Here is a 55,845-nt window from a genome sequence, read left to right as displayed (position 1 = left end):
TTCGTGCTGGGGTGGCAGGGGCTCGCCGCCGCCGACGCGCTCAAGATCCCCTCGGTCGCGGTGTATCAGACCGACGTCGTCGCCTACGCCCAGAAGTACGGCCTGCCCCACGCGACCGCCCTCGTCGCCGGTCACGTCGCCCGCCTGCACCGCCGGGCGACCCTCACTTTGGCTCCGTCGTCGTCGTCGACGCGGCAGCTCGAGCAACTGGGCGTCGACCGCATCCGCCGGTGGGGGCGGGGAGTGGATGCCGTGCGCTTCGCCCCCGAGCACCGCGACGGGTCCTGGCGCGCGGAGGTGGCCCCGGCTGGTCAGCGCATCGTGGGCTACGTCGGTCGCCTGGCGCCCGAGAAGCAGGTCGACGACCTGCGCGCGCTCGCCGAGGTCGCCGACACCCGGCTGGTCATCGTGGGAGACGGGCCCTCGCGCCCCGCCCTGGAGAAGGCGATTCCGGATGCCGTGTTCACGGGCCACCTGTCGGGGTCGGAGCTCGCGCGGGTCATGGCCGGCTTCGACGTGTTCGTGCACCCGGGCGAGAGCGAGACCTTCGGCCAGACGATCCAGGAGGCCCTGGCCAGCGGGGTGCCGGTGGTCGCCACGGGCGTCGGCGGACCCCTCGACCTGGTGCGCTCGAGCGTCGACGGGTGGTTGTACAAGCCCGGCGACCTCGACGACATGTGCGCCCGCGTCGCCGACCTCGTCGGTGACGAGTCCAAGCGCCGCGCGTTCTCTCGCGCCGCGCGCGACGCCGTGCAGGGCCGGACGTGGGAGGCGCTCACCCGCGATCTCGTCGGGCACTACGCGGATGCCGTGGCCCTGCGCCGCGTCGACGACGTGATGCTGCGACGCGGGGTCGCGCGGCCCGCCGCGCCCGCGGCATCCGGAATCCGAGGGCGGTGGACCCGCTTCGTCGCCCTCGGCGACAGCCTGACCGAGGGCCTGTGCGACGCCTCGCGCATGCCGAGCGGGCAGTACCGGGGGTGGGCCGACCGTCTCGCGGAACTCTTGGCCCACACGAGCGACGCCGGACCGTTCCGCTACGCCAACCTAGCCGTGCGCAGTCGTCGCGTGCGGCACCTGATCGACGAGCAGATTCCCGCGGCCCTCACGCTCGAGCCCGACCTCGTGTCGATCCTCATCGGGGCGAACGATCTGGTGGGCCCCGCCCCGGTGCTGTCCGCGCTGGTCGCCGAGGTCGAGTCGGCCGTGCGCGCGGTGCGGCGCACGGGAGCCGACGTGCTGCTGGTTACGACCTTCTTGCCGCGTCGGCCCGCGGCCCGCATCTTCGCCCGTCGCTTCGCCGCCTACAACGTGCACCTGCGGCGCATCGCCTCGGAGCAGGGGGCGATCCTGCTCGACCTCGAAGCGGTGGGCGAGATCGGCGAGACGTCGATGTGGGCCGACGACCTCGTGCACCTCAGCTCGGCCGGTCACCGTCTCGTCGCCTATCGCGCGGCCGAAGCGCTTGGAGTGCCCGACGCGCGTGCACTGCTGGGGCTCGACGAGGCCCTGCACGCCGACGATGGCGACCGGCCGGGCGGAACCTGGCTCACGCGCGACGCACTGCCCTGGGTGTGGCGGCGCGTGCGGGGGCGCACGGCCGGCGACGGCGTGCTGGCCAAGCACACCGAGTACGTCGAGCTGCCCACTCGCGGCGATCGCGAGCGTGCCGACGCGGTGTGATCCGCTGCGGGCCGGCTCGGTCGCTTAGCCGTGCGGATGCGTCAGTACCAGCCGGTCTGCTCCGAGTGCGCCCACGCCCCGCACGGTGAGCCGTAGCGGCCGCTGATGTAGGTCAGCCCCCACGAGATCTGGGTCGCCGCGTTGGTGCGCCAGTCCAGACCAGCGGATGCCATCTTCTCGCCCGGCAGCGCCTGGGGGATGCCGTAAGCGCCGCTCCAGGGGTTGAGGGCGTCGGCGCGCCAGCCCGACTCGCGGTTCCACAGCGATACGAGGCACGAGAACTGGTCGTCGCCCCAGCCGTAGCTGCGGATCGCGCCGCGCGCGTAGTCGCGAGCCTGGGACGGGCTCATGGTCGGACCCGCCGGGGCCGTGGACCCGCCGCCTCCCGCGTTCGATCCGCCGCCGGGGTTAGAGCCGCCACCGGAGCTGGACCCGCCGCCGGAGCCGGAGCCGCCACCGGAGCCGGAGCCGCCGCCGGAGCTGGATCCGCCGCCGGAGCTGGACCCGCCGCTGCTCGATCCGCCGCCCGAGCCACTGCCGCCGCTGGAGCCCCCGCCGCCGGAGGAGGAGCCGCCCGAGCCGCTGCCGCCCGCTCCGCCGCCCGGGGTCGATCCCGACCCGCCGGAGCCCGACCCGCCCGCGTTCACCCCGCCGCCGCTCGAGCCGGAGCCCGCGCCGGGCCCGCCCGTCGCGCCGCCGGGTGCGGCGGCGTCGCGCTGCGCCTTCTCGCGTTCGCGCGCGGCGCGTTCGGCGTCGGCGGTCGTCTTGCGCAGAGCGGCGAGCTGCGCGTAGAGGTCGTTGAGCCGGGCCTGCGCCGACGCGACGGTGGCCGCCTCGGCATCCGCATCGCTCTGCGCCGTCGCCGCGGTCGACTGCGCGTCGGCCGCCAGGCGTGCCGCTTCGTCGCGGGCCTGCTCGGCCTGCTCTCGCAAGGAGGCGGCGACGTCGGAGGCGCCGCGGGCCTCGCCGGCGGTGCGCGCTGCCAGCGTGGTGACGCGGTCGAGGATGCCGAGGCGCTGCAGCAGCGAGTCGGGATCTGCGTTCGTCAGCAGCTGCGCCACCAGCGGGCCACCGCCCACGGTGCGCATGAGGCGGGAGGCGCTCGCTCCGGCGCGCGTGCTCGCGGCGGAGAGCGCGGCGTCGGCCGCCTCGCTCTGGGCGGTGAGACCCTCGGCGCGCTGCGCGGTCGTCTCGGCCTGCAGGCGCGTGCGTTCCGCGAGGGCGGACGCATCGAGGGCGCGGCGCGAGGCCTCGGCCGCCGAGGTCTCCGCGGCGTCGAGCTCGGCCAAAACACGGTCTACGGCGGCCTGGTCGACCGCCGCGACGGGGGCGAGGGTCGAGGCGGAGAGGGATGTCGCGCTCGCCGGCGACGGGGCGATCACCGCGCCCAGGAGCACGCACGCGAGAAGCGTGTGACTACTGCGACGAATGAGGCCCATGAGGTCACGGTAGAGCACTTCGCCGTGCGTGCCCACCCCGCATGGGCGGTCGCTGGTAGGGTGAGGACCGAATGCCGTCTTGGCATCCGCTCAAATAAATACGAGCTCACGGAGCAGGCCGGCAGACGCTGGTCGCCTGTGGTGGACTCCCCGTCGTCAGCGCCGGGTGGTCGAGCACTGGTGGCCAGTCGCCGGGATTCCCTCGCCGATCGCATCGGCGTGCCCTTTCTGCCTGTTCCTGCTCCTTCGCATGTCAGCTCGTCGCCCACACGGGGCGGCGAGCCTAAACAAAGAAGGAGGGACCTCTTGGAAGGTCCAGAAATCACCGCCGCTGAAGCCGTTCTCGACAACGGCCGTTTCGGCACCCGCACCGTCCGGTTCGAGACCGGACGCCTCGCTCAGCAGGCTCAGGGCGCTGTCGCCGCCTACCTCGACGAGGAGACCATGCTCCTGTCGGCCACCAGCGCCGGCAAGCACCCGCGTGAAGGCTTCGACTTCTTCCCGCTGACCGTCGACGTCGAAGAGCGTTCGTACGCCGCCGGCAAGATCCCCGGCTCGTTCTTCCGCCGCGAGGGTCGCCCCTCCACCGAGGCCATCCTCGTGTGCCGCCTCATCGACCGCCCGCTGCGCCCGTCGTTCGTCGACGGCCTGCGCAACGAGGTGCAGATCGTCGTCACCGTGCTCTCGATCGCCCCCGGCGAGTTCTACGACGCGCTGGCCATCAACGCCGCGTCGCTGTCGACCCAGATCTCGGGTCTGCCGTTCTCGGGCCCCATCGCGGGTGTGCGCCTGGCGCTCATCCCCGGCCAGGGCGAGACCGCTGACCAGTGGGTCGCCTTCCCGACCGTCACCCAGCTCGAAGACGCCGTCTTCGACCTCATCGTCGCGGGCCGCGTGCTCGACGACGGCGACGTCGCCATCATGATGGTGGAGGCCGAGGCCACCGAGGGCAGCTGGAACATGATCAAGGGCGGCGCGACCAAGCCCAACGAGCAGGTCGTCGCCGAGGGCCTCGAGGCCGCCAAGCCCTTCCTGCGTCAGCTCGTCGACGCGCAGAACGAGGTCGCGCGCACCGCGGCCAAGGAGATCCAGTCGTTCCCCGTCTTCCCGGCCTACAGCCAGCAGACGTACGACTTCGTCGCCGGCCGTGCCTACGACCGTCTGGTGCCCGTGTACCAGATCGCCGACAAGCAGGAGCGCCAGAACGCCGATGACGAGGTCAAGACCTCGGTCAAGGAGCAGCTCCTCGCCGCCGTCGAGTCGGGCGAGCTGCCCGCCGTCGCGACGCTCGAGTTCAACGCCGCGTACAAGTCGGTCACCAAGACGATCGTCCGCGGTCGCATCCTCGCCGAGGGCGTCCGCATGGACGGCCGTGGCGTCGCCGACATCCGCCCGCTCGACGCCGAGGTGCAGGTCATCCCGCGCGTCCACGGCTCGGCGATCTTCCAGCGCGGTGAGACCCAGATCCTGGGCGTCACCACGCTGAACATGCTCAAGATGGAGCAGCAGATCGACTCGCTGTCGCCCATCACCAGCAAGCGCTACCTGCACCACTACAACTTCCCGCCGTACTCGACCGGTGAGACCGGTCGCGTGGGTTCGCCGAAGCGTCGCGAGATCGGTCACGGCTTCCTGGCCGAGCGCGCCCTCGTTCCGGTGCTGCCCAGCCGCGAGGAGTTCCCCTACGCGATCCGCCAGGTGTCCGAGGCTCTCGGCTCCAACGGCTCGACGTCGATGGGCTCGGTCTGCGCCTCGACCCTGTCGCTGCTGAACGCGGGTGTGCCCCTTCGCGCCCCCGTCGCCGGCATCGCGATGGGCCTCGTCACCGACGAGGTCGACGGCCAGACGCGCTACGCCGCCCTGACCGACATCCTCGGCGCCGAAGACGCCCTCGGCGACATGGATTTCAAGGTCGCAGGCACCAGCGAGTTCATCACCGCGATCCAGCTCGACACCAAGCTCGACGGCATCCCGTCGTCGGTGCTGGCCGCAGCCCTCACCCAGGCGAAGGAGGCTCGCCTCACGATCCTCAACGTCCTGAACGCCGCGATCGACGCTCCCGACGAGATGGCGCCCACCGCGCCCCGCGTCATCAGCGTGCAGATCCCGGTCGACAAGATCGGTGAGCTCATCGGACCCAAGGGCAAGACGATCAACTCCATCCAGGACGAGACCGGCGCCCAGATCTCGATCGAGGACGACGGCACCGTGTACATCGGTGCGACCGACGGCCCCTCGGCCGAGGCGGCCCGCGCCCAGGTGAACGCGATCGCGAACCCGACCAACCCCGAGGTGGGCGAGCAGTTCCTCGGAACCGTCGTCAAGATCGCGACCTTCGGTGCGTTCGTCTCGCTGCTCCCCGGCAAGGACGGCCTGCTGCACGTCAGCGAGGTCCGCAAGCTCGCCGGTGGCAAGCGCGTCGAGAACGTCGAAGACGTGCTCTCGGTCGGTCGCAAGATCCTCGTGCGCATCACGAAGATCGATGACCGCGGCAAGCTGTCGCTCGAGCCCGTGCTCGACGAGGACGCCGCCGCGACCGAGCCTGCCGACACGCAGAGCTCGGCCGCCGCGAGCGAGGGCCCCGAGGCTCCCGCCGAAGGCTGATCCTTCTCGTCGATCGGATGCCCGTCCCGCCTCGTGCGGGGCGGGCATCCGTCGTGTGACGCGAGTGACGCGTGGGGGAGGCGTGACGACGCTCGTCAAGCGTTACGCAATATTTACCGCCGAGCCGGGCGAAACGACGGGCCGGTCACGGGGACCGCCTACCCTCGGAAGTACGTCGGGGGGCGTGGTGATACGGGTCATCCGTACCGTCGACCCGGCGCCGCGGAGAGGGGATCTCGCCATGAGCGGCTCAGGCGTCGATGAGACGGCCACGCCGCGCCTGCGACGCGATCGAGCCCCGCATCCGTCGACCCCCATCACCCTGCAGGGCCCCGGCCTCGGCTCGCACGTCCGCGTGCCCCTGGGCGAGAGCGGCTTCGAGGTCTTCCCGATGTTCCTCGGGGGCGGCGAGTTCGGCTGGAACGTCGACGCGCGCGCGAGCCACGAGATCCTCGACACCTACGCCGAGCTCGGCGGCAACGCCCTGCACACCGCCGACAGCTACGCCGCGGGACGCAGCGAGTTCATCATCGGCGAATGGCTGCGCAGCCGTCGGGCGCGCGACGAGGTCGTGCTGACCGTGCGCGTGGGCAGCCACCCCGACAACCCCGGCCTCGACTCGGTCAACCTGGTGCGCGCGGTCGAAGCTTCGCTGACGCGTCTGGGCACCGACCGCATCGACGTGCTGTCGCTCGACGCCGTGCGCGGCGACGCCGCGATGCTCGAAGACACCCTCGCCACGAGCGAGTGGCTCGTCGAATCCGGCAAGGTGCGGGCGATCGGCGCCCACGGCTACTCGGCCGCTCAGCTCGTCGAGGCCCGCATCCTCTCGTCGGCCGGCTACCCCCGCATCACCGTGCTCGACGTGCCGTACAACGTGCTGCGGCGCGCGGAGTTCGACGGCGACGTGCGGCTGATCGCCCAGGCCCAGAACATGGCGGTGACGCCGTCCCACCCCCTCGCGCACGGGTTCCTCGCCGGCGAGACGCGCACCCGCGGTCAGTCGACGCAATCGGTGCGCGGAACGCAGGTCGCCGCGCACCTGAACCGTCGGGGCTCGCGCGTGCTGCGCGCCCTCGACGCGGTGGGCAGCGAGCTCGGGATTCCGGATGCCGCCGTGGCGGTCGCCTGGCTGCTCGCGCAGAAAGTCGTCACCGCTCCGATCGTCAACGCGTTCGCACCGCGGCACGTGGTCGAGTGCATGCGCGCCGTCGGGGTGCGCCTGAGCCGCGCTCAGCTGTCGGATATCGCCCGCGCCGCCGAGTGACCGCCCCCTCGTCGGGGTGTGACGTAGGCTGGACGGACCGGCCGGGGGACGGCAGATCGACGACGAAGTGAGCTGACGTGACGCACTACATCTACCTGGTGCGCCATGGCGAGCACCAAGACGCAGAGCACGGACTCACCGACGGCCCCCTCTCTCCGCGGGGCCAGCGACAGGCCGCTCTGCTGGCCGACCGCCTGTCGGGTCTTCCCCTCGACGCCGTCTGGCACTCGCCCCTCGAACGCGCCGCGCAGACCGCGCGGGCCGTCGCCGAACGCCTGCCGTCGGTGGCGCCGGAGTCGTCGGCCCTGCTGTTCGACTGCATCCCGACGGGCATGACGCCCGAGACGCCCGCGGCCTACGAGCCTTTCTTCGGTTCGGTGACGGATGCCGAGATCGAGGCCGGACGCGCGCAGATGGCCGACGCCACGGCGGAGTTCCTCGCGCGCAAGGCCGGCGAGGTGCACGAGCTGGTCATCACGCACAACTTCGTCATCTCGTGGTTCGTCCGCGAGGTGCTGCAGGCCCCCGACTGGCGGTGGATGACGATCAACCAGGCCTACTGCGGCCTCACCGTCATCGCGCAGAAGAAGGGCCGCCCCTGGACGCTGCTGTCGCACAACGACCTGGCCCACCTGCCGGTCGAGCTGCGCACAGGGCTTCCCGACCCACTGCCGGTCTGAGCGGCGCGTCCGCCGATCGGGCGGAGTCCGCGTGCCCCACCGCGCCTAGGCTGGAGGCATGACGACACGCGTGGCCATCGTGGGCGGGACCGGCAAGCTCGGCGGGGTGATCCGCGAGGTGGTCGATGCCGAAGAAGAGTACGAGGTCGTCGCGGTCCTCACCTCGAAGTCGGCGATGAGCGAGCTCGACGGGGCCGACCTCGTCGTGGACGCCTCGACGCCCGCCGTGTCGATCGACATCGTGCGCGCGGCCGTCGAGCGCAAGATCAACGTGCTGGTGGGCACCTCGGGGTGGTCGAACGAGCGCATCGCCCTCGTGCGCCCGCTCGTGGAGGCCAGCGGTACGGGGGTCGTCTTCATCCCCAACTTCTCCCTCGGCTCGGTGATCGGCACCGCTCTCGCGGCCGCCGCGGCGCCGTTCTTCCCCTCGATCGAGATCATCGAGGCGCACCGCGAGACCAAGGTGGATTCGCCCAGCGGGACCGCCGTGCGCACCGCGGAGCTCATCTCCGCCGCCCGCGCCGAGGTCGGCCCGGTGGAGTCTCCTCACGTCGACCAGCGCGCCCGCGGGCAGCGCGTGGCCTCGGTGCCCATCCACTCGCTGCGGCGGCCGGGCGTCGTCGCCCGGCAGGAGACCGTGCTCTCGGGAGCGGGGGAGTCGCTCACGATCGTCCACGACACCATCGACCCGAAGGCGGCGTACGCCCCCGGCATCCGCATCGCCCTGGCGGCGGCACGTGAGGCGCGCGGCGTCGTCGTCGGCTTGGACAGCTTCATCGACATCGGCGTGCGCACCCGCCCCGCGAAGGCGGAGGCGCCCGTCGCCGACGGCGACGTGTCGGGTCAGGTCGCGAGCGTCACGAGCGCATGAAGGTCCGCGTCGCCGTCGCCGTGATGACGGTGCTGCTGCTGATGTACATCGTGCTCGCCGGACAGCGCGCCGTCGTGCTGCTCGGCAGCGGGCAGACCATCGGCGTGGTCATGGGCGTGGCGCTGCTCGTGCTGCCCTTGCTGGCGCTCTGGGCGATCGGCCGCGAGCTCTGGTTCGGCGTGCGGGCGCAGCAGCTGGGCGAACGGCTCGACGCCGAGGGAGGGCTTCCCGACGAAGACCTGCCCGTGCGTCCGAGCGGTCGGATCGAGCGTGCAGACGGCGACGCCCTCTTCCCGCGGTACCGGGCCGACGTGGAAGCGCACCCCGGCGACTGGCGTGCCCGTTATCGACTGGCCCTGGCGTACGACGCGGCGGGCGACCGCCGGCGCGCGCGCGAGGCCGTGCGCACCGCGGTGCGGCTCGAGACCGCCGAGCGCCGCGCGGCCTGACGCGACACGACGCCCTGGCCGCGCCGGGGCTCAGCGCGGTGGACGTGCCGTGCAGCACGCGCGTGCGGAGTGCGGAGATCTCCGGGTCTCGTCGCGCCGGGCAGCCATCGGCGAGACGGAGCTCGAGGTCGGCCCCGACGCGGAGGTCAGCCCCGCTGCAGCGAGGGCGACCCGATTCGGGCCGCCCTCGCCGCCGTCACGCGGCGTCGTGCGCCGGAACCGCCGAGGCCACGGCCTCTTCGACGGTGCGGTGGGTGAAGGTGAAGCCGCTCTCCTCGAGGACCGACGGCTTGACGTCGGCGTCGGAGGTGAGAAGGGCCTCGGTGGCGTCTTTTCCGAGCGCGAGCTTGACCGCGAAGACCGGGGCGCGCAGGGCGTAGGGCCTGTTCATGCGTCGGGCGAGCGCGAAGCCCAGGTCGTTCGCCGTCGCCCGCGTCGGTCCGGTGAGGTTCACGGGACCGACGATGTCGGAATCGATGACGTGGCGGATGGCGCGCACCTCGTCGTCGAGCGAGATCCACGGCCACACCTGCGTGCCGCGACCGATGGGACCGGAGACGCCGAGCTTGGTGAGCAGCAGCAGGGGCTTGAGCACTCCCTGCTCGTGGACGACCGGGGACGTGCGCAGCATGGCCACGCGCGCGTGGTCGCCGGCCTCGCGGGCGGCGGCCTCCCAGTCGACGCAGATGTCGGCGAGCAGGCCCGAGCCGCGCTTCGAGGTCTCGGTGAGCACCGCGCCGGGCTGGGATCCGTAGTAGCCCGTCGCGCTGGCGTTGATCAGCGCGGGGGCGTCGGCGCCGAGCGCCCGGACGGCGGCGGCGAGCGTGCGGGTCGGCGTGATGCGCGACCACAGCAGCGTGCTCTTGTACGACGGCGTCCACGGGAAGCGCCCGATCGATGCGCCGTTGAGGCACACCACGGCATCCGCCCCCGCCAAGACCTCCGGGTCGAGAGGCGCCGCGTCTTTCATCCACTGCACTTCATGCGACCCGGTGGGGGTGTGACGCACGAGAGAGGTGACCTCGACGCCGTCCGCGCGCAGCGAGTCGGCGAGGGCCGAGCCGATGAGGCCCGACGCGCCGGCGAGGACGACGCGTCGGGCGGGAGTCTCAGGCAAGCGTGGCCTCGAGGGTGATCTCGATGCCTGTCAGCGCCTGCGAGACGGGGCAGTTGGCCTTGGCATCGGCGGCGATCTTCTGGAAGGTCTCGTCGTCGAGTCCGGGCACGACGGCGTTGACGTTCAGGTGGCTGCCGGTGATGCCGGTGCCGGGCTTGAAGGTCACCGACGCGGTGGCGTCGACCGACTCGGGCGGGGTGCCGTTGTCGGCGAGGGCGTTGGAGAGAGCCATGCTGAAGCACGACGAGTGCGCGCCGGCGAGGAGCTCTTCGGGCGTCGTGACCGAGCTCGACCCTTCGCTGCGGGCCTTCCAGTTCACGTCGAACGTGCCGATGCCCGACGAGGTGAAGGTGACCTCACCCGATCCCTCGAACAGGCTGCCCTTCCAGGCGGTGGTGGCTTCGCTCGTGACGGCCATGGGAACCTCCGATAGTGTCCGCGACGGTCAGGGGCGACCGCGACGCGGCCAGCCTAACGAGGGCATCCGACACCCGGCGGGACTTGACAGCCCCTTCGTAAGCTCGCCGGTCAGGCGGCGGCCGGACCGCGCCGACCGACGAGGCCCGCACGCTGCAGCACGAGGTACAACTGGCATCCGAGGCACAGTCCGAACACCGCGTTCAGGAACGCTGCGGCGAAGGCCATCGCCGCGGCGATCGGCAGCGCCCAGGGGACCCCGGCGAGGTGCAAAAGCAGTCCCACCGCGGTGACGAACAGGCCGACGCCCTGGGCGAAGCGCGGCGGGCGCGGGTCTTCGAACTCGGTGGGAGGGGCCAGTCGGGGCTGCACCACGCGGCGGTACAGCACGCCCCACGGCGCGGTGCGGGGAGAGGCGACGCCCCACACGAACAACGCGGCGATCACGAGCATGAGCAGGAAGCCGGGGTCGGCGGCGCGGTCGAGCGGAGAGACCTGCTGCACGATCCAGCTTTCGGGCGCGAATCGCTCCTGCGCGAGCGGCTGGTAGGCGAACCACCCGATGGCGCCGCGCTGGGTCGAGACGCCGACGAGGGCGAGGGCGGTGGCCACGAGCAGGAGGACGGCGGTGATGGATGCCGCGAAGCGGGGGCCGCGGGCGTCGACGCGCGACACGTCAGGCACGGGTGGACTCCTTCTGCAGGGTGTCGAGTTCGCGTTCGACGACGTCGCGGGCGGGAACGCCGCCGAAGCGCGTGCGCACGATTCCGCGGCGGTCGAGCACGAGGGTCGTGGGCGTCTGCAGCACGCGGAAGTGCTGGGCGATGTCGGGCCGATGGGTGAGGTCGACGTCGAGGTGGCGGACGCCGTCGCGGGTGCCGGCGACGTCGGACAGCATCCGGTGCACCCCGGGGCAGCGCGAGCACATCTCGGTGCTGAACTGCAGCAGGGTGGCCTCGCCCCCGAGCGCGTCGACGCCCAGTCGCTGCGGGTCGACGATCTCGACGGAGTCGACGGCGCGGGCGCGGCCCTGACGACGGCGCACGACCAGACCGACGACCGTCGTCACGGCGACGAGCGCGACGAGCAGGAGGAGGGCGACGATCGGTTCCACGAGCGACAACGCTAATGCGCGTCGGCGGGGGAGGGGCCGATGAGTCCCTCCATGACGGCGATGCTCGGCGCCCTCTCGGCCGAGGGCCGCAGCCGCGCCCGTCCTCCCCAGCGGCGACCCGCGGCGCACTCTCCACGGATCGAGCCGTGGGCCCCGTCTTCACGCTCCGCCCGGGTATCGTGAGGGCCGTGACCGCCGAGATCCCGACGCCCTACGAAGACCTGCTCCGCGACGTGCTCGCCACCGGCGTGCACAAGTCCGATCGCACCGGAACCGGCACGACGAGCGTGTTCGGTCGACAGATCCGCTTCGATCTCGCCGAGGGGTTCCCCCTCATCACCACCAAGCGCGTGCACCTGAAGTCGATCGTCTACGAACTGCTGTGGTTCCTGCGCGGTGAGTCGAACGTGTCGTGGCTGAAGGACAACGGCGTCACCATCTGGGACGAGTGGGCGGATGCCGACGGCGAACTCGGCCCCGTATACGGCGTGCAGTGGCGCTCGTGGCCCACCTCCGACGGCGGCACGATCGACCAGATCTCGCAGGTCGTCGAGCAGATCCGTCGCGATCCCGACTCGCGTCGGCTCATCGTGTCGGCGTGGAACCCGGCCGACATCCCCGACATGGCGCTGGCACCCTGCCACGCGCTGTTCCAGTTCTACGTCGCCGACGGCAAGCTGTCGTGCCAGCTCTACCAGCGCAGCGCCGACATGTTCCTCGGCGTGCCGTTCAACATCGCCTCGTACGCCCTGCTGACCCTCATGGTGGCGCAGCAGACCGGGCTCGAGCCCGGCGAGTTCGTCTGGACCGGCGGCGACTGCCACGTCTACGACAACCACCGCGAGCAGGTCGCCGAGCAGCTCACGCGCGACCCCTACCCGTACCCGACGCTGCGCTTCGCCCGCACGCCCGCGTCGATCTTCGACTACACCTACGACGACATCGTCGTCGAGGACTACCAGCACCACCCGGCGATCCGCGGAGCCGTCGCGGTATGACCACCGTCGGCCTCGTCTGGGCGGAAGCCCACGACGGCGTGATCGGTGCAGACGGCGCGATGCCGTGGCACGTGCCCGAAGATATGGCCCACTTCCGCGAGGTCACCGGATCGGCCGAGGTCGTCATGGGGCGTCGCACCTGGGAGTCGCTCCCGCCGCGATTCCGCCCCCTGCCCGGTCGGCGCAACATCGTGGTGACGCGCTCCGCGGAGTGGGCGGAAGAGGGCGCCGTCCGCGCCGGGTCGCTCGACGAGGCCCTCGCCCTCACCACGGGCGATGAGGTCTGGGTGATCGGCGGAGGTATGCTCTACGCCGCCGCGATCGGTCGCGCCGACCTGCTCGAGGTCACCCGCCTCGACCTCGCCGTCGACGGCGACACGCGCGCCCCCTCGACCGAGGGGTGGAGCCGAGTCGCGGCCGACCCCGAAGAGGGCTGGCACACCTCGCGCAGCGGCATCCGGTATCGCTTCGAGACGTACCGCCGACCGGGGGAGTGACATGGCCACCGCGCTCATCACGGGAGCGAGCTCGGGCCTCGGCGCCGAGTTCGCCCGACAACTCGCCGCGCGGGGAGCGGGGCTCGTGCTCGTGGCGCGCGATCGCGTCGCGCTCGACGAGGTCGCCGCGGGGATCCGGGCGGCGCACGGCGTCGACGTCGAGGTGCTCGCCGCCGACCTGCTCGACGCCGACGCGCTCGCGACCGTCGAGCAGCGCCTGGCGGCCGGAGGGATCGACGTGCTCGTCAACAACGCGGGCTTCGGCCTCGACCTGGCCTTCGAGAAGAACCCCGTCGACGACGAGGTGCAGCACCTGCGTCTGCACGTCGAGGCGGCGATGAGGCTCATGCACGCCGCCCTGCCCGCGATGCTCGAGCGGGGGAGCGGGCGCGTCGTCAACGTCGCGTCAGTGGCCGGGTTCGTGCCGCGCGGCACCTACGGTGCGGTCAAGAGCTGGCTCATCTCGTTCAGCAGGTGGGCGAACGTCGTCTACGCGCCGCGCGGTGTCACCGTCACCGCGGTGTGCCCCGGGTTCGTCCACACCGACTTCCACGCCCGCCTCGGGCTGCCGCCGGGGCAGGAGGGCGTGCCGAACGGCATGTGGCTCGACGCCGCCACCGTCGTGCGCGAGGGGCTGCGCGACGCGGCCCACGGTCGGTCGGTCTCGGTCCCGTCGTGGCGTTACAAGGTGCTCGTCGCCGCATCGCGACTGCTGCCCGACGCGGTGGTGGTCGCCGCGGCGTCGCGCGGGCGCTGACGCGGCCGTCGCGTCGAGCCCGGCCCGGAGCGGCTCAGCGGAAGCGGCCGAGCCGGATTCCGGCCAGGGCGAGCGCGCCGATCGTCTCGCCGTCGGCGATCGTGCCGTCGGCCACGAGGGCGAGCGCCTCGGCGAACGGCACCCAGCGGACCGCGTCGATGCCCTCCTCGGACTGCGACTGCGTGGCATCCATCGTCTTCAGTCCTCTCGCGAGGAAGACGTGCTCGGGGGCGTCGGCGATGCCGTTGAGGGCGTTCATCCGGCCGAGGGAAATCCATTCGGATGCCGTGACCCCGGTTTCTTCGAGCAGCTCGCGCTTCGCGGCCACCAGCGGGTCCTCACCGTCGGAACCGCCCGCGGGGACCTCGAGCGAGCGCCCCGTCGTGTACCGCTCGAGCTCGACGAGGCAGACGCGATCCTCCTCGTCGAGGGCCACGACGAAGACCGCCGGATGCTGCATCCGCACCACGCCGTAGATGCCGTCGCCGTGCGGGCCGGTCACCTCGTCTTCGCGCACGTGGATCCAGCGGTTCTCGTAGACGGTGCGCGACGCGCGGGTGGTCCAGGCCATGACGCCACCCTAGGACGCGGCCCGCGTCACGGATTGTTCACCGACGCTGTGGACGACGCCGAGGGCGGACCTTCGCGAACCGATACCCTGGGAGCATGACGCACTCCGGCAATCCCTTCGGTCAAGTGCTCGTCGCGCTCATCACCCCGATGACCGCCGACGGCGAAGTCGATTGGCCCGCCACCGAGAAGCACATCGACGACGTCATCACCGCCGGGGCCGACGGCATCGTCGTCACGGGCACGACGGGCGAGACCTCCACCCTCACCGACCCCGAGAAGCTGCGTCTCGTCGAGGTCGGCAAGAGCGTGTCGGCCGGTCGCGCGAAGATCATCACCGGCGGTGGCTCCAACGAGACCGCGCACGCCATCGAGCTCTACAAGGCCAGCGAGAAGGCCGGCGCCGACGGCATCATGATCGTCACGCCGTACTACAACAAGCCCACGCAGGCCGGCATCCTGACGCACTTCCGCCTGGTCGCCGACGCGACCGACCTGCCGGTCATCCTCTACGACATCCCCGGCCGCACCGGTGTGCCCATCAAGTACGAGACGATCCTGCGCCTGGCCAAGCACCCCAACATCCTCGCGATCAAAGACGCCAAGGGCGACTTCAGCGAGGTCAGCCGCGTGCTCAACCAGACCGACCTCATGTACTTCTCCGGCGACGACGCCAACGTGCTGCCGCACCTGTCGATCGGGGCCTCCGGCCTCATCGGGGTGACCGCCAACATCGCCGCCGCGCCCTACCGCACCATCGTCGACGCCGTGAACGCCGGCGACCTCGCCTCGGCCACCGCCGCGCACAAGGGTCTCGAGCCGCTCGTGCGCGCCGTCATGACCCACGTGCCCGGCACCGTCGCTGCGAAGTACATCCTGCACGGCCTCGGCCGCATCGGCAGCCCCCGCGTCCGCCTGCCCCTCGTCGGGCCGGAGGAATGGGAAGCCGCTGTCATCGAAGACGAGCTGGCCCTCGTGAAGAACGTGGCCGGCGCCGACTTCTCCAACTTCCGCCCCGACCGCAACGCGGCCGCCGGCGGTGCCCTGCCGAAGGTGCACGGCACCACGAGATAAGCATCGGCGTCCGCCGAACCGCGGCCTGGGACGCCACACGAAGGGATGCCGCGAGGCGGCATCCGAGGAGGCTCATATGCCCGCTACCCCGTTCGACCCGCCCGCGCTCGCCGCCGGCACCCTCCGCGTCATCCCACTCGGCGGCCTCGGCGAAGTCGGTCGCAACATGACCGTGTTCGAGTACGAGGGCAAGCTCCTCGTCGTCGACTGCGGCGTGCTGTTCCCCGAGGAGCACCAGCCCGGCGTCGACCTGATCCTGCCCGACTTCGAGCCGATCAAGCACCGCCTCGACGACATCGTCGGCGTCGTGCTCACCCACGGCCACGAAGACCACATCGGCGCCGTGCCCTACCTGCTCAAGCTCAAGGGCGACATCCCCCTCATCGGCTCGGGCCTCACGCTCGCCCTCATCGAGGCGAAGCTCAAGGAGCACCGCATCCGTCCCTACACGCTGACGGTGAAGGAGGGACAGCACGAGAAGGTCGGGCCCTTCGACCTCGAGTTCATCGCCGTCAACCACTCCATCCCCGACGCCCTCGCCGTCGCGATCCGCACGCCCGCGGGCCTCGTGCTCGCCACCGGCGACTTCAAGATGGACCAGTTGCCGCTCGACGGTCGCATCACCGACCTCCGCGCCTTCGCGCGCCTCGGCGAAGAGGGCGTCGACCTGTTCCTGGTCGACTCCACCAACGCCGACGTGCCCGGCTTCACCCCCACCGAACGGGGCATCGGCCCGGTGCTCGACCAGGTGATCGCCAAGGCACCGCGCCGCGTGGTGGTGGCGAGCTTCTCGAGCCACGTGCACCGCGTGCAGCAGGTGCTCGACGCCGCTCACGCGAACGGCCGCCGCGTCGCGCTCCTCGGCCGCAGCATGGTGCGCAACATGGGCATCGCCGCCGACCTCGGCTACCTCAACGTGCCCGACGGCGTGCTCATCGACTACAAGAAGGCGCGCGACTTGCCCGACGACAAGATCGTCTACATGTCGACCGGTTCGCAGGGCGAGCCGATGGCCGTGCTCAGCCGCATGGCCAACCTCGACCACGCGATCGAACCGGGCGAGGGCGACACGATCATCTTGGCATCCAGCCAGATCCCCGGAAACGAGAACGCGATCTACCGCGTGATCGACGGGCTGACCAAGCTGGGCGCCACGGTGGTGCACAAGGGCAACGCCAAGGTGCACGTCTCGGGGCACGCCGCCGCCGGCGAGCTGCTGTACTGCTACAACATCCTCAAGCCCAAGAACGTGCTGCCGGTGCACGGCGAGTACCGCCACCTCATGGCGAACGCGAAGCTGGCGCGCGAGACCGGTATTCCGGAGGAGAACACGATCCTCGGCGAGAACGGCACCGTCGTCGACCTGCGCGACGGCGTCGCCAAGGTCGTCGGGCAGGTCGACATCGGCTTCGTGTACGTCGACGGTTCGTCGGTGGGCGAGATCACGGATGCCGATCTCAAAGACCGCCGCATCCTCGGCGAAGAGGGCTTCATCTCGGTCATCGTCGTCGTCGATTCGGCGACCGGCAAGATCGTGTCCGGCCCCGACATCCACGCGCGCGGCGTCGCCGAGGACGACAAGGTCTTCGACAGCGTCAAGCCGAAGATCGCCGCGGCCCTCGCCGAGGCCGCCACGTCGGGCGTCCGCGACAACCACGCGCTCTCGCAGGTCGTGCGCCGCGTGATCGGCCGCTGGGTCAACCAGTCGCTGCGTCGCCGGCCCATGATCGTTCCGATGGTCATCGAGGCCTGAGCGCCGACATCGCCTCACGAAGCGCCGCGGGTCCGCCCGCGGCGCTTCGTCGTTCCCGGCCCCCGCTCGGCGTCGACGCTCGCTATCATGCGGGCATGCCCGGTCTCCCGATCCGCGCGGCGATCGCCTCCGACGGCGCCTTCCTCGCCGACATGACGGTCGAGGCCGCCACCTGGCGCGCGGGCGCCGTCCGGCCCCGGCACGAGGTGCTGAGCAGCTCCGACCACCGGCGCTACGTCGCGGGGTGGATGCGTCCGGGTGACGCGGGCTTCGTCGCGGAGTCGCCGAGCGGCGAGCCGGTCGGGGCCGCCTGGTACCGCATGTTCCCGCGCGACGAGCCCGGCTTCGGGTGGATCGGCACGGGGGTTCCGGAGCTCATCATCGGCGTGCGTCCGCTCTGGCGCGCGCACGGGGCGGGCAGAGCGCTGCTCCAACGTCTCGACGACCATGCCCGCAGCCAGGGCTTCGCCCGCATCAGCCTCAGCGTCGAGCGCGACAACTACGCCGTCTCGCTGTACAGATCGGAGGGATTCGCCGTGGTGCGCCGGGGGATCGGTCGCGACGTCATGGCCAAGCGCCTGCGCTGAACCCCGCGTCGGTACGAGCGAATGTCGGAGGTCCGGCCTACCGTGGAGGAATGGCTCGTACCTCTTCACCGTCCGGCGGTCGCGCCCCTGCGAAGGGGTCGCCACGCGCCAAGGCCGCGGCGCCCGCGCCGAAGCGCTCGGCCCCGGCGCCGAAACGGTACGTCGACGAGCCCGAGAAGCCCGCCGTGGTGGTGCGCGCGTGGATGGCGGTGGCCCACGGTGTGGGCGGCATGTTCCGTGCGTTCGGCCCCGAGAACCTCGAGCGCGACCAGCGCCGCGACGGCTTCCCCTTCTTCCTGGTGGTCCTCGCCGTCCTCGGCGCCGTGGTCGAGTGGTTCTTCATCGGAACGGATGCCGCGACCCTGATCAGCGCATACAGCTTCGGCATGCTCTTCGGGCGGGTGGCGTTCTTCCTGCCCGTGCTCCTGCTACTGCTGGCGGGCTGGCTCTTCCGTCACCCCGCCTCGGTGCACGACAACGGGCGCGTCGGGATCGGCTTCGGGCTGTTCGTCGTGGTGCTCTCCGGGTTCTTGCACGTTGCAGGCGGTCGTCCCGCTCCGAGCGCCGGCGGTCCGCCGGTCCTGAGCCCCGCCGGCGGCATCGCCGGATGGATCGTCGGAGAGCCCCTCGCGCTCGTCCTCACCGATGTCGGCGCCTACATCGCCCTGTCGCTGCTGGCCGTGCTGAGCGTGCTCATCCTCACCAAGACCCCGCCGAACCGCATCGGGCGTCGCCTGGGCGACCTCTACGCGTGGATGTTCGGGGCCGAGCGCGTCGAACGCGACGACACCGCGACCACCAAGGTGCTCCCCGCCGACGAAGACGAAGAATCCGGCGAGAAGTCGCTGCCGTGGTGGCGGCGCAACAAGTCGGGCCGTGAAGAAGACGTCGACGGTTCCCTCGGTTCCGACGACCTCACCGAGCTGCTGTCGCCCGGCACGCCGGTGGGCGGTTTCGAGTCGGCGGTCGTCGCACCCGAGCCCGCTCCTGCGCGCGCGCACGCTCCCACCCCGCCGCCCGTTCCGCCGACGCCCGACGCCCTCACCGAGGTCTTCGACGCCAGCGCCCTGGCCGGCGCGGTATCGGGTCGCGGACTCCACGACGATTCCCCGCTCGAGACGCACGATGAGGAGCTTCCGGGCATCTCGGGACTCGGGGGCGACTCCGCGGGGGCGCCGCCGTCGGCGAACTACCGCCTGCCTGCTGTCACGGCCCTCGCCGCCGGTACCCCGCCGAAGGCGCGGTCCGCGGCGAACGACGCGGTGGTCAAGGCCATCGAGAGCGTCATGGAGCAGTTCAAGGTCGACGCCCGCGTCACCGGGTTCTCACGTGGCCCGACCGTGACGCAGTACGAGATCGAGGTCGGCCCGGGCGTGAAGGTGGAGCGCATCACCGCGCTGACCAACAACATCGCCTACGCCGTCGCCTCGAACGAGGTCCGCATCCTCGCGCCCATCCCGGGCAAGAGCGCGATCGGCGTCGAGATCCCCAACGCCGACCGCGAGATCGTCACGCTCGGAGACATCCTTCGCTCGGACGCCGCGACCACCTCCACGCACCCGATGACCATCGGCGTGGGCAAAGACGTCGGCGGCGGATTCGTCGTGGCCAACCTCGCGAAGATGCCCCACCTCCTCGTGGCCGGTTCCACGGGTTCGGGTAAGTCGAGCTTCGTGAACTCGATGATCACGAGCCTGCTCATGCGGGCGAAGCCCTCCGACGTGCGCATGGTGCTCATCGACCCCAAGCGCGTCGAGCTGACGTCCTACGCGGGTGTGCCGCACCTGATCACCCCCATCATCACGAACCCCAAGAAGGCCGCCGAGGCGCTGCAGTGGGTCGTGAAAGAGATGGACATGCGGTACGACGACCTCGCCTCGTTCGGCTTCCGCCACATCGACGACTTCAACAAGGCGGTCGTGGCGGGCGAGATCAAGCTGCCGGCGGGCAGCGAGCGGGTGCTCAAGCCGTACCCCTACCTCCTGGTGGTCGTCGACGAGCTCGCCGACCTCATGATGGTCGCCCCGCGCGACGTCGAGGATTCGATCGTCCGCATCACCCAGCTGGCCCGCGCGAGCGGCATCCACCTGGTGCTGGCAACGCAGCGCCCCTCGGTCGACGTCGTCACCGGTCTCATCAAGGCGAACGTGCCCTCGCGCCTCGCGTTCGCCGTGACCAGCGTCACCGACTCGCGCGTCATCCTCGACCAGCCCGGCGCCGACCGCCTGATCGGTCAGGGCGACGGACTCTTCCTGCCGATGGGCGCCTCGAAGGCCGTACGCGTGCAGGGCGCCTGGGTGAGCGAGCAGGAGATCGAGAAGGTCGTCGCTCACGTCACCCAGCAAGCCCGTCCCGAGTACCGTGCCGACGTGCAGGCGACGGCCGAGAAGAAAGAGATCGACGCCGACATCGGCGACGACCTCGAGTTGCTGCTCGCCGCCGCCGAGCTGGTCGTGTCGACGCAGTTCGGGTCGACCTCGATGCTGCAGCGCAAGCTCCGCGTGGGGTTCGCCAAGGCCGGCCGACTCATGGACCTCCTCGAGTCCCGCGAGATCGTCGGGCCCTCCGAAGGCTCCAAGGCGCGCGACGTGCTGGTGACCAACGAGCAGTTGCCCGCCGTCATGGCGCGTCTGCGCGGCGACGATGCGCCCCCGGCCGCCCCTGCGGCGAGCGACGACGACCGCTACGGTGAAGATCCGATCGAGGCGCAATTCGAGGGTCTCCCCGTCGTGAACGCCGACGACGACGAGGGCAACGAAGACGCCTGGCAGCTGACAGGACGCGACTGATGGCCGTTCACCCGCAACTTCCCAACGCCATCACGATCGCGCGCATCATCTGCGCGCCGATCTTCCTGTGGTTGCTCCTCGCCGACGCGGGCGCCGACGGCGGTCTACGGTGGGCCGCGGCGATCCTGTTCATCGTCGCCATCGCGACCGACGGCATCGACGGCTACATCGCCCGCAAGTACAACATCGTCAGCGACCTGGGCAAGCTGCTCGACCCGATCGCCGACAAGGCGTTGACGGGGCTCGCGTTCGTCGGGCTCTCGATCCTCGGCGAACTGCCGTGGTGGATCACGATCGTCGTGCTCGTGCGCGAGATCGGCATCACCGTGTACCGCTTCATCGTCGTCAGCGATCACGTGCTCGCCGCTGCGTGGATGGGCAAGCTCAAGACGGTGTTCCAGGCCGTCGCGCTGTCGATCGCGCTGATCCCGTTCGCGACCTTCTCCGATTCCGCCGTGTGGCAGGGCGTCGTGTGGTGGGCCGGCGTCATCACCATGACGATCGCCGTCCTGCTGACCATCGCTTCCGGAATCGACTACGTCGTGACCGAGGTGCGCGCCGCGCGTCAGCGGCGCGGCACGCGATGATCGACGGGGTTCCCGACGATCTCGACGAGACCGTCGTGCGGACGCCGTTCGAGAGCGCCTCGCTGCTGCTCGACCGGCTGGCCGAGCTCGGGTGGACCGTCGCGGTCGCCGAGTCGCTGACCGGTGGGCTCGTCGTCTCGTCGCTGGTCGATGTCCCCGGTGCCTCCCGCGTCGTCCGCGGGGGAGTGGTCGCGTACGCCACGGATCTGAAGCACGGGGTGCTCGGCGTCGATCAGGCCCTGCTCGACGCGCACGGGGCGGTACATCCGCGCGTGGCGCGGCAGATGGCTCGGGGCGTGCGCGATGCGCTGGGCCGTGACGGCGTCGCCGCCGACGTCGGCATCGCGACCACGGGGGTGGCAGGTCCCGACGAGCAAGACGGCCAGCCGGTCGGCACCGTGCACATCGCGGTGTCGACGCCGCTCGGCACCCGGGTCGACTCGCTCGTCATCGCCGGAGATCGGGATCGCATCCGCCGCGAGACGGCTCATCTGGCCGTCCGCCGGGCGTTGGCGGCCCTCTGAAACGGGCATCACGGAAACCGCGCGGAATGCGGGGAACAAATGATGTCACATCGCGGTTTCGTTGAGCGATTCCCATCCTGTCCACAGCGCGCGGCGTTAGGGTGACCACACGGTGTTTTTCAGTTGTCCAGTCGGACAGCGACGGAATCAGCAGTGAGGAGGGCCCCCAAATGATCCTGGTTCGTCAAGAGATCGGCGAAGTCCTGCGTGACCTCCGCCAGCAGAAGGGGCGCACCCTCCGCCAGGTCGCCAGTCGGGCGAGTGTTGCTCTGGGCTACCTCAGCGAGGTCGAGCGCGGCCAGAAGGAGGCGTCGAGCGAGATCCTCGCCTCCGTCGCCGAAGCGCTCGATGTTCCGATCTCCACCATCATGCGTCAGGTCGGCGACCGTCTCTCGGTTCTCGAAGGCCTGCAGACCTTCCCCGACGTGGTTCCCGACGAACTCGTCGCGTCGGTCGAGCCCGAGCTCTCGCTGCGCTGAGTCGGCGCCGCCCATGCGTCGCAGTGAGTTCGATCGCGCCGTCTCCGACGAATTCGGGGCGCGCGGAGGGTCGCTTCTGACCGACCTCGTGTTGTCGGCTGTGGGGGGACGGACGAGTGCGGACGCCCTCGCCGCCGGCGTCGATCCGCGCGACGTGTGGCTCGCCCTCTGCGAAGAGACGGACGTCCCCCGCGAGCGGCGTTACGGCGTCGGCAGGCTCGAACCCCGCCGTTCGTGAGTGACACGCCGAACCCGCCGGTGTTCGGTTCTCGATCGACTTGGGTCGGCGTGTCATCGAATCTTCGTTCGATTCCGTCGTAGGCTTCTTCACAACAGGGTTTCTGTCGCGTTCATCCCCATTTCGAGGGGTCTCCGGAGTCAATGTCGGAGGTCCTCCCTAACGTGGTCAACGTCGAACGACACTCTGAACGCCTTGTCGTGTGATCCCACCGTCGGTGGGGGCGCGACAGCCTATAGGCGACCGGAACGCGAGAGAAAGAAGACGTCATGCCCTCACCCGCAGAGCGCGAAAAGGCCCTCGAGTCGGCGCTTGCCCAGATCGATCGGCAGTTCGGAAAGGGCTCGGTCATGCGACTGGGCAGCGACGAGCGCGCGCCCATCGAGACCATCCCCACCGGTTCCGTCGCCCTCGACGTCGCCCTCGGCATCGGCGGGCTTCCCCGCGGCCGCATCATCGAGATCTACGGCCCCGAGTCGTCCGGAAAGACGACTCTGACGCTGCACGCGATCGCCAATGCGCAACGCGCGGGCGGTATCGCCGCCTTCATCGACGCCGAGCACGCTCTCGACCCCGAGTACGCCAAGAAGCTCGGCGTCGACATCGACGCCCTCCTGGTGTCGCAGCCCGACACGGGCGAGCAGGCGCTCGAGATCGCCGACATGCTGATCCGCTCCGGTGCGATCGACCTCGTCGTCATCGACTCGGTCGCGGCGCTCGTTCCCGAGGCCGAGATCAAGGGCGAGATGGGTGACTCTCACGTCGGTCTGCAGGCCCGCCTGATGTCGCAGGCCCTCCGAAAGCTCACCGGTGGCCTGAGCAACACGAAGACGACGGCGATCTTCATCAACCAGCTCCGCGAGAAGATCGGTGTCTTCTTCGGTTCGCCCGAGACCACCGCCGGTGGAAAGGCGCTGAAGTTCTACGCTTCGGTGCGCCTCGACATCCGTCGTATCGAAACGCTGAAGGACGGCACCGAGGCTGTCGGAAACCGTACGCGCGTCAAGGTCGTCAAGAACAAGATGGCACCGCCGTTCAAGCAGGCCGAGTTCGACATCCTCTACGGCGTCGGCATCTCGCGCGAAGGAAGCCTCATCGACTTCGGCGTGGAGCACGCCATCGTCAAGAAGTCGGGCGCGTGGTACACCTACGAGGGCGAACAGCTCGGTCAGGGTAAAGAGAACGCGCGTAACTTCCTCATCAAGAATCCCGACATCGCGGCCGAGATCGAGAACAAGATCAAGACCAAGATGGGTATCGGTGGGGTTCCGGCCGTCACCGAGACGGAAGACGAGCTGGCTGCACGCCGCCCGGCCTGATGACCGACGATCAGCGAAGCGGGGGTCGTCGCCCGTCCAGTGCGACCGGCGACGACCTCGCTCCCGTCATTCCCCTGTTCGGTGGTTCCCGCAGTGCGTCGGCGCAGGGTTCCGGCCCCGTTGTTGCGCGCTCATCGCAGCGTGACGACGTTCGGGATCAACCGTCAGGGGTGTCGGTCGGTCGCCCGTTCCTTGACGTGTCCGACATCGCCGACTCCTCTGACGAACCCGGCGAATCCGTCGAGACGGATGACGAGATGCGCGAGAGGGCGGAGGCCGCGCTGCTGCGCAAGCTCCGATCCCGCTCCCTCTCTCTCGCCGAAGCGCGCACCGTGCTGCGCGGTGTCGAGGGGGCAGACGAGATCGTGATCGAAGAGGCCATCGAGCACTTCGTCGACCTCGGCTACCTCGACGACGCCGCCTTCGCCGATCAACTGGTGATGTCGGCCGTCGAACGTCGGGGCGAGGGGCGCCGCGCAGTCGCCGAGACCCTGCGCAAGCGAGGGATCCCGCGAGACGTGGCCGACATGGCCCTCGAGGCTCTTCCCGACGACGACGCCGAGCGTGCGCTGGAGTTCGCCCGGTCGAAGGCGCGGTCCGTCGGTGGCAAAGACGACGAGGCGTCGCTCCGGCGCCTGGCCGGCCAGCTCGCTCGGCGCGGCTATCCGTCATCTGTGGCTCTCACGGCGGCACGGACCGCGCTGCGTGAGGTCGGGATCGGGGCGGGGCGTTCTCGACCCGGTCCGCGTCCGATGCCGGGTGTGCGCTTCACCCCCGACGAGTAGAAGCGCCGCACCGTCGACCAGTGGTCGGCGAGCGTGGGGTGCGTCCGACGCGTCCGCGAGCGTTCGGTGCAACGGGCCGGCGTCACTGCCCGCTCGGCCGAGTCCCGAGAGTCAGCCGCAGCGGGCGGGATTAGCCGCCCACCGGCCCGCTCCGGCCGGTGCGGCGGACGGTCGTCACCGCCCGCTCGGCCGAGACCCGAGTCGGGAATCGTCGCTTCTCCGCCCCTCCGCGATCAGGCGCCCCAGCTCGCGACGGGTGGCAGCCCCCACCTTCATCCTCGCCTGATACACGTGCGACTCGACGGTGCGGATCGACAAGAACAACCGCGTGGCGATCTAGCGATTGGTCAGCCCCTCGTGGGCCATCAGAGCGATCTCGCGCTCGCGGGGCGTGAGCTCCTCCGAGTGCTCGGGGCTCGCCGAGCGCGACACGGAGTCGGAGGACTCGTCGTTCGCGCCGGCGGCTCCGGAACCCTCGCCCGACCACAGGGCGTGCAGGCGCAGATCGTCGACGGGGAGCTGCCCCTCTTCCGGGGTCCGGGCGGACACACGGCGCACCGCTTCGCTCGAGAGCGGGAGGTCGGTGACGGCCGCGAGTTGCACGAGCTCGTCAATCTCCTCGGCTGTGGCGGCGGAGAAGGCGATGAGGCGGAACAGGTCGCGAATGCGGAACGCCGCAGCCGTGCCGCCGCGGGAGAACTCCGCCGTCGCTCGGGCGGCCTCACGCGCCTCGTCGAGACGCCCCTCCGCGGTGAGGATCGTGGTCTCGACGTACGCGATGCTGCGTCGCAGCAGGGGCGCCGGGCCCGGACTCAGGCTGTCGATGATCGCCCGGGCCTCGTCGACGGCCCCCGCCATGGCCAACTCGTCGGCGACGCCGAGCGCGACCATGGTGCCGTCCGTCGGCGACACCGGCGTAGGGCTCCGGGTCGCCGCCGTGATCAGCTCGCGCTGCGACCGAGCTGGTGACCCCTCGGCGGTGTATGAGATGGCGGCCGCGATTCCGGCGATGGTGAGATCGGCCACCTCTCCCTCGCGGGCCGTCGTGGCCAGTTCGCGTTCCAACCGGCGCTGCAGCAGGGTTCCGTCGGCACCGGCGAGCTGATGACCGGCCAGCATGAACATGATCGCCGCGAGGCGATCCTTCGCGTCGATGCCCTCCGGCTGCGGTCGCGCGTCGAGGATCCGTTCGGTGGCGCGATAGTGGCGCTGGGCGACTGCCCACCGCCCGCGAACGGCCTCCGACGTCCCCGCGGCGACGACGGCGCGAAGGTGCTGCACCGGGGAGGCATCCGTCTCGCCCATCGCGGCCGTGGCGGCGTCGGCCGCCCCCGTCCAGTCCATGTCGGCGCCGAGCTGCGCCGAGTCGGTCAGCAGTCGCTCGACCCGCGCGTCGGCACACGAGGATCCCCGAACGGCGTCATCCGGGTCGTCGCAATTCTCGCTCTCGACCCTCGAGCGCGCGAGGCGGCGCTGGGCGTCGGCGTCGGCGTGCTCGGCATCCGGCCACGACTTCGCCACGACCCGCGTCGCGAGTGCGGCCTCCAGCCGCAGGAGGGGGTCGTCCACCGCGTTCAGACCCGCCTGCGCGTACGCGGCGGCGTGCGCGGTGTCGCCCCGGTCGTTGGCGTCTCGAGCGGCATCGCGCGCGATGCGGGCGCGGATCGCCGGGGGAGTGGAACCCTCGGCCGACGAGTCGCTGCCCTGGCGGTGCCACCGCTCGGCGATCGAGACGGCGATGGCCGGGCTCCACCACACGTCCGCCTCGGCGAGCATGCGCGCGCCCGCCGCTTCGACGAGGGAGTCGACGCGCGCGCTGCCCAGTTGCCGCTGCGCTTCGACGGCCAGCAGGTCGTTCACCGTCAGGCGGCGGTGCGCGGACGAGTCGGCGTGCATCTGTCCCCCCTCGAGCAGGGCTGCCACGCTCTCCGCGTCGAACAGGCGCGTGGCGACCGACAGTCCGAGGTGGCGCAGGCGGCGGATGCCGGCGAGGCTCTCGAGGTCTGTGCGGGGCATGTCCGCCACGTGGCGCTCGAGGGCCAGGGCGAGGCGGCTCTGCCGGGCCACGTTGCGCAGCGCCGTCAGCGGGTCTTTGCCGCTGCGCGCAGCGTCGGTGGCCTCGAGGACCAGATGACGCATCAGCGTGCGTGAGCCGTCGGCGCGCCAGACCAGGCCTGCCCGTGTGGCGCTGTCGAGCAGGTGGGCGTCGGGGAAGAGGTCGATCAGCGCGAGGGCATCGTCGTCGTTCAGCTCGTGGAGATCGACACGACGCGCGAACCCGTCGAGCCACAGGTCGAGCATGGCGCGACGGACCACGTCGGCGTCGTCGGGATGGTCGACCGAGCGCGCGCGCGAGGTGCGCAGGCCGATCAAGGCGGTGACGCGGTTCGACGCGACCGCGCGGGCCAGGGCGACCGCCGTGGCCGTGTCGAGCGCATCCACGTCGTCGAGGATGACCACGTCGCGGACGGGCTCCGCCGGGCGGCCGGTGCGCAGTGCGTCGAGCTCGGGGTGACCGGTCGCATCGAGGACGCCGAAGGGCACATCGGTGAGCGTCGCCGATGGTCGCAGCACGACCACCTGCACGCCGTGGCGCTCGAGCTCGGCGGCGACCGCCCGCAGAAGGTAGCTGCGCCCGCTCCCGCGCGGGCCCGCCACCATCGTCGATCCGCCTGACCGCAGCCGCGTCGCGATCATGTGAGCGTCACGGTCTGCTCCGATGAGACCGCGCGACCACCTCGTCGTCTGTTCCCCCCGCATACGTACTCCCCCCAGAGATAGCCCGCAGGCGGACGGGCGTTGCGTGTCCACCAAACTACCGACACCCCCGACAGAAGGAAGTGCAGATCGCGCATCGCACTGCCGGTTTCCGCCGAAAACTACTGAGAGGGCTACCTAGGCGATTCCTATGACCGCGGCTCGAACGGCCCGGTGGAGGCGGCGTTTAGACTTGCCTCCATCATGACCACCCCCGTTTCGACCCCGACTCTGATCGCGCCGTCCGCCGCCGCGCAGGGTGCGGCTGGGCCCCGTACCTACGAAGTGCGCACCTTCGGGTGCCAGATGAACGTGCACGATTCCGAGCGACTGTCGGGCTCGCTCGAGAGCGCCGGATACGTCCGGGCCGATGCCGGCGCCGAAGCCGATGTCGTCGTCATCAACACGTGCGCCGTGCGCGACAACGCCGCCGGCAAGCTCTACGGAACGCTCGGCCATCTGAAGTCGCGCAAGGACTCGCGCGCCGGCATGCAGATCGCCGTCGGCGGGTGCCTCGCGCAGATGGACAAGGACGCCGTCCAGCAGAAGGCCCCGTGGGTCGATGTGGTGTTCGGCACCCACAACATGGGCTCGCTGCCCGGCATGCTCGAGCGCGCGCGTCACAACGGCGAAGCCGAGCTCGAGATCCTCGAGTCGCTCGAGATCTTCCCCTCCACCCTCCCGACCAAGCGCGACTCGATTCACAGCGGATGGGTCTCGATCTCGGTGGGATGCAACAACACGTGCACGTTCTGCATCGTGCCCAGCCTGCGCGGCAAGGAGAAAGACCGCCGCCCCGGCGACATCCTGAACGAGATCCGCCTGCTCGTCGACGACGGGGCGATCGAGGTCACCCTCCTCGGCCAGAACGTGAACTCCTACGGCGTCGAGTTCGGCGACCGTCTCGCGTTCGGCAAGCTGCTGCGCGCCGCGGGCGAGATCGAGGGACTCGAGCGCATCCGCTTCACGAGCCCCCACCCCGCCGCTTTCACCGACGATGTGATCGCCGCGATGGCCGAGACCCCGGCCGTCATGCCGCAGCTGCACATGCCCCTGCAGTCGGGCTCCGACCGCATCCTCAAGGCGATGCGCCGCTCCTACCGCAGCGAGAAGTTCCTCGGCATCCTCGATCGGGTGCGCGAGCGCATCCCGAACGCCGCGATCACGACCGACATCATCGTCGGTTTCCCCGGCGAGACCGAGGAGGACTTCCAAGAGACCCTGCGGGTCGTCGAGGCCTCGCGTTTCTCGAGCGCTTTCACGTTCCAGTACTCGATCCGCGAGGGGACTCCCGCGGCGACGATGGCCGACCAGGTGCCCAAGGCCGTCGTGCAGGAGCGCTACGAGCGACTGACCGCTCTGCAGGACCGGATCGCGGCGGAAGAGAACCGGAAGCAGCTCGGTCGCACCCTCGAGGTGCTCGTGTCCGCGGGCGAGGGCAAGAAGGATGCCGAGACGCACCGCCTCACCGGCCGCGCCGAAGACAACCGCCTCGTGCACTTCGAGCTGCCGAAGGGGTCGGCGGTGCCGCGCCCCGGCGATGTGGTCTCGGTCACCGTGACCCATGCGGCTCCGTTCCACCTGCTCGCCGACGCACCCGACGGCGCTCCGCTGCGCATCCGCCGCACTCGCGCGGGTGATGCGTGGGACCGCTCGCAAGCGGAGTCGTGCGGCGTCCCCGCCCCGGCGGGCGAGGCCGGTGCTCCGCGTGCGGTCTCCCTGGGGCTCCCCACCCTGCGCGTCGGCGTGTGACCGGCCCGGCCCTCTGGGCCGTCGTCGGCGCCACCGGCACCGGCAAGACGGGTCTGTCGCTCGACCTCGCAGAAGCCCTCTCCGCTCGCGGGCGCACGGCCGAGATCGTGAACGCCGACGCTATGCAGCTGTACCGCGGCATGGACATCGGAACGGCCAAGCTCCCCGAGGGAGAGCGTCGCGGCATCCGTCATCATCTCTTCGACGCCCTCGAGGTGACCGACGAGGCCGCGGTGGCCTGGTATCAGGATGCCGCGCGCACGGCGATCCGCGAGATCCACGGCCGGGGCGCCGACGCGATCCTCGTCGGCGGGTCGGGGCTGTACGTCTCGAGCGTGCTGTGGGACTTCCGTTTCCCCCCGCGCGACGAGGCTCTGCGAACCGCGCTCGAACGCGAACTGGAGGAGCGCGGCCCGGGTGCGCTCTACGCGCGCCTGCGGGAAGAGGATCCGGATGCCGCTGAGCGCATCGATCCGCGCAACGGGCGTCGCGTCGTGCGCGCGCTCGAGGTGCTGGCGCAGGGCGGCCGGACGCATGGAGGGGCTCTTCCCCAGGCGCCGGAGTTCTGGCATCCACAGACCCGGATCATCGCCACCGCGATCGATCGGGCGGAGCTGGTCGGTCTTCTCGACGATCGCGTGGAGGCGATGTGGGCCGCGGGTGTCATCGCCGAGGTCGAGGCGCTCATCCCCGCGGGAATCGAGCACGGCGTCACCGCCGGTCGCGCGATCGGGTACGCGCAGGCGCTGAAGCAGATCCGCGGCGAGGTCACCCGCGACGAGGCCGTCGCCGAGACCCAGGCCCTCACCCGCCGCTACGCGCGTCGCCAGGTGTCGTGGTTCCGGCGCTACGCCGAGGCCGAGTGGGTCGACGCGCGGACGGTGGATGCCGGCACACTGGCATCGGGAACGGAGGAACGCACATGACGGTGGACATCCGCGCTTTCAGGCTCGCCGACGAAGACGCCGTCGTCGCCCTGTGGGAGGAGGCGGGCCTTACGCGCCCGTGGAACGACCCGCGCGCCGATATCCGTCGCAAGCTCACCGTGCAGCCGGAGCTGTTCCTCGTCGCGGTCGACGGTGATCGGGTGGTCGGCAGCGTCATGGCGGGCTACGACGGCCACCGCGGCTGGCTGTACTACCTCGCTGCGGCGACCTCGCATCGCGGGCAGGGGATCGGGCGTCGCCTCGTGACCGAGGCCGAACGGCTGCTCGAGGCGATGGGCTGCCCCAAGGTGCAGCTGATGGTGCGTCCCGACAACACCGCCGCCCGCGGCTTCTACGACGAGCTCGGCTACGAGCCCTTCGACACCTGGGCGACGGGCCGGCGGCTCATCGTCGACGGGCCGGGTGGCCCCTCGTCGTCGGCCTGAGGGGCGCTGCCGTCAGTCGCGGACGCTGATCCCGCGATCGGCCGCCAGCAGGGGAGCGAGCTGCTGCAGCTGCAGTGACGAGATCGTGGCCCCGCGCAGGGCGGAGAGCCCCGTGAGACCCTCGAGATCGGCGCCGCGCAGATCGACGTGCTGCAAGGTCGACTGTTCGACGATGAGCTGCGAGATCCGCGTGCCGGGGGCGGCGAAGCGGGTGACCTTCGACTGCCCGAGGTCGAGCTCGTCGATCGTGCAGTCGGTGAACGCGATGTCCTGCAGGTGGGCGCCGCGCAGGTTCACGAATCCGAGGCGGCAGTTGACGAAGTGCACGCCGTTCCACGTCGATTCGTAGGCCTCGACCGACCCCGAGCGGGTGCCCTCGATCTCGAGATCGCGCCAGCTCGCCCGCGCCGCGCGCAGGATGGGGACGTCCCAGCCGCTCCAGGCCGATTCCGTCACGTTCGCGTACCGCAGTGAGACCTCGGGGGCGCGAACGCCGACGACGCGGCACAGCGCGAGGTCGGCGCTCTCGAGGTCGAGTCCGTCGAGGCGCAGATCGCGGAAAGACAGCCCTTCGAGGGAGGCTCGGGGCGTCAGCTGCGACGGGTCGCCCCGGTCGAGATCGTCCAGCGGCGGCCGGTCGAACGACGGGGCGACGAGGGCGGGGATCTTCGGCATGAGAGCTCCTGGGACGAGGGGAGGGCCGGGAAAGCCTAGCCGCCGCCCGTCCGTAGACTGGAGGCATGGCGACTCTCCCGTTCACCAAGGGCCACGGCACCGGCAACGACTTCGTGGTGGTCGCCGATCCCGACGGCGAGCTCGACCTCTCCGACGCGCAGATCTCCGCGCTGTGCGACCGCCACTTCGGCATCGGCGCCGACGGCCTGCTGCGCGTGGTGCGCTCGCGTGCCATCGACGAGGGGGCGGATGCCGCGGCATCCGGGGCCGAATGGTTCATGGACTACCGCAACGCCGACGGCTCGAAGGCGGAGATGTGCGGCAATGGCACGCGTGTCTTCGCGCGGTACCTGAGCGACACCGGACTCGCCTCGCTCGACGGGGGACTGCGTATCGGCACGCGTGCGGGGATCAAGACCCTCACGCGCAGCGACCGCGGTTACGAGGTCGACCTGGGTGAATTCGCGATCGAGCCGGGCGAGACGCTGGTGCGCGCGAAGGGACTCCCGGTCGCACGGCCCGGCGTCGGTGTCGACGTGGGCAACCCGCACGTCGTGGTCGCGCTCTCGTCGGACGCGGAGCTCGAGGGCCTCGACCTGACCTACCAGCCGCTGCTCGATCCCTCGCCCTCGCACGGCGCCAACGTCGAGTTCGTGGTACCCGCCGACCCGCTCGTGCGCGACGGTGTCGGAGCGATCCGCCTGCGCGTGTTCGAACGCGGTGTGGGAGAGACCCTCAGCTGCGGCACGGGCGTGGCCGCGGCCGCCCTGGCCGTCCGCCACTGGGCGGGATCCGCCGCACCGGATTCGTGGGTCGTCGACACCCCGGGCGGCACGCTCGGCGTGCGCGTCGCGAACGGACGCGTCCTGCTCTCCGGCCCGGCATCCCTCGTCTTCACCGGCGAAGTCGCCCTCGCCTGAACCCGGATGCCGGCCACCCGGCCAATCGGTTCGGTCCGAGGGGTCGTCAGGGGACGATGTCGATGAGCTCGCTCGGCGGCGAGCCGTGCTTGCGCACCCGCAGCACGCGGAACCCCTTGGCGGTCGCGGCGCGTTGCACGCTGTAGCCGGTCGGGAACGTCGCGGCGAGCCACCGCTGCAGAGAGTCGGATCCGAGATTGCGCTGCACGACGAACCACCCGTCGCTGCGCTCGGAGAGGCGCGGGATCCAGTGCTCGAGCATGCCGTGCAGTTCGTTCTTGCCGACGCGGATGGGCGGGTTCGACCGGATGGTGCGGAACGACACGTCGTCGGGAACATCCTCGGGGCGTACCGCGTTGATGTTGGTGATGCCGAGGGACTCGGCATTGCGCCTCACGAGATCGAGAGCACGCTCGTTGACGTCGACCGCCCACACGGTCGCGTGCGGTGACGCGAGCGCCAGCGACAGCGAGATCGGGCCCCACCCGCACCCCAGGTCGAGGAAGTTCCCGCCGGCGGGAGCGGGAGGGGTGTTCGCGAGGAGCACGGACGTACCGGCATCCACATGGTCGGGACTGAAGACGCCGCCCGCCGTGACCACCTCGAGTTCGCGCCCGGCAAGCGTCACGCGGATGCGGCGGAGCTGCTCGGGACTCGACGGCGACGCGCTGAAGTAGTGCTCGCTCCCCATCACGTCAGGATATCGGACCGGCCCCCTGGGTGCTGGGCCGGATAAAGTGCCAGAACACGCGGGAACACCCGCGACGAAAGGAACCCATGACCGAACAGACCACACCCCCGAGCACGGACGCGTCGCCGGTTGACCCGGTGGACCGCGTGCTCTCGCGCGCCGAAGCGCACCGCGGGGTCCGGGTCTTCGGTGCGGCACAGGCTCTGCAGGACGCCACGACCGCGTACGGCGGCGACGCCGACGGCGACCAGTGGGATCGTGAGGAACGCGCCGCCCTGCGTCGCGTCGCCGGGCTCTCGACCGAGCTCGAAGACGTCACCGAGGTCGAGTACCGCCAGCTGCGCCTCGAGAACGTCGTGCTCGTCGGCGTGCACCCGCAGGGCGAGCAGGCGGATGCCGAGAACTCGCTGCGCGAGCTGTCGGCTCTCGCCGAGACCGCCGGAGCCGTCGTCCTCGACGGCGTGCTGCAGCGGCGCCCCCACCCCGATCCCGCGACCTATGTCGGTCGGGGCAAGGCCGCGGAGCTGCGCGACATCGTCGCCGCGGTCGGGGCCGACACCGTCATCGCCGACACCGAACTCGCCCCCAGCCAGCGCCGTGCTCTCGAAGACGTCGTCAAGGTCAAGGTGATCGACCGCACCACCGTCATTCTCGACATCTTCAGCCAGCACGCGAAGAGCCGCGAGGGCAAGGCGCAGGTCGAACTCGCGCAACTCGAATACCTCCTCCCGCGCCTGCGCGGATGGGGTGACTCGATGTCGCGTCAGGCCGGTGGACAGGTCGGCGCCGGCGGCGCCGGCATGGGATCGCGTGGTCCCGGTGAGACGAAGATCGAGCTCGACCGTCGTCGCATCCGCACGAAGATGGCGCTGCTGCGCAAGCAGCTTCGCGACTTCGCCCCCGCCCGCGAGGCGAAGCGCGCCGAGCGCAAGCGTCACACCATCCCTTCGGTGGCCATCGCCGGGTACACGAACGCCGGGAAGTCGAGCCTGCTCAATCGCCTCACGAGCGCGGGAGTGCTCGTCGAGAACGCCTTGTTCGCGACCCTGGATGCCACGGTGCGACGTTCCGAGACGAGCGACGGTCGCGTGTACACGTTGACCGACACCGTCGGCTTCGTGCGCAATCTGCCGCACCAGCTGGTGGAGGCGTTCCGCTCGACGCTCGAGGAGGTCGGCGACGCCGACGTCATCCTGCACGTGGTCGACGCCTCGCATCCCGACCCCGCTGCGCAGCTGATGACGGTCCGCGACGTGATGGGCGACGTCGACGCGAACTTCGGCCAGGAGATCGTCGTCTTCAACAAGGCCGACCTGGTGAGCGAAGACGACCGTCTCGTGCTGCGCGGTCTCGCACCGAACGCGAAGTTCGTGTCGTCGCGCACCGGTGAGGGCATCGACGAGCTGCGGGCCGCGATCGAAGACGCGCTGCCCCTGCCGGCCGTCGAGGTGCAGGCGGTCGTTCCGTACGACCGCGGCGACCTCGTCTCGGCCGTGCACGAGAGCGGGCTCATCGTCGCGCAGGAGCACCGCGAGAGCGGAACGTTCATCCACGCGCACGTGGGGGCTCGCCTCGCGGCCGAGCTGTCGGCCTTCGAGGCCTGACCACCGGCATCCGGAAGGCCCTCTCGCTGCGGCGTGGGGGCCTTCCGTCGTCGAGGGACGTGTTTCGACAGTGGAGCTTCTCCCCTCGGCGGGGGAGCGCAGCGTGCCAGTCTTCGACGGTGCCACCGTTCGTCCCGATCCTCGCCGCCGTCGAGGAGGCCGCCCGGCGCGAGGGATTCGCGGTGGATGCGGCGCAGCTGGCGGTCGCGCGACGGATGGCGCTCGCCGCGACGCGCGCGCTCGAGGGGAGACCGACGAAGGGTGTGTACCTCCACGGCCCTGCCGGGCGCGGCAAGTCCTGGCTCGCCGATGCGGTCTACGCGGCCGTTCCGCCCGGTCGGGCCGCCCGTGTGCACTTCTCGGGCTTCTTCGATGATCTGCACCGGCGCATTCACGCGCATCGCCCGGAGCCGGATGCCATGGCTCGCGCGATCGACGACGTCGTCGGCTCCGACCGTCTGGTGTTTTTCGACGAGCTGCACGTCCACGATCCCGGCGACGCGATCCTCCTCACGCGCCTGGTCGAGCGCCTCGTCGACCGGGGTGGAACGCTGGTGGCGACGTCCAACTACGCGCCGTCCGAGTTGCTTCCCGACCCCGTGTGGCACCACCTCTTCGAGCCCGGGATCGCGCTGTTGACGACCCATCTCGACGTGATCCCGCTCGAGGGGCCGATCGATTATCGAACCCTCGCACCCGCGATGCGTCAGGGGTTCCGCGCGGGCACGTGGTCGACGGGAGCGTCTTCGGTGATGTCGGGGTCGTCCCGGCAGCTCGTCGTCCGCGACCGTGTCTTCACCGTCGCGTCCGCGGGGGAGGGGGCGCTCGTCGCGACCTTCGATCAGCTCTGCGAGACGCCCCTCGCCGCGTCGGAGTACCGGCACTGGAGCCGGCGGTACCCGCACTGGACGATCATCGGCGTTCCGCCGCTGGACGAGGTCGGCCCCGCCGCACAGCAGCGCTTCGTCGCCCTCATCGACGTCCTCGTGGACGCCGACGTGCGCCTCGACGTGCAGGCGGTGGTGCCGGTCGACGAGTTCGTGCGGCGCTGCGCGGGGCGACCCGATGCGTTCCGCATGGCGAGCCGTCTGCGACTGCTGCGCTCCCTCTGAATCGGTCGAGCTCGAGAGCCGGGATGCCGGCGTGGTCAGTCGAGCTGGAGGGCCGGCATGCCCGGCGTTTCGAACCCGAACACCGCGCCGAGGAAGCCGAGCTCGCGCTCGAGCGAGTCGATCACGGTCTCGGAACGACGGAAGCCGTGGCCCTCGCCCTCGTAGAGGACGTACGCGTGCGGCACGTGGTGCGCCGCCAGCGCGTCGCGGATGGCCTCGGCCTGCGATGGCGGGACGACGCGGTCTTCCGAGCCCTGCAGGATCAGCAGAGGAACCCGGAAGTGCTCGGGACGCCCGAGAGGGGACCGCTCGATGTAGACCGCTTCGGCCTCGGGGAGCGGGCCGATGAGCCCGTCGAGGTACCGCGCTTCGAAATCGTGGGTGTCTTCGGCCAGGGCGCGGGCGTCGCCCACGCCGTACCGCGAAATACCGGCAGAGAAGACGTCGGTGCGCGTCACGGCCGCCAGCACCGTCCAGCCGCCCGCTGAGCCGCCCGCGATGGCGATCCTCTCGGCATCGGCGAGCCCTGCGTCTGCCAGAGCGGATGCCGCCGCTGCCACGTCGTCCACATCGACGACGCCCCACTGGCCCTTGAGACGGTCGCGGTAGTCGCGTCCGTACCCGGTGGAGCCGCCGTAGTTGACGTCGAGCACGCCGATGCCCCGGCTCGTGAAGAACGCCGTCTTGGCCGAGGGGGCCGGCCCGACGTGCGAGGTGGGTCCGCCGTGCACGAGGACGACGTAGGGAGGTCGCTCTCCGGCGGGCGCGACGACGTCGGGGTGGGTGGGCGCGTAGGCGAAGGCGTGCACGGTGCCGTGCGGCCCCTCGGTCTCGAGGGCCCGAGCCGTCGGCATCCATTCGTCGCCCCACGACCCGGCGCCGCCGGTGACGAGGTCGACCGCCCCGGTGTCGAGATCGACGAGCCAGAGCCCCGACCGCCCACCGGCGTCGGAACCCGACACGAGCACGCGGGCACCGCGGACGTCGTCGATCGCCGCCCCCGCCACGACCGGGACGTCGACCGGGCGCACGCCGCTGGGCGCGATCTCGACGATCTCGTCTGCGCCGTCGGTGCGCACCGCGACGACGCGACCGTCGGAGGCTGCGCCGAACCATCGGGTACCGAGGACCCAGAGCCCGCCGCCCGTATCGGCGTCGGCGGGGGCCAGGGCTTGCGCGTCACCCTCGAGCGGACGGCGGAAGAGGTTCCAGCGACCGTCGGGATCGTCGGCGTAGAGCAGTTCGTCGTCGGCGATCCACACGGGTTGGAGCGGTGCGCGGCGCGGGCCGCCCGCGACCTGCCGCACCTCTCCGGTCGCGAGGTTCTTGACCTCGATCGAGGTGGCGTCCCAGGGCATGTCGGGGTGGTTCCACGCCACCCACGCGAGGTGGCGGCCGCTCGGCGAGAGCGCCGGCTGGGCGAGGAAGTCGCTGCCCTCGGCGAGGACGTCGCTCGACCCGTCGAGCGGGATGCGCACGATCGCGCGCTGCGGAACGCGGGACGAGCCGTGGGTCTCTCGCACGGCGAGGAGCACGCCGTGCTCCCACCGCAGGCCGCCGTGGCGCACCGCCTCGTCGGCGGGGGTGAGGGGCCGGGCGGCGTCGCCCGGACGGAGGGCGTACACGCGCTGATCGGTCTTCTCGACGTAATAGAGCTCGCCGTCGTCGGACGCGGTCCAGGCGCCTCCGCCGTACTCGTGCACGGCGGAGCGGGCGTTGGCGGGCGCGGGGAGCACCGTCTCGACCGCGCCGTCGACCCGGCGACGCTTGACGGCGACGCGGCCGGCCTCGTGCGGCACGGATTCGCCCCACCACACCTCGTCGCCCACGAGCCGAGCCCCGTCGACGCGCGGTGACGCCTGCGCGACGGACTCGGGCGTGATCGGGGAGGGCCAGGAACCGTAGGGGAGGGTGTCAGCCATGCCTCCACCCTAGGCAGGGCCTCCGACATCCGCGGATGCCGTCACGACGGCGGGGCGAATCTCCGGATCCGGCGCGCCGGGCAACGTGTGACGACGTCGAGGGCCGGATGCCGCTGTGCGGGCGGGCGTCCGACCCCCGGTGCCCTGCTCAGACGGCGCGGAGAACCGCGACCACGCGACCGAGGACGACGGCATCGTCGCCCAGGATCGGCTCGAACGCGCTGTTGCGGGGGAGGAGCCACATGTGGCCGTCGCGGCGGCGGAAGGTCTTCACCGTGGCCTCTCCGTCGAGCATCGCGGCGACGATCTCGCCGTTCTCGGCGTTCGCCTGCGACCGGACGACGACCCAGTCGCCGTCGCAGATGGCCGCGTCGATCATGGAGTCGCCCGAGACCTTCAGCATGAACAGCTCGCCCTTGCCGACGAGCTGACGGGGGAGGGGGAAGATCTCCTCGACCTGCTGATCGGCGGTGATCGGCACACCGGCGGCGATCCGGCCGACGAGGGGCACGAGGGCAGCGTCGCCGAGCGCGGGCGCGGTGTCGGCGGGGTTCTCGGCCGCGGCACCGGGGAGGTCGATCAGCACCTCCATCGCGCGCGTCTTGCCGGGGTCGCGTCGCAGGTAGCCGCTGAGTTCGAGCTGGTTCAGCTGGTGGGTGACGCTCGACAGCGACTTGAGTCCGACGGCGTCGCCGATCTCGCGCATGCTCGGCGGATAGCCGTGCCGGGCGATCGAGCGCTGGATGACCTCGAGGATCGCGAGCTGCTTGTCGCTGAGGCTCTTGCGTCGCCGGGTCTGCGGCCGCTCGCGGCCGGCGGCGGTCGTCGCGTCGGTCATCTGTGCTCCCCTCGCGCCGCGGAAATCACGGCGGAAATTCGAATGTCGGAGGTTGGTGGTGAGGTCTCCGTGTCGAAACCGTATCCGGTGGACGACCCGAATGACACGGAGCCTCGCGCGTGTCGCGTTCGATCGGTCTCCGAGACACGGGGTGTTGACACATCGAAAGTATCGAAGATAGATTCGGAATACAGATTCGCACCACCGTCCTCCCGGCCGAGGGCGGGGTGCGAATCTCTCCACCAAGGAGCACATCATGAGCAGCATCGCCCTCACCGCACCGACCACCCGCCTGCGCATCACCGCCCGCGGGCGCCGCGTCGTCGCCTTCCTCGTCGCCCTTCCCCTCGCCATCGCGCTCGGCATCGCGGTCGTCGGTGGCGGGTCCGCCCTCGCGTCCGGCGAGGCCGGCGCCCCCGCCGGTTCGTTCGCCGAAATGACCGTCATGAGCGGCGACACGCTGTGGTCGATCGCCGAAGACCTGGCGCCGGCAGCCGACCCGCGCGACGTCGTCGCCGAGATCACGCGCCTCAACGCCCTCTCGGGCGGAAACGTCACGGCAGGACAGCGAATCGCCATCCCGGCCGCCTACGCCCCCGTCGGCTGACTCGCGAGCTCTCGCCGCGAGCTGTGGTCGTGATCCACGGCCGTCGTCGCCGCCTACCATGGGTGAGGTGACTGTGCGCCTTGACGACCTGCCTCTCCGCGACGATCTCCGGGGTATGACCCCGTACGGTGCCCCGCAGGCGGCCCTTCCCGTCGCGCTGAACGTCAACGAGAACACCCACCCGGTTCCTCAAGAGGTCGCCGACGACATTCTCGACGCCGTCGCCCGGGCCCTGCGCGACGTCAACCGCTACCCCGACCGAGAGTTCACCGGTCTGCGGGAGGCCTTCGCCGGCTACCTGGGTCACGGGCTGTCTCCCGAGCAGATCTGGGCGGCCAACGGCTCGAACGAGGTCCTGCAGCACATCCTCCAGGCGTTCGGCGGCCCCGGCCGCACCGCGATGGGCTTCGCCCCGACCTACTCGATGTACCCGATCCTGACGCGGGCCACCGGCGCCTCCTGGATCGCGGGCGAGCGCGAGCACGACTTCTCGCTCACCGCGGAATCGGCCGCCGCGCAGGTGCGCGAGCGCCGCCCCGACATCGTGTTCCTGTGCGCCCCGAACAACCCCACCGGAACGCCTCTTCGCCTCGACGTCGTTCAGGCCGTCTACGACGCCACCGACGGCATCGTCATCGTCGACGAGGCGTACGAGGAGTTCGCCCCCCGCGACGAGCCCTCCGCGGTCTCGCTGCTGCCCGGTCGTCCGCGCCTGGTCGTCTCGCGCACGATGAGCAAGGCCTTCGCCTTCGCCGGAGCGCGCGTGGGCTACCTCGCCGCCGATCCCGCGCTCGTCGACGCCCTGCGCCTCGTACGGCTGCCCTACCACCTCAGTGCGCTCACGCAGGCGGCGGCGACCGCCGCCCTCGCGCACGCCGACACGATGCTGTCGATGGTCGACGAGATCGTCGCCCAGCGCGACCGGATCTCGGCGACCGTGGCCGCCCTCGGCTACACCGCCCACGAGTCGTGGACGAACTTCGTGCTGTTCGGCGGGGTCGACGACCCTGCGGCCACGTGGAAGGCCCTGTACGACCGGGGAGTGCTGATCCGCGACGTCGGGATCGCTCACCACCTGCGCGTGACGGCGGGCACGGCCGACGAGACCACGGCGTTCCTCGACGCACTGGCCTCGGTAGGATCGCGGTCATGACCGGCCCCGCCTCGCCCCGCACCGCCTCGATCACCCGCGAGACGAGCGAGTCCCGCGTCGAACTCGAGCTCGACCTCGACGGCCGCGGCACCAGCGACATCTCCACGAGCGTGCCGTTCTTCGACCACATGCTCACGGCGTTCGCGAAGCACTCGCTCACCGACCTGCGCGTCCGCTCGACCGGCGACACCCACATCGACGCCCACCACACCGTCGAAGACACCTCGATCGTGCTCGGTCAGGCCATCCGTCAGGCGCTCGGCGACAAGTCGGGCATCGCGCGGTACGGCGACGCCCTCGTCCCCCTCGACGAGGCGCTCGCGCAGGCCGTCGTCGACATCAGCGGGCGTCCCTACCTCGTGCACACCGGGGAGCCCGTCGGGTTCGAGCACCACCTCATCGGCGGTCACTTCACCGGATCGCTCGTGCGGCACTCGTTCGAGGCGATCTCGATCCACGCCGGTCTGACGGTGCACGTGCGCGTCCTGGGCGGACGCGACCCCCACCACATCGCCGAGGCCGAGTACAAGGCGCTCGCCCGCGCCTTCCGTCAGGCGAAGGCCCTCGACCCCCTGGTCGACGGCATCCCCAGCACCAAGGGAGCGTTGTGACCTCGAAGCCCGTCGTCGCGGTCCTCGATTACGGGTCGGGCAACGTCCACTCGGCGGTCAAGGCGCTGGTCGAGGCTGGGGCGGACGCCCGCCTGACCTCCGACCGTTCGCTCCTTCTCGACGCCGATGGACTGCTCGTGCCGGGAGTCGGTGCGTTCAGCGCCGTCATGGGCGCGCTCAACGCCAGCCGCGGCGGCGAGATCATCGACCGACGCCTCGCGGGAGGTCGGCCGGTGCTCGGCATCTGCGTCGGTATGCAGGTGATGTTCGAGCGCGGGATCGAGCGCGGCACCGACACCCCGGGTCTGGGGGAGTGGCCCGGCACCGTCGGCGAGCTCGCCGCACCGGTCCTGCCGCACATGGGTTGGAACACCGTCACCGCCGGAGAGGGCTCGCGCCTGTTCGAGGGCATCGAGAACGAGCGCTTCTATTTCGTGCACTCCTACGCCGCGCAGGAGTGGTCGCTCGAGGTCACCCCGCCCTTCCCTCAGCCCTCGGTCACGTGGTGCACCTACGGTGCGCCGTTCATCGCCGCCGTCGAGAACGGGCCGCTGGCCGCGACGCAGTTCCACCCCGAGAAGTCGGGAGAAGCCGGCATCCGCTTGCTGTCCAATTGGATCGGCGGCCTGCGCGCGACTACTGTGTGACCTCGTGCCCCGGCTCGGCGAGATGCGCCGAAGGGTGCGAGGAGCCATGAACGATTTCGCGTCCACGCCCGAACTTGTGCTGCTTCCCGCGGTCGACGTCGCCGACGGCAAGGCCGTCCGTCTGACCCAGGGTGAGGCCGGTACCGAGACCAGCTACGGCGACCCCGTCGACGCCGCCGCCGACTTCGCTCGCCAGGGTGCCCAGTGGATCCACCTGGTCGATCTCGACGCAGCCTTCGGTCGAGGCAGCAACGCGAGCGTCATGCGCAAGGTCATCAAGCAGGTCAAGGGTGTGCAGGTCGAGCTCTCCGGCGGCATCCGCGACGACCGTTCGCTCGAAGCCGCTCTGGAGAGCGGTGCGAGCCGCATCAACCTCGGTACGGCAGCTCTCGAGAACCCCGAGTGGGCGGCCGACGTCATCAACCGCTACGGCGAGGCGATCGCGGTCGGCCTCGACGTGCGCGGCACCACGCTGGCCGCACGCGGGTGGACCCGTGACGGCGGCGACCTGTGGACCGTGCTCCAGCGCCTCGAAGACGCCGGATGCAGCCGCTATGTCGTCACCGACGTGACCAAGGACGGCACGCTGCGCGGCCCGAACATCGAACTGCTGCGCGAGATGACCCAGCGCACGCCCAAGCCGATCGTCGCCTCGGGTGGCGTCTCAAGCCTCGACGACATCGCCGCGCTGCGGGAGCTGGTGCCGCTCGGCGTCGAGGGCGCGATCGTCGGCAAGGCTCTCTACGCGGGGCAGTTCACCCTCGCTGAGGCGCTGGATGTCGCCGGACACTGACGATCCGCACGACCACGCTCACGGCGCCCACGCGGATTCCGCCGGCGTCCCGTGGGAGGGCCGCCGATTCGAGTCGAACCCGCACTCCGGTGACGACGGATCCGCCGACCCGGCGCTGCTGGCCGCTCTTCTCGCGTTCCGCGCGGGGGAGGGCGATGCACGCGCCATCGTCGACGCCTACCGCACGGCGCGTCTGCTGATCCCGCTGGTCGCCGAGAAGGGCGATCACGGTGTCGGCGCGCACGGCCTCGAGGTCGACAAGACGCAGGAGCTCTCGATCGTCACGGTCGCCGCTCCCGACGGTCGCAAGGTGCTCCCCGTGTTCACCTCGGTGACGGCGCTGCAGACCTGGGACGCCACGGCCCGCCCCGTGCCAGCGGACGGTCGGCGCACGGCTCTCGCCGCGGCATCCGAAGACACCGAGCTCATCGTGATCGACCCGGCGTCCGAGACGGAGTTCGTCCTGCGTCGACCCGCGGTGTGGGCCATCGCCCAGGGCGAGCCGTGGGAGCCGGCGCACACGTCGCCCACGATCTTCACGGGTCTGCACGAGAGCATCTCGGGCGAGCTGGCTGTGCTCGACCTCGCGGTGGAGTCGGGCGATCCCTCGGGGCGCCTGCGCGGACCGGAACTCGTCGTGCACCTTCAGCTGATGTCGGGGCTCGAGCAGGAGGAATTGGATGCCGTGCTCGCACGCCTCGCGCGCCGGTGGGCGGCCGATGATCGCATCGCCGTCCTCGTGGATTCCCTGACGGTCAAGCTCCACCGCAGCAGCGAGGCCTGATCGCTCGGGTCCCGGTCCCTTCGACAGGCTCAGGGACCTCCCACCGCCGTCATACCCCCGCGGGTGGCACGGAAGAGGGCGGCCTGCGGAGGGCAGGGCGCAGTGATGCCCCCTCCCCAGGGCAATCGGGGAAGGGGCCCCGCTCTTGCCTTGGGAAGGGGGCATCACGGAGCCCGGTACCCCCAGAACGACGGAATTACGTGACGGGACCCGTCCACTTCTCGCCCGGCCCCTTGCCAATGGGGTCCTGGATCGTCGACGCCTCGCGGAACGCGAGTTGCAGGGAGCGTAGGCCGTCGCGCAGCGAGCGCGCGTGCATGTCGCTGATCTCGGGGGCGCCGGCGGTGATGAGTCCGGCCAGGGCGTTGATGAGCTTGCGGGCTTCGTCGAGGTCGAGCTGCTGGCCCGGGTCGTCGGCCAGGCCGGTCTTGACGGCGGCAGCGCTCATGAGGTGGACGGCGGCCGTGGTGATGACCTCGACGGCAGGGACGTCGGCGATGTCGCGGGTGGCGGAGGACGCCGCGCGCTCCTGTTCCTCCCAGCGGGCCAGACGCTCGTCTCCTGCTCCGTGGCGGTGCGCGGAGTGGTCTTCGGTGGGCATGTCGGGGGGAATCGTGGTCACGGGGTTCTCTCTGCTAGACTATGGCGGGCTTCGGAGTGTTTCACTCCGTACGAAAGAGGATCACATCCCACCCGCGCTTGCCGCTCCAGGCTACCGGGTTCCCGCACTCCGCTCCGTGTTCCACGGGGTTGCCTGGGTGCAGAAGCCGGTGCCGAAAGCACCGTGCCGGGTGGCGTGTCTCTCCTCTTCGCCCGCGATTCCGACGGATCGCGGCGGCCACCACCCGTATGAAAGAGGAGTTCCGCATCAGCGATCCCCGCACCAACGAGCGCATCCGAGTCCCGGAGGTCCGTCTCGTCGGACCCAACGGCGAGCAGGTCGGCATCGTCCGAATCGAAGCTGCGCTGCGCCTGGCCCAGGAAGCGGACCTCGACTTGGTCGAGGTTGCGCCGAGCTCGAAGCCGCCCGTGGTCAAGATCATGGATTACGGCAAGTTCAAGTACGAGGCCGCTCAGAAGGCCAAGGAAACGCGTCGTAACCAGGCGAACACCGTGCTCAAAGAGGTGCGGTTCCGTCTGAAGATCGAGGCTCACGACTACATCACCAAGCTCAAGCGCGCCGAGGGCTTCCTCCAGGCGGGCGACAAGGTGAAGGCCATGATCCTGTTCCGCGGTCGCGAGCAGTCGCGTCCCGAGCAGGGTGTCCGTCTGCTCCGCAAGTTCGCCGAAGACGTCGCCGAGTTCGGCACCGTCGAGTCGAACCCCACGATCGACGGCCGCAACATGGTGATGGTGGTGGCTCCTCACAAGAACAAGTCCGAGGTCAAGACCGAGCAGAACGCGCAGCGCACGGCGAACCGTGAAGCCGCGCGAAGTGCCGCTCGAGGCGATTCGGCACCCACAGACGAAGCTGCCCCGGCGTCCGCCGAGTAAAGCTCCCCGACTCCCGCTCCGCCGGGAACCCCAACGAAGGAAGACAGATGCCGAAGCAGAAGACCCACTCGGGCGCCAAGAAGCGCTTCAAGCTCACCGGTAGCGGCAAGCTCATGAAGCAGCAGGCCGGCATGCGCCACAACCTCGAGGGCAAGGCCTCCAAGCGCACCCGTCGCCTGAACCAGGAGCAGGTCCTGGCCAAGGGTGACTCCAAGGTCGCCAAGAAGCTCCTCGGCCTCTGAGCGCCGACGCACGTTAGGAAAGAACAGAAATGGCTAGAGTCAAGCGGGCAGTAAACGCCCACAAGAAGCGTCGCGTCATCCTCGAGCGCGCGTCCGGTTACCGCGGTCAGCGTTCGCGCCTGTACCGCAAGGCCAAGGAGCAGGTCACCCACTCCCTGGTCTACGCGTACCGTGACCGTCGCAAGCGCAAGGGCGACTTCCGTCGTCTGTGGATCCAGCGCATCAACGCCGCATCGCGCGCCAACGGCATGACGTACAACCGCTTCATCCAGGGCCTCGGCCTCGCGGGTGTGCAGGTCGACCGTCGCATGCTCGCCGAGCTCGCGGTCAACGAGCCGGCCGTGTTCGCCTCGCTCGTCGCCACGGCGAAGGCTGCGCTGCCCAGCGACGTCAACGCCGCGAAGACCGCGTAAGACACGCCTTCCACGAAACGGGCGTCCTCTTCGGAGGGCGCCCGTTTCGCTGTTCCTGCGCGGCCTCCCGGTTCGCATGCCGTCGGCGTCATACACTGAGTCCGTGCTCGAGAACCCCCGTTCGCCGCGGGTGCGCGCCGTGGCCAAGCTCAGCAAGCGCGCCGCCCGTCAAGAGACCGGTCTCTTCCTGCTCGAGGGTCCGCAGGCCGCCCGTGAGGCGCTCGAATGGGCGCCCGACACGGTGCTCGAGCTGTACGCGACGCCCACGGCGCTCGAGAAGCACGCCGATGTTCGCGAGCTGGCCGAGCGCGCCGACGTCGACCTGCAGTACACGACCGAGGCGGTCCTCGACGCGATGGCCGACACCGTCACCCCGCAGGGCATCGTCGCGGTGGCGCGTCAGGCGCCGACGGCGCTGAAAGACCTGCTGGCGGGCCGCCCGCGTCTGATCGCGATCTGCGAGGAGGTCCGCGATCCGGGCAACCTCGGCACGATCATCCGGGCCGCCGATGCGGCGGGGGCGGATGCCGTGATCCTCACCGGCCGCACGGTCGACCCCTACAATCCGAAGGTCGTGCGCTCGACGACCGGCTCGCTCTTCCACGTGCCGATCGCCGTCGATCTCGAGTTGGCCGACGTCGTGGAGCGCGTGCACGAGGCCGGACTCCGCGTGGTCGCGGCCGACGTCGACGGCGCGGATTTCCTGGCGTCTCGCGAGCTCCTCGCGGAGCCGACGGCGTGGTTGTTCGGCAACGAGGCGCGCGGCCTCGACGAGACGGCGCTGGCTCACGCCGACCTCTCGCTGCGCCTGCCGATCTACGGTCGGGCGGAGTCGCTGAACCTCGCCACGGCGGCCAGCGTGTGCCTGTACGAGACCGCTTTCGCGCAGCGCGCAGGTTGAGGCGGCTGTTACAGAACGGTTAAGGCGTGCGCGGGAATGTGGTCGGCCACCCTTCCCCCTCATAGGGTGAACACATGGCATCCGTACCCCCGGCGAGCTCCGAGCCCCTGGTCGTCGTCTCCGACGTGCAGAAGCACTACGGGCAGTTCCAGGCCCTGAAAGACATCGACCTCACCGTCGACCGCGGCGAAGTCGTCGTGGTCATCGGTCCTTCCGGTTCGGGCAAGTCGACCTTGTGCCGCACCATCAACCGTCTCGAGACCATCACGAGCGGCTCGATCACCATCGACGGCAAGGAGCTTCCCAAAGAGGGGAAGGGCCTGGCCGAACTGCGTGCCGATGTCGGCATGGTGTTCCAGTCGTTCAACCTCTTCGCGCACCTGACGATCCTCGAGAACGTCACGCTCGGCCCCATCAAGGTTCGCAAGATGAAGAAGGCGGATGCCGAGAAGGAGGCCCGGGCGCTCCTGGAGCGCGTAGGCGTCGGGCATCAGGCCGACAAGCTGCCCGCCCAGCTCTCGGGTGGTCAGCAGCAGCGCGTGGCGATCGCCCGGGCGCTCGCGATGAAGCCCAAGGTCATGCTCTTCGACGAGCCGACCTCCGCGCTCGACCCCGAGATGATCAACGAGGTGCTCGACGTGATGGTCGGCCTCGCCAGCGAGGGCATGACGATGATCGTCGTCACCCACGAGATGGGCTTCGCCCGCAAGGCCGCGAACCGCGTGGTGTTCATGGCCGACGGGCAAATCGTCGAGCAGGCGACCCCCGAGAAATTCTTCACCCAACCCGAGTCGGATCGCGCGAAGGACTTCCTCTCGAAGCTCATCACGCACTGACGCGTTCCTCATGACGGCGTCGAACGAGGAGGTTCTTCCGCCGAAAGCCGATCGACCGTTCCCCCGGTCCCTTTCGCGCGCCGTCACCCCAGACCTTTCATCCGCACAGCACACGTAACCAAGGAGACATCACATGCGTAAGACACGTTTTCTCGCCGGCGCGAGCATCATCGCCGCCGGCCTTCTGGCTCTGACGGCCTGCAACAGCGGCACCCCGGGCGCAGCACCCGGTGACGGTGCCTCCGACGGCGGCAGCGACGCACCGGTGTACGGCGCGGTCGCCACCGACGTCACGATCGAGAACAGCCCCACCTTCACCAAGATCGAGTCGGCCGGCAAGGTCGTCGTCGGTGTGAAGGAAGACCAGCCCGGCCTCGGCTACCTCGACCCGGTGACGGGCGAGCGCAAGGGCTTCGACGTCGACGTCGCGCGTTGGATCGCCGCATCGCTCGGTTTCGACCCGGCGGACGAGTCGAAGGTGGAGTACAAGGCCATTGCCTCGGCCAACCGCGAGCAGGCCCTCATCAACGGTGACATCGACTACTACGTCGGCACCTACTCGATCACCGACAAGCGCAAAGAGCAGATCTCCTTCGCCGGCCCCTACTTCCTCACCGGTCAGGGCCTGCTGGTCGCCGCCGATGACGACACGATCACCGGCAAGGACTCGCTCACGGCCGAGACCACCGTGTGCTCGGTGACGGGTTCGACGCCGATCCAGCGCATCCGCGAGCAGACTCCCGCGAAGGTCGTCGAGTTCGACACCTACTCGCAGTGCGTCGAGAAGCTCAAGAACGGCGAGGTCGACGCGGTGACCACCGACGAGGCGATCCTCCTCGGCTACGCCGCTCAGGACCCCGACAACCTCAAGATCGCGGGCGAGCCCTTCAGCGAGGAGCGCTACGGCGTCGGCATCGCCAAGGGCGACACCGCTTTCCAGGAGTTCGTGAACACGATGTTCACCGACGGAGGATCCACCTGGGAGGCCATCTTCGAGAAGAACCTCGGCGCCTCGGGCGTCAAGGGCGAGCAGCCGGCGGTCGACCCCGTCAGCTGAGCACCCGTGCGGGCGGCGCATGCGCGCCGCCCGCACTCCCGAGCTCCACGCGACAGACCCGCGACAGAACGGACCGCTTCCGGTGAATCAGATCTTCGACTACCCCGACCTGTGGGGACAGGCGCTGTGGGGGACCGTCGTGCTCTTCGTGGGCGGCGGACTCATCGCCCTCGTGCTCGGCTTCGTCGTCGCGGCGATGCGGGTGTCTCCCGTCCCCATCGCGCGTGCTGTCGGCGCGGTCTACGTCAACTGGATCCGCAACACCCCGCTGACGCTCGTGCTCTTCTTCTTCGCGTTCTGCGTGCCGTTGCTCGTCGACGTGCCCCGCGGCAGCTTCCTGCTGCTGGCCGTGTGCGGGCTCGGCGTCTACACGGCCACCTACGTGGCCGAGACCATCCGCTCCGGCATCAACACCGTCCCGGTCGGTCAGGCCGAAGCGGCCCGTGCCCTCGGCCTCGGATTCGGGCAGGTCATGTCGTTGATCGTCCTGCCCCAGGCCACCCGCTCGGTCATCCCCCCGATGATGAGCGTCTTCATCGCCCTGCTCAAGAACACCACCGTCGCCGCAGGCTTCTCGGTGGTCAACCTCGGCAACATCCGCGCCACCATGAGCGAGAACGGCGAGAACCAGCTCGTCACGATCCTGCTGGTGATGGTCGTGTTCGTCATCCTCGTGCTCCTGCTGGCCGCTCTCCAGAACGCCGCCGAGAAGAAGTGGAAGGTCGTCCGATGAGCTCCTCCGTCCTGTACGACGTGCCGGGCCCGCGGGCGCAGCTGCGCAACCGCATCATCGGCGCCGCCACCCTGCTGCTCGTCGCCGCCGTGATCGGCTTCGTGATCTGGCGGTTCATCGACACCGGGCAGTTCTCCGCCGCGAAGTGGAACGTCTTCACCTACTCGGCCATCTGGGAGCGCTTCGGCCAGGCGACGCTCGCGACGCTGGCGGCGTTCGCCGTCGCCGCGGTCGGGGCGCTGATCCTCGGTTTCGTGTTGGCCATCGGGCGCATGTCCGACCACCGCTGGGTGCGGCTGCCCGTCGGCTGGGTGGTCGAGATCCTCCGCGCCGTCCCCGTGCTCGTCTTCATGCTGCTGCTGTACTACGGTCTGCCGGTCATCGGCATCAAGATGTCGTCGTACTGGGCCGTCGTCATCGCGCTGATCCTCTACAACGGCTCCGTGCTGTCGGAGGTCATCCGCGCCGGCGTCGAGTCGCTGCCCCGCGGTCAGAGTGAGGCCGGTTACGCGGTGGGTCTGCGCAAGGCGGGCGTCATGCGCCTGATCCTGCTGCCGCAGGCGATCCGTGCCATGCTCCCCGTGATCATCGCGCAGTTGGTGGTCACCCTGAAGGACACCGCGCTCGGCTTCATCATCACCTACCCCGAGCTGTTGTACTTCGCCCGACTCCTCGGCTCGAACGGCGAGTACGGCTCTCCGCTGATCCCCGCCGCGATGATCGCCAGCGTGATCTACGTCGCGATGTGCCTCGCCCTGTCGTTCGCCGCTCACCGCGTCGAGGTCGGCCTGCGCCGTTCGCCGAAGGCGGGCAACGTCGTCCCCGCGGAGCCGGCGGGGCAGACCGGCACCGACACCGAGCTCATCGTGGCCCAGCGCGGTCTCGGCAGGAACGGTCCCGGCTCGGCGTCCTGACCGCCGAGCCGAGCGTCGGAATCACCGACGGGCGGGGGAGTGTCCCCGCCCGTCGGTAGACTCTCATCTCGTGTCCGACGCACCCGAGATCACCCCCGAGGCCGTCGCCTCCGCGGTCGATGAGGCCCTTGCCGCCATCGCCGCCGCCGCGACCACCGCCGAGCTGAAGTCCGCCCGTTCCGCGCACACGGGGGAGCAGTCCTCCCTCGCCCAGCTGAACGCCCAGATGCGCAACGTCGCCCCCGAGCACAAGGCCTCTTTCGGCAAGCTCGTCGGGCAGGCCCGTGGGCAGGTGAACCAGGCTCTCGCCGCTCGCGAGGCGGAGCTGGCGGCCGCCGAGACCGCGGCCCAGCTCGAGGCCGAGCGCATCGACGTGACGGCGCTCCCGCAGCGCGCTCGCGTCGGGGCACGGCATCCGATCACCCTCCTGCAAGAGCAGGTGTCCGACATCTTCGTCGGCATGGGCTGGGAGATCGCGGAGGGGCCGGAGCTCGAGCACGAGTGGTTCAACTTCGACGCGCTCAACTTCGACGTCGACCACCCCGCACGGCAGATGCAGGACACCTTCTTCGTCGATCCCGTCGCGCGCCACCTCGTGCTCCGCACGCACACGAGCCCCGTGCAGGTGCGGTCGATGCTCGAGCGCGACCTGCCGATCTACGTGCTGTGCCCGGGCCGGGTGTACCGCACCGACGAGTTCGACGCCACGCACCTGCCGGTGTTCACGCAGTTCGAAGGACTCGTCGTCGACAAGGGCATCACCATGGCCCATCTCAAGGGCACCCTCGACCACGCCGCGCGCGTGCTGTTCGGGCCCGAGGCGAAGACGCGCTTCCGCGCCAACTTCTTCCCGTTCACCGAGCCGAGCGCCGAGCTCGACCTCTGGCATCCGACCTTCAAGGGCGGCGCCCGATGGATCGAGTGGGGTGGCTGCGGCATGGTGAACCCCAACGTGCTGCGGGCCGCGGGCATCGACCCCGAGGAGTACTCGGGCTTCGCCTTCGGCATGGGCATCGAGCGCACGCTCATGTTCCGCAGCGACGTGCAAGACATGCGCGACATGGCCGAGGGCGATGTCCGCTTCAGCGAGCAGTTCGGAATGGTGGTCTGATGCGCGTCCCGCTCTCCTGGTTGCGCGAGTACGTCGACGTCGCGGCCGAGGCCACGCCCGAAGACGTCCTGGCGGCCCTCGTCTCCGTCGGCTTCGAAGAAGAGGACGTGCACCGCTTCGAGCTGTCCGGCCCCATCGTCGTCGGGCAGGTGATCGAGTTCACCCCCGAGCCGCAGTCCAACGGCAAGACCATCCGCTGGTGCCAGGTCGACGTCGGCCCTTCGACAGGCTCAGGGACCGGTGAAAGGGACATCCGCGGCATCGTCTGCGGTGCGGGCAACTTCTTCGAGGGCGACAAGGTCGTGGTGACCCTGCCCGGCTCGGTTCTGCCCGGACCGTTCCCGATCGCCGCGCGCAAGACCTACGGTCATGTGTCCGACGGCATGATCGCCTCGGCGAAGGAGCTGGGCCTCGGTAGCGAGCACAGCGGCATCCTGCGACTGGTCGAGCTGGGCATCGACGCTCCCGTCGGAACCGACGCGATCGCGCTGCTGGGCCTCGACGACATCGCCGTCGAGATCAACGTCACCCCCGACCGCGGCTACGCCCTCTCGCTGCGCGGCGTCGCCCGCGAGTACTCGCACGCCACGGGCGCGGCCTTCCGCGATCCGGGTGCCGGCCACGACGCGGCCGTCGCCCGCACGCCGGAGGGCTTCCCTATCGCCGTCGACGACGGCGCTCCCATCCGCGGACGCCAGGGTGCAAGCCAGTTCGTGGCGCGGATCGTGCGCGACGTCGACCCCTCGCGACCGACGCCTCCGTGGATGATCACGCGGCTGTCGCTCGCCGGCATCCGTTCGCTCGGGGTGCTCATCGACATCACCAACTACGTGATGCTCGAGTTGGGCCAGCCGATCCACGGGTACGACCTCGACCGACTGCAGGGCGGCATCACCGTGCGCCGCGCGGCGCAGGGCGAGAAGCTCGAGACGCTCGACGGCCAGGTGCGCACGCTCCACGCCGAAGACCTGCTCATCACCGACGAGTCGGGCCCGATCGGCCTCGCGGGTGTCATGGGCGGCGGCCCCACCGAGATGAGCGACGCCACGCGCAACGTGCTCATCGAGGCGGCGACGTTCGACCAGGTCTCGATCGCGCGCACCGCCCGCCGGCACAAGTTGCCGTCCGAGGCCTCGCGCCGCTTCGAGCGCGGTGTCGACCCGCTCGTGGCCCACGTCGCGGCCGAGCGCGTCGCGTCGTTGATGGTCGAGCTCGCCGGCGGAACCCTCGACACCGAGCTGGGCGGATCCCTCCCGTCGACCTACCGTCGTGACCCGATCACGCTGCCGGCCGGATTCGTTCCGGGCCTCATCGGCGTCGCGTACACCGACGACGAGATCGTGCGCGCCCTGCGCCTGATCGGCGGCACGGTCGAGGAGCGCGAGGGCGGCTGGGCGGTCATCGCACCGTCATGGCGCCCCGACCTCACCGACAAGTGGACGCTGGCCGAGGAGGTCGCGCGTATCGAGGGGTACGACCGCATCCCCTCGGTGCTGCCGACTCCGCCGTCGGGCCGCGGCCTCACCTCCGCGCAGCAGGGACGCCGCCGCGTCGCCAACGCGCTCGCCTCGGCCGGATTCGTCGAGACGCCCTCGTTCCCCTTCACGACCGAGGAGCAGAACGCTCTGCACGGCTCGCCCTCGGGCGACTCCCTGCCCAGCGTCAAGCTCGCGAACCCGCTCGACGGCCTCGCCCCGTTCCTGCGCCGCTCGCTCGTGCCGGCCCTGCTGCAGGTGGCGCATCGCAACGTGTCGCGCGGCATCGTCGACCTCGCGCTCTTCGAGACCGGGACCGTCTTCCTGCCCAAGCCGGGCGTGCAGTACGGCACGCCGTCGGTGCCGCCCTTGGCGGTGCGTCCGGATGCCGCGACCCTGGCCGCCCTCGACGCGTCGATCCCGCCGCAGCGTCGGCACGTGGCCGTTCTGCTGACCGGTCACACGGTCGCGAAGCAGCCGGGTCAGCCCGCGGTCGTCGCGGACCTCGCGGATGCCGTGGACGCCGTGCGCGTGCTGACCGCCGCCGCCGGGCTCGACATCGAGCTCGTGCAGGCCCAGCGCGCCGCTCTGCACCCGGGCCGCACGGCGCGGGTGCTCGCCTCGGGACACGACATCGGCTACGTCGGCGAGCTGCTGCCCGCGGTGTCGGCTGCGGCCGACCTGCCCGGGCGAGTGCTCGTGGCCGAGCTCGACCTCGACGCGATGATCGAGCTCGCGCAGTCGCGCGTCGTCGCGGCATCCCTCTCGGGTTTCCCCGCCGCCACGCAGGATGTCTCGCTCACGGTTCCGATCGACGTCGCCGCCGGTGACGTGCGCGCGGCGCTGCTCGAGGGTGGGACTCCGCTGATCGAGGGCGCTCGCCTGGTCGACGACTATCGCGGCCAGGGACTCGCCGAGGGGACGAAGAGCCTCACGTTCGCGCTGCGGTTCCGCGCCGACGACCGCACCCTCACCGCAGCCGAGGCCACCGAGGCCAAGCTCGCCGGTGTCGCGGTGGCCGCCGACCGGTTCGGCGCGGCCATCCGCGACTGAGCACCATCACGACCAGGGGCGCCGCCGGCTCATGCCGCGCGGCGCTCCGGCGTTTCGGGGGTCAGCTCATCGCCCCCTTCGCGGACGCTCTCGCGGGCCGCAGCGATGGCCCGACGCCCGCGCGTGACGAGCATGCCGACCACGGCGCGCACCCGCAACCACGACGCGTCGCGCACGAGCAGCAGGTCGAGTGCGATCATCGCGAGCGAGAACGGCCAGAGTCCGAGCAGCAGGCCGATGCCGAAGTGCGTGAGCGAGAGGCCCGCGACCGCGACGTAGCGCGACGGCTTCCACAGCAGCGCCACCGGGAACGTGAGCTGCACGAAGAGAGCGAACCACGTGCCGACCATGATGAACGGGGTCACCTGCCACACCGCTTCGCTCAGGGCGGGAAGCACCTGGAACTCGGTGAGCGAGAGGGCGTAGTAGAGGGCGGTCCCGGAGATCCATTCCTCACCCTGCAGCTTGAGGATCGACGACACGAGGTACACGAGCAGGATCTGGTAGCAGCACAGGATCAGCGCGGTGTTGTGCAGCAGCGGCGAAAGCCACTCGGGCACGCGACGTCGGAGCGCGTCGAATCGTCCGGCCCGCTCGCCGCGCCTGCGTCGTAGCCAGGCGTCGACGGAGAAGTGCCGGCTGAGGTCGGCGAACAGCGCGAACACCAGCACGATCCGCATGAGGGTGTCGCCGCCGTTGGTCAGCAGCGTCGTGTTGGCCGAGAGGCCGACCCAGAACAAGAGCAGCACGGGCGTCACCCAACGGGTCTTGAAGCCCACGAGGAACAGCAGCGCCAGGGCAATGAGCGCGAAGTACGCCAGGTCGAAAAGTAGCGGATCGTCCTTCGCGAAGATGAGTCGGAAGGGCTCCCACCACCCGCGGCGACGCGCCTCAGGTTCCACCCACCACGATCCCGCCCCCCACAGGTAGTGCCGGTCGGCGAAGCTCGGCAGCAGCACGAGCAGCATCGCCACCGCGAAGATGATCCGCAGCAGCGAGAAGCCAATCGTCGCGTGCTTCGCCGACGTCAGCCAGTCCTGGAAGCCGGTCCACAGCTGCACGGGGGAGAGGCGCTGTCGCCACCCCTGACGTCGGGTGAATTGGATGGTCATCGCCGCTCCTCGCCGGTGTAGCGCGTCTGCACGTCGGCGAAGATGCCGCGCACCGATGGGTCGTCGGCCTGCTCGGCCGCACGCCATCCGAAAGTGAGATCGTTCAGGTCGAACTGACGCTCGTCGTCGAAACGGTGGAGGAACTCATTCGGGCGGTCGAACTGCGCTCGCCACCGCACCCTCTCCACGTCGCGCCCGAAGTACGCCTCGGTGAACGCGGTGGAGAAACGGTTCAGCATGTAGTCGTACCGCACGAACGGAACGGACGACCCTTCGCCGCTGTCGCCGAGACCGTCGAGTTCGGCGCGCAGCTCGGCATCCGGGATCGCGGTGAAACCGCCGTCGGAGGAGCGTTCGATGAACGAGTCCTGCACCCGTTGCTGCTGGGCGGGGGTGAGTTCGTCGTAGCGCTCGAGGTAGGTGCTCAGCGCGTTTATGCTGTTCTTCGAGATGCGCGACGGGGTCGGGATGCCGCGCACCGCGGCGAGCTCCATGTCGGTGACGTCGATCCAGTCGCTCGCCTGCAGGTCGCCGTTGTCATCGCGCCACTGCGCCTGCACCTGCAGAGCACTGTTGACGCGGAGGATGTTCGGCGCGAACACGTCCCACCGCTGCGAGAAGTACGGCGCGAAACCGTCGCTCACCATCGCCCGCGCGGGCGATGGGGGAGCGGTGAACGTCGCACTCACGAACACGTACGCCCCCACGACCGCGACGGCAGCCACCGTCGCGATCGCGGGCGCGAGAGGCCCCCGCTCCGCCGGAGCAGAGCGGGGGGCGGGGGCCGGCCGCGTGGTGCGACCGGCCCCTGTCTTCTTCGTGGTCATGTCAGCCGCTCAGCGAGCCGTCGACAGGACCATCGGTGCCGGCTGCTCCCGGCGAACCGTCCCGGCGATGCGGCGAGGCCGATCGCGAGCTGCGTCGGGCCTCACCCCGCGGGGCGGGTGATCCCTCCGCGGTGCGCGGGCCCGCCGCGGTTGCACTCATCGTGGTGGTCGAGGTCGCCGTGGAGGGGCGGTCGACGATCGACGGTGCGGGCGAGACGGGCGGTGCGGTTCGGGCGACGGATGCCGCGGATGCCGAGGCCACGGCAGGACGCGTGCTGCGGCGACGAGCCGCCATCAGACCGAATCCGACCAGGAGCATCGCACCGGCCAGGAGCGAGAACGTCGTGGCGCTGCTGCCGGTGTCGGAGCCGGTCACGGCCAGCTGCGAACCTGTGCGGGGAGCGGCGTAGCCCGCCGGGGTGCCCGAGCGATCCGAGGAGTCGGTCGAGTCGGTGGCGTCGTGCGAGTCGGTGGCGTCACGGGAGTCCGTGGCGTCGTGCGAGTCGGTGGAGTCCTTCGAGTCGGTGGAGTCCTTCGAGTCGGTCGAGTCCTTGGAGTCAGCGGAGTCCTTGGAGTCGGTCATGTCCTTGGAGTCGGTGGCGTCGTGCGAGTCCTTGGAGTCGGTCGAGTCCTTGGCGTCGGTGGCGTCGTGCGAGTCCTTGGAGTCGGTCGAGTCCTTGGCGTCGGTGGCGTCGTGCGAGTCCTTGGAGTCGGTCATGTCCTTGGCGTCGGTGGCGTCGTGCGAGTCCTTGGCGTCGGTCGAGTCCTTGGCGTCGGTGGCGTCGTGCGAGTCCTTGGAGTCGGTGGCGTCGTGCGAGTCCTTGGAGTCGGTCGAGTCCTT

The 55,845-nt window shown here is 70.4% G+C and carries 56 protein-coding genes (1 of these 56 only partly in view); 41 read left to right on the top strand and 15 right to left on the bottom strand.

From position 1 onward, the window contains the following. A protein-coding gene (locus RWH43_RS00280) for a GDSL-type esterase/lipase family protein (RefSeq protein WP_316000358.1) crosses the window boundary here: on the top strand, window positions 1-1,683 show its 3' portion. 285 nt of this gene lie to the left of the window's left edge; the window shows 1,683 of its 1,968 coding nt (coding positions 286-1,968); the start codon falls outside the window, past its left edge; the stop codon is at window positions 1,681-1,683. Window positions 1,684-1,724: 41 nt separating this feature from the next. Here the strand turns inward: RWH43_RS00280 and RWH43_RS00275 are convergent, their stop codons facing one another. Next, window positions 1,725-3,122 (bottom strand): aggregation-promoting factor C-terminal-like domain-containing protein, encoded by a 1,398-nt coding sequence (locus RWH43_RS00275; RefSeq protein ID WP_316000357.1) that lies wholly within the window; start codon window positions 3,120-3,122, stop codon window positions 1,725-1,727. Window positions 3,123-3,428: 306 nt separating this feature from the next. Between RWH43_RS00275 and RWH43_RS00270 the strand changes: the two genes are divergently transcribed. From RWH43_RS00270 to RWH43_RS00250, 5 genes are all read left to right on the top strand, one after another. Further along, window positions 3,429-5,726 (top strand): polyribonucleotide nucleotidyltransferase, encoded by a 2,298-nt coding sequence (locus RWH43_RS00270; protein ID WP_230704397.1) that lies wholly within the window; start codon window positions 3,429-3,431, stop codon window positions 5,724-5,726. Between the two features lie 241 nt (window positions 5,727-5,967). Beyond that, a complete protein-coding gene (locus tag RWH43_RS00265; RefSeq protein ID WP_144828347.1) occupies window positions 5,968-6,993 on the top strand; it encodes an aldo/keto reductase in 1,026 nt (341 codons plus the stop codon). Between the two features lie 77 nt (window positions 6,994-7,070). Continuing rightward, the gene (locus RWH43_RS00260) at window positions 7,071-7,673 is read left to right on the top strand and encodes a histidine phosphatase family protein (protein WP_144828344.1); all 603 of its coding nucleotides are present in this window, start codon (window positions 7,071-7,073) and stop codon (window positions 7,671-7,673) included. Between the two features lie 58 nt (window positions 7,674-7,731). Then, window positions 7,732-8,544, top strand: a complete 813-nt coding sequence (gene dapB, locus RWH43_RS00255) for a 4-hydroxy-tetrahydrodipicolinate reductase (protein ID WP_316000356.1) — start codon at window positions 7,732-7,734, stop codon at window positions 8,542-8,544. Next, window positions 8,541-8,993: a hypothetical protein gene (locus tag RWH43_RS00250; RefSeq protein ID WP_316000355.1), complete on the top strand. Its 453-nt coding sequence runs from the start codon at window positions 8,541-8,543 to the stop codon at window positions 8,991-8,993. Before dapB ends, RWH43_RS00250 begins: the two co-directional genes overlap by 4 nt. A 196-nt stretch (window positions 8,994-9,189) precedes the next feature. Here RWH43_RS00250 and RWH43_RS00245 read toward each other — a convergent pair whose 3' ends face one another. From RWH43_RS00245 to RWH43_RS00230, 4 genes are all read right to left on the bottom strand, one after another. Next, complete coding sequence (locus tag RWH43_RS00245) at window positions 9,190-10,110, bottom strand: TIGR01777 family oxidoreductase (protein WP_316000354.1); 921 nt, start codon at window positions 10,108-10,110, stop codon at window positions 9,190-9,192. Next, window positions 10,103-10,528, bottom strand: a complete 426-nt coding sequence (locus RWH43_RS00240) for an OsmC family peroxiredoxin (RefSeq protein ID WP_144828335.1) — start codon at window positions 10,526-10,528, stop codon at window positions 10,103-10,105. Before RWH43_RS00240 ends, RWH43_RS00245 begins: the two co-directional genes overlap by 8 nt. A 110-nt stretch (window positions 10,529-10,638) precedes the next feature. Then, window positions 10,639-11,211, bottom strand: coding sequence for a DUF4395 domain-containing protein (locus RWH43_RS00235; protein WP_316000353.1), 573 nt, complete (start codon window positions 11,209-11,211; stop codon window positions 10,639-10,641). Then, the gene (locus RWH43_RS00230; protein ID WP_154095921.1) at window positions 11,204-11,641 is read right to left on the bottom strand and encodes a TlpA family protein disulfide reductase; all 438 of its coding nucleotides are present in this window, start codon (window positions 11,639-11,641) and stop codon (window positions 11,204-11,206) included. Before RWH43_RS00230 ends, RWH43_RS00235 begins: the two co-directional genes overlap by 8 nt. A 188-nt stretch (window positions 11,642-11,829) precedes the next feature. Between RWH43_RS00230 and RWH43_RS00225 the strand changes: the two genes are divergently transcribed. From RWH43_RS00225 to RWH43_RS00215, 3 genes are read left to right on the top strand one after another with little or no spacing between them, the layout of a single operon-like run. Beyond that, window positions 11,830-12,639, top strand: a complete 810-nt coding sequence (locus tag RWH43_RS00225; protein WP_144828327.1) for a thymidylate synthase — start codon at window positions 11,830-11,832, stop codon at window positions 12,637-12,639. After that, window positions 12,636-13,136, top strand: coding sequence for a dihydrofolate reductase (locus RWH43_RS00220; protein WP_154095919.1), 501 nt, complete (start codon window positions 12,636-12,638; stop codon window positions 13,134-13,136). Before RWH43_RS00225 ends, RWH43_RS00220 begins: the two co-directional genes overlap by 4 nt. Window position 13,137: 1 nt before the next feature. Further along, window positions 13,138-13,893: an SDR family NAD(P)-dependent oxidoreductase gene (locus RWH43_RS00215; RefSeq protein WP_144828321.1), complete on the top strand. Its 756-nt coding sequence runs from the start codon at window positions 13,138-13,140 to the stop codon at window positions 13,891-13,893. A gap of 34 nt (window positions 13,894-13,927) precedes the next feature. Here RWH43_RS00215 and RWH43_RS00210 read toward each other — a convergent pair whose 3' ends face one another. Next, window positions 13,928-14,464 (bottom strand): NUDIX domain-containing protein, encoded by a 537-nt coding sequence (locus RWH43_RS00210; RefSeq protein WP_144828318.1) that lies wholly within the window; start codon window positions 14,462-14,464, stop codon window positions 13,928-13,930. A 95-nt stretch (window positions 14,465-14,559) separates the two neighbouring features. Here RWH43_RS00210 and dapA point away from each other — a divergent pair, with 95 nt between their 5' ends. From dapA to RWH43_RS00160, 10 genes are all read left to right on the top strand, one after another. Beyond that, on the top strand, window positions 14,560-15,537 hold the full coding sequence (gene dapA, locus RWH43_RS00205; protein WP_058232286.1) for a 4-hydroxy-tetrahydrodipicolinate synthase: 978 nt from the start codon (window positions 14,560-14,562) through the stop codon (window positions 15,535-15,537). Between the two features lie 76 nt (window positions 15,538-15,613). Further along, window positions 15,614-17,290 carry a ribonuclease J gene (locus RWH43_RS00200; RefSeq protein WP_316000352.1) on the top strand — a complete coding sequence of 559 codons (1,677 nt, stop codon included), beginning with the start codon at window positions 15,614-15,616 and terminating at the stop codon, window positions 17,288-17,290. Between the two features lie 95 nt (window positions 17,291-17,385). Beyond that, window positions 17,386-17,877 carry a GNAT family N-acetyltransferase gene (locus tag RWH43_RS00195; protein WP_144828312.1) on the top strand — a complete coding sequence of 164 codons (492 nt, stop codon included), beginning with the start codon at window positions 17,386-17,388 and terminating at the stop codon, window positions 17,875-17,877. 50 nt (window positions 17,878-17,927) lie between these two features. Continuing rightward, window positions 17,928-20,666, top strand: coding sequence for an FtsK/SpoIIIE family DNA translocase (locus tag RWH43_RS00190; protein WP_144828309.1), 2,739 nt, complete (start codon window positions 17,928-17,930; stop codon window positions 20,664-20,666). Beyond that, complete coding sequence (gene pgsA / locus RWH43_RS00185; RefSeq protein ID WP_144828306.1) at window positions 20,666-21,253, top strand: CDP-diacylglycerol--glycerol-3-phosphate 3-phosphatidyltransferase; 588 nt, start codon at window positions 20,666-20,668, stop codon at window positions 21,251-21,253. The genes RWH43_RS00190 and pgsA overlap by 1 nt, the downstream gene beginning before the upstream one ends. Further along, window positions 21,250-21,777, top strand: a complete 528-nt coding sequence (locus RWH43_RS00180; protein WP_144828303.1) for a CinA family protein — start codon at window positions 21,250-21,252, stop codon at window positions 21,775-21,777. Before pgsA ends, RWH43_RS00180 begins: the two co-directional genes overlap by 4 nt. Before the next feature lie 170 nt (window positions 21,778-21,947). After that, on the top strand, window positions 21,948-22,256 hold the full coding sequence (locus tag RWH43_RS00175) for a helix-turn-helix domain-containing protein (protein WP_055957830.1): 309 nt from the start codon (window positions 21,948-21,950) through the stop codon (window positions 22,254-22,256). Between the two features lie 13 nt (window positions 22,257-22,269). After that, the gene (locus RWH43_RS00170) at window positions 22,270-22,494 is read left to right on the top strand and encodes a DUF3046 domain-containing protein (protein WP_144828300.1); all 225 of its coding nucleotides are present in this window, start codon (window positions 22,270-22,272) and stop codon (window positions 22,492-22,494) included. Window positions 22,495-22,763: 269 nt separating this feature from the next. Further along, on the top strand, window positions 22,764-23,813 hold the full coding sequence (recA, locus tag RWH43_RS00165) for a recombinase RecA (RefSeq protein ID WP_144828297.1): 1,050 nt from the start codon (window positions 22,764-22,766) through the stop codon (window positions 23,811-23,813). A 170-nt stretch (window positions 23,814-23,983) separates the two neighbouring features. Continuing rightward, the gene (locus tag RWH43_RS00160; RefSeq protein WP_316000351.1) at window positions 23,984-24,598 is read left to right on the top strand and encodes a regulatory protein RecX; all 615 of its coding nucleotides are present in this window, start codon (window positions 23,984-23,986) and stop codon (window positions 24,596-24,598) included. A gap of 336 nt (window positions 24,599-24,934) precedes the next feature. Here RWH43_RS00160 and RWH43_RS00155 read toward each other — a convergent pair whose 3' ends face one another. Beyond that, window positions 24,935-27,295, bottom strand: coding sequence for an ATP-binding protein (locus tag RWH43_RS00155; protein ID WP_316000350.1), 2,361 nt, complete (start codon window positions 27,293-27,295; stop codon window positions 24,935-24,937). A 264-nt stretch (window positions 27,296-27,559) separates the two neighbouring features. On the opposite strand from RWH43_RS00155, the gene miaB reads away from it, so the two are divergent. The 3 genes from miaB to RWH43_RS00140 are packed head-to-tail and all read left to right on the top strand — an operon-like array spanning window position 27,560 to window position 30,479. Further along, window positions 27,560-29,107, top strand: coding sequence for a tRNA (N6-isopentenyl adenosine(37)-C2)-methylthiotransferase MiaB (miaB, locus tag RWH43_RS00150; protein ID WP_316000349.1), 1,548 nt, complete (start codon window positions 27,560-27,562; stop codon window positions 29,105-29,107). Further along, the gene (gene miaA, locus RWH43_RS00145; RefSeq protein ID WP_154095912.1) at window positions 29,104-30,033 is read left to right on the top strand and encodes a tRNA (adenosine(37)-N6)-dimethylallyltransferase MiaA; all 930 of its coding nucleotides are present in this window, start codon (window positions 29,104-29,106) and stop codon (window positions 30,031-30,033) included. Before miaB ends, miaA begins: the two co-directional genes overlap by 4 nt. Next, window positions 30,030-30,479 (top strand): GNAT family acetyltransferase, encoded by a 450-nt coding sequence (locus RWH43_RS00140; protein WP_144828282.1) that lies wholly within the window; start codon window positions 30,030-30,032, stop codon window positions 30,477-30,479. The genes miaA and RWH43_RS00140 overlap by 4 nt, the downstream gene beginning before the upstream one ends. A gap of 12 nt (window positions 30,480-30,491) precedes the next feature. Here the strand turns inward: RWH43_RS00140 and RWH43_RS00135 are convergent, their stop codons facing one another. Next, window positions 30,492-31,154, bottom strand: coding sequence for a pentapeptide repeat-containing protein (locus tag RWH43_RS00135; RefSeq protein ID WP_154095911.1), 663 nt, complete (start codon window positions 31,152-31,154; stop codon window positions 30,492-30,494). A gap of 65 nt (window positions 31,155-31,219) precedes the next feature. Here RWH43_RS00135 and dapF point away from each other — a divergent pair, with 65 nt between their 5' ends. Then, window positions 31,220-32,074, top strand: coding sequence for a diaminopimelate epimerase (gene dapF, locus RWH43_RS00130; protein ID WP_154095910.1), 855 nt, complete (start codon window positions 31,220-31,222; stop codon window positions 32,072-32,074). Between the two features lie 46 nt (window positions 32,075-32,120). Here the strand turns inward: dapF and RWH43_RS00125 are convergent, their stop codons facing one another. Next, a complete protein-coding gene (locus tag RWH43_RS00125) occupies window positions 32,121-32,765 on the bottom strand; it encodes a class I SAM-dependent methyltransferase (RefSeq protein ID WP_144828273.1) in 645 nt (214 codons plus the stop codon). 86 nt (window positions 32,766-32,851) lie between these two features. Here RWH43_RS00125 and hflX point away from each other — a divergent pair, with 86 nt between their 5' ends. Further along, complete coding sequence (hflX, locus tag RWH43_RS00120; protein ID WP_144828270.1) at window positions 32,852-34,369, top strand: GTPase HflX; 1,518 nt, start codon at window positions 32,852-32,854, stop codon at window positions 34,367-34,369. Between the two features lie 119 nt (window positions 34,370-34,488). Beyond that, window positions 34,489-35,481 (top strand): cell division protein ZapE, encoded by a 993-nt coding sequence (gene zapE, locus RWH43_RS00115; RefSeq protein ID WP_260979663.1) that lies wholly within the window; start codon window positions 34,489-34,491, stop codon window positions 35,479-35,481. Window positions 35,482-35,516: 35 nt separating this feature from the next. Here zapE and RWH43_RS00110 read toward each other — a convergent pair whose 3' ends face one another. Next, window positions 35,517-37,403 (bottom strand): S9 family peptidase, encoded by a 1,887-nt coding sequence (locus RWH43_RS00110; protein WP_316000348.1) that lies wholly within the window; start codon window positions 37,401-37,403, stop codon window positions 35,517-35,519. A 148-nt stretch (window positions 37,404-37,551) separates the two neighbouring features. Then, complete coding sequence (gene lexA, locus RWH43_RS00105) at window positions 37,552-38,241, bottom strand: transcriptional repressor LexA (protein ID WP_144828263.1); 690 nt, start codon at window positions 38,239-38,241, stop codon at window positions 37,552-37,554. Between the two features lie 256 nt (window positions 38,242-38,497). Between lexA and RWH43_RS00100 the strand changes: the two genes are divergently transcribed. From RWH43_RS00100 to RWH43_RS00075, 6 genes are read left to right on the top strand one after another with little or no spacing between them, the layout of a single operon-like run. Beyond that, entirely contained in the window at window positions 38,498-38,848 is a 351-nt protein-coding gene (locus RWH43_RS00100; RefSeq protein WP_144828260.1) for a LysM peptidoglycan-binding domain-containing protein, read from the top strand. 58 nt (window positions 38,849-38,906) lie between these two features. Further along, complete coding sequence (locus tag RWH43_RS00095) at window positions 38,907-40,001, top strand: histidinol-phosphate transaminase (protein ID WP_144828258.1); 1,095 nt, start codon at window positions 38,907-38,909, stop codon at window positions 39,999-40,001. Next, a complete protein-coding gene (gene hisB, locus RWH43_RS00090) occupies window positions 39,998-40,612 on the top strand; it encodes an imidazoleglycerol-phosphate dehydratase HisB (protein WP_144828255.1) in 615 nt (204 codons plus the stop codon). Before RWH43_RS00095 ends, hisB begins: the two co-directional genes overlap by 4 nt. Beyond that, window positions 40,609-41,259 carry an imidazole glycerol phosphate synthase subunit HisH gene (hisH, locus tag RWH43_RS00085; RefSeq protein WP_144828252.1) on the top strand — a complete coding sequence of 217 codons (651 nt, stop codon included), beginning with the start codon at window positions 40,609-40,611 and terminating at the stop codon, window positions 41,257-41,259. Before hisB ends, hisH begins: the two co-directional genes overlap by 4 nt. Window positions 41,260-41,305: 46 nt before the next feature. Further along, complete coding sequence (gene priA / locus RWH43_RS00080; RefSeq protein WP_144828249.1) at window positions 41,306-42,052, top strand: bifunctional 1-(5-phosphoribosyl)-5-((5-phosphoribosylamino)methylideneamino)imidazole-4-carboxamide isomerase/phosphoribosylanthranilate isomerase PriA; 747 nt, start codon at window positions 41,306-41,308, stop codon at window positions 42,050-42,052. Further along, window positions 42,036-42,836: an SseB family protein gene (locus tag RWH43_RS00075; protein ID WP_316000347.1), complete on the top strand. Its 801-nt coding sequence runs from the start codon at window positions 42,036-42,038 to the stop codon at window positions 42,834-42,836. The genes priA and RWH43_RS00075 overlap by 17 nt, the downstream gene beginning before the upstream one ends. A 196-nt stretch (window positions 42,837-43,032) precedes the next feature. On the opposite strand, the gene RWH43_RS00070 is transcribed toward RWH43_RS00075, so the two are convergent. Next, window positions 43,033-43,437 (bottom strand): DUF1844 domain-containing protein, encoded by a 405-nt coding sequence (locus RWH43_RS00070; protein WP_144831722.1) that lies wholly within the window; start codon window positions 43,435-43,437, stop codon window positions 43,033-43,035. Window positions 43,438-43,685: 248 nt separating this feature from the next. Here RWH43_RS00070 and infC point away from each other — a divergent pair, with 248 nt between their 5' ends. The 10 genes from infC (at window position 43,686) to pheT (ending at window position 53,065) form a co-directional block, all read left to right on the top strand. Then, window positions 43,686-44,330 (top strand): translation initiation factor IF-3, encoded by a 645-nt coding sequence (infC, locus tag RWH43_RS00065; protein WP_144782047.1) that lies wholly within the window; start codon window positions 43,686-43,688, stop codon window positions 44,328-44,330. A gap of 47 nt (window positions 44,331-44,377) precedes the next feature. After that, window positions 44,378-44,572: a 50S ribosomal protein L35 gene (gene rpmI, locus RWH43_RS00060; RefSeq protein ID WP_013583375.1), complete on the top strand. Its 195-nt coding sequence runs from the start codon at window positions 44,378-44,380 to the stop codon at window positions 44,570-44,572. Between the two features lie 29 nt (window positions 44,573-44,601). Then, entirely contained in the window at window positions 44,602-44,985 is a 384-nt protein-coding gene (rplT, locus tag RWH43_RS00055) for a 50S ribosomal protein L20 (RefSeq protein ID WP_144828243.1), read from the top strand. A 103-nt stretch (window positions 44,986-45,088) separates the two neighbouring features. Further along, complete coding sequence (locus RWH43_RS00050; protein ID WP_144828240.1) at window positions 45,089-45,886, top strand: TrmH family RNA methyltransferase; 798 nt, start codon at window positions 45,089-45,091, stop codon at window positions 45,884-45,886. 74 nt (window positions 45,887-45,960) lie between these two features. Beyond that, window positions 45,961-46,722, top strand: a complete 762-nt coding sequence (locus RWH43_RS00045; protein ID WP_144828237.1) for an amino acid ABC transporter ATP-binding protein — start codon at window positions 45,961-45,963, stop codon at window positions 46,720-46,722. Window positions 46,723-46,855: 133 nt separating this feature from the next. Next, window positions 46,856-47,779 (top strand): glutamate ABC transporter substrate-binding protein, encoded by a 924-nt coding sequence (locus RWH43_RS00040; RefSeq protein ID WP_144828234.1) that lies wholly within the window; start codon window positions 46,856-46,858, stop codon window positions 47,777-47,779. 82 nt (window positions 47,780-47,861) lie between these two features. Continuing rightward, complete coding sequence (locus RWH43_RS00035; protein WP_144828231.1) at window positions 47,862-48,512, top strand: amino acid ABC transporter permease; 651 nt, start codon at window positions 47,862-47,864, stop codon at window positions 48,510-48,512. Further along, window positions 48,509-49,426: an amino acid ABC transporter permease gene (locus RWH43_RS00030; protein WP_316000346.1), complete on the top strand. Its 918-nt coding sequence runs from the start codon at window positions 48,509-48,511 to the stop codon at window positions 49,424-49,426. The genes RWH43_RS00035 and RWH43_RS00030 overlap by 4 nt, the downstream gene beginning before the upstream one ends. A 70-nt stretch (window positions 49,427-49,496) precedes the next feature. After that, window positions 49,497-50,537, top strand: a complete 1,041-nt coding sequence (pheS, locus tag RWH43_RS00025) for a phenylalanine--tRNA ligase subunit alpha (RefSeq protein WP_144828224.1) — start codon at window positions 49,497-49,499, stop codon at window positions 50,535-50,537. Beyond that, window positions 50,537-53,065 (top strand): phenylalanine--tRNA ligase subunit beta, encoded by a 2,529-nt coding sequence (gene pheT, locus RWH43_RS00020; protein WP_316000345.1) that lies wholly within the window; start codon window positions 50,537-50,539, stop codon window positions 53,063-53,065. The genes pheS and pheT overlap by 1 nt, the downstream gene beginning before the upstream one ends. Before the next feature lie 29 nt (window positions 53,066-53,094). Here pheT and RWH43_RS00015 read toward each other — a convergent pair whose 3' ends face one another. The 3 genes from RWH43_RS00015 to RWH43_RS00005 all read right to left on the bottom strand — a co-directional run. Beyond that, the gene (locus tag RWH43_RS00015; protein WP_316000344.1) at window positions 53,095-54,177 is read right to left on the bottom strand and encodes an HTTM domain-containing protein; all 1,083 of its coding nucleotides are present in this window, start codon (window positions 54,175-54,177) and stop codon (window positions 53,095-53,097) included. After that, window positions 54,174-55,004, bottom strand: coding sequence for a DUF5819 family protein (locus RWH43_RS00010; protein WP_316000343.1), 831 nt, complete (start codon window positions 55,002-55,004; stop codon window positions 54,174-54,176). Before RWH43_RS00010 ends, RWH43_RS00015 begins: the two co-directional genes overlap by 4 nt. Window position 55,005: 1 nt before the next feature. Next, a partial coding sequence (locus tag RWH43_RS00005) for an LPXTG cell wall anchor domain-containing protein (protein ID WP_316000342.1) occupies window positions 55,006-55,845 on the bottom strand: 840 nt, incomplete at its 5' end.

Source organism: Microbacterium algihabitans (assembly GCF_032464975.1).
Classification (GTDB): domain Bacteria; phylum Actinomycetota; class Actinomycetes; order Actinomycetales; family Microbacteriaceae; genus Microbacterium; species Microbacterium algihabitans.
Note: the sequence above shows the minus strand (reverse complement) of the source record. Positions and strands in the feature narration are given on the sequence as shown.

Coding starts and splice junctions, on each gene's coding strand:
- pheT (WP_316000345.1), top strand. CDS start 50,537: ATGCGCGTCCCGCTCTCCTGGTTGCGCGAGTACGTCGACGTCGCGGCC.
- RWH43_RS00215 (WP_144828321.1), top strand. CDS start 13,138: ATGGCCACCGCGCTCATCACGGGAGCGAGCTCGGGCCTCGGCGCCGAG.
- RWH43_RS00100 (WP_144828260.1), top strand. CDS start 38,498: ATGAGCAGCATCGCCCTCACCGCACCGACCACCCGCCTGCGCATCACC.
- RWH43_RS00200 (WP_316000352.1), top strand. CDS start 15,614: ATGCCCGCTACCCCGTTCGACCCGCCCGCGCTCGCCGCCGGCACCCTC.
- RWH43_RS00095 (WP_144828258.1), top strand. CDS start 38,907: ATGGGTGAGGTGACTGTGCGCCTTGACGACCTGCCTCTCCGCGACGAT.
- dapA (WP_058232286.1), top strand. CDS start 14,560: ATGACGCACTCCGGCAATCCCTTCGGTCAAGTGCTCGTCGCGCTCATC.
- RWH43_RS00170 (WP_144828300.1), top strand. CDS start 22,270: ATGCGTCGCAGTGAGTTCGATCGCGCCGTCTCCGACGAATTCGGGGCG.
- RWH43_RS00140 (WP_144828282.1), top strand. CDS start 30,030: ATGACGGTGGACATCCGCGCTTTCAGGCTCGCCGACGAAGACGCCGTC.
- rpmI (WP_013583375.1), top strand. CDS start 44,378: ATGCCGAAGCAGAAGACCCACTCGGGCGCCAAGAAGCGCTTCAAGCTC.
- RWH43_RS00175 (WP_055957830.1), top strand. CDS start 21,948: ATGATCCTGGTTCGTCAAGAGATCGGCGAAGTCCTGCGTGACCTCCGC.
- RWH43_RS00135 (WP_154095911.1), bottom strand. CDS start 31,154: ATGCCGAAGATCCCCGCCCTCGTCGCCCCGTCGTTCGACCGGCCGCCG.
- rplT (WP_144828243.1), top strand. CDS start 44,602: ATGGCTAGAGTCAAGCGGGCAGTAAACGCCCACAAGAAGCGTCGCGTC.
- RWH43_RS00265 (WP_144828347.1), top strand. CDS start 5,968: ATGAGCGGCTCAGGCGTCGATGAGACGGCCACGCCGCGCCTGCGACGC.
- RWH43_RS00275 (WP_316000357.1), bottom strand. CDS start 3,122: ATGGGCCTCATTCGTCGCAGTAGTCACACGCTTCTCGCGTGCGTGCTC.
- infC (WP_144782047.1), top strand. CDS start 43,686: ATGAAAGAGGAGTTCCGCATCAGCGATCCCCGCACCAACGAGCGCATC.
- RWH43_RS00045 (WP_144828237.1), top strand. CDS start 45,961: ATGGCATCCGTACCCCCGGCGAGCTCCGAGCCCCTGGTCGTCGTCTCC.
- RWH43_RS00195 (WP_144828312.1), top strand. CDS start 17,386: ATGCCCGGTCTCCCGATCCGCGCGGCGATCGCCTCCGACGGCGCCTTC.
- RWH43_RS00040 (WP_144828234.1), top strand. CDS start 46,856: ATGCGTAAGACACGTTTTCTCGCCGGCGCGAGCATCATCGCCGCCGGC.
- priA (WP_144828249.1), top strand. CDS start 41,306: ATGAACGATTTCGCGTCCACGCCCGAACTTGTGCTGCTTCCCGCGGTC.
- RWH43_RS00070 (WP_144831722.1), bottom strand. CDS start 43,437: ATGCCCACCGAAGACCACTCCGCGCACCGCCACGGAGCAGGAGACGAG.
- hisB (WP_144828255.1), top strand. CDS start 39,998: ATGACCGGCCCCGCCTCGCCCCGCACCGCCTCGATCACCCGCGAGACG.
- RWH43_RS00220 (WP_154095919.1), top strand. CDS start 12,636: ATGACCACCGTCGGCCTCGTCTGGGCGGAAGCCCACGACGGCGTGATC.
- RWH43_RS00110 (WP_316000348.1), bottom strand. CDS start 37,403: ATGGCTGACACCCTCCCCTACGGTTCCTGGCCCTCCCCGATCACGCCC.
- RWH43_RS00240 (WP_144828335.1), bottom strand. CDS start 10,528: ATGGCCGTCACGAGCGAAGCCACCACCGCCTGGAAGGGCAGCCTGTTC.
- RWH43_RS00155 (WP_316000350.1), bottom strand. CDS start 27,295: ATGATCGCGACGCGGCTGCGGTCAGGCGGATCGACGATGGTGGCGGGC.
- RWH43_RS00250 (WP_316000355.1), top strand. CDS start 8,541: ATGAAGGTCCGCGTCGCCGTCGCCGTGATGACGGTGCTGCTGCTGATG.
- RWH43_RS00010 (WP_316000343.1), bottom strand. CDS start 55,004: ATGACCACGAAGAAGACAGGGGCCGGTCGCACCACGCGGCCGGCCCCC.
- recA (WP_144828297.1), top strand. CDS start 22,764: ATGCCCTCACCCGCAGAGCGCGAAAAGGCCCTCGAGTCGGCGCTTGCC.
- RWH43_RS00075 (WP_316000347.1), top strand. CDS start 42,036: ATGTCGCCGGACACTGACGATCCGCACGACCACGCTCACGGCGCCCAC.
- RWH43_RS00180 (WP_144828303.1), top strand. CDS start 21,250: ATGATCGACGGGGTTCCCGACGATCTCGACGAGACCGTCGTGCGGACG.
- miaB (WP_316000349.1), top strand. CDS start 27,560: ATGACCACCCCCGTTTCGACCCCGACTCTGATCGCGCCGTCCGCCGCC.
- hflX (WP_144828270.1), top strand. CDS start 32,852: ATGACCGAACAGACCACACCCCCGAGCACGGACGCGTCGCCGGTTGAC.
- dapF (WP_154095910.1), top strand. CDS start 31,220: ATGGCGACTCTCCCGTTCACCAAGGGCCACGGCACCGGCAACGACTTC.
- dapB (WP_316000356.1), top strand. CDS start 7,732: ATGACGACACGCGTGGCCATCGTGGGCGGGACCGGCAAGCTCGGCGGG.
- lexA (WP_144828263.1), bottom strand. CDS start 38,241: ATGACCGACGCGACGACCGCCGCCGGCCGCGAGCGGCCGCAGACCCGG.
- RWH43_RS00210 (WP_144828318.1), bottom strand. CDS start 14,464: ATGGCCTGGACCACCCGCGCGTCGCGCACCGTCTACGAGAACCGCTGG.
- RWH43_RS00190 (WP_144828309.1), top strand. CDS start 17,928: ATGGCTCGTACCTCTTCACCGTCCGGCGGTCGCGCCCCTGCGAAGGGG.
- RWH43_RS00125 (WP_144828273.1), bottom strand. CDS start 32,765: ATGGGGAGCGAGCACTACTTCAGCGCGTCGCCGTCGAGTCCCGAGCAG.
- RWH43_RS00015 (WP_316000344.1), bottom strand. CDS start 54,177: ATGACCATCCAATTCACCCGACGTCAGGGGTGGCGACAGCGCCTCTCC.
- pgsA (WP_144828306.1), top strand. CDS start 20,666: ATGGCCGTTCACCCGCAACTTCCCAACGCCATCACGATCGCGCGCATC.
- RWH43_RS00030 (WP_316000346.1), top strand. CDS start 48,509: ATGAGCTCCTCCGTCCTGTACGACGTGCCGGGCCCGCGGGCGCAGCTG.